The sequence below is a fragment of the Mycobacterium sp. TKK-01-0059 genome (assembly GCF_000709305.1).
Classification (GTDB): Bacteria; Actinomycetota; Actinomycetes; order Mycobacteriales; family Mycobacteriaceae; genus Mycobacterium; species Mycobacterium intracellulare.
This window is the reverse complement of the sequence record NZ_KL446995.1, coordinates 511,029-568,214: the sequence shown is the minus strand read 5'-3', so window position 1 is coordinate 568,214 and position 57,186 is coordinate 511,029. Positions and strand designations below refer to the sequence as shown.

Below are 57,186 nucleotides of genomic sequence, written 5' to 3'. Positions count from 1 at the left end.
ACCGCACGCTGGCGGCGGGATCCAAACTGTTCGACGAAGTCGCCGGCACCACCAAAGCCTCGGGCGCAAAGGCGATTTCGGGTTCGGACGCCTTCACCCTGCACGACACCTACGGGTTCCCGATCGAGCTCACGCTGGAGATGGCGTCCGAGGCCGGCCTGCAGGTGGACGAGGTCGGGTTCCGGGAGCTGATGGCCGAACAGCGCCGCCGCGCCAAGGCCGACGCCGCCGCCCGCAAGCACGCGCACGCGGACCTGAGCGCGTACCGCGAACTGGTCGACGCCGGACCCACCGAATTCACCGGCTTCGACGAATTGACGTCCGAGGCAAAGATTTTGGGCATCTTCGTCGACGGTAAGCGGGTGCCGGTGGTCACGCACGGCACCGAGGGGGTCGACCGCGTCGAACTCGTGCTGGACCGCACCCCGCTCTACGCCGAGGCCGGCGGCCAGATCGCCGACGAGGGCACCATCAGCGGGACGGGCGCCAGCGGGAGCGCCCGCGCCGCGGTCACCGACGTGCAGAAGATCGCCAAAACCCTGTGGGTGCACCGGGTCAACGTCGAGTCCGGGGAATTCGTGGAGGGCGACACCGTCATCGCGGCCGTCGACCCGCAATGGCGGCGGGGCGCCACCCAGGGCCACTCGGGAACCCACATGGTGCACGCGGCCCTGCGACAAGTGCTGGGCCCCAACGCCGTTCAGGCCGGATCGCTGAACCGGCCGGGCTACCTGCGCTTCGACTTCAACTGGCAGGGCGCCCTGTCCGACGAACAGCGCACCCAGATCGAAGAGGTGACCAACCAGGCCGTGCAGGCCGACTTCGAGGTGCACACGTTCACCGAGCAACTCGAAAAGGCCAAGGCCATGGGGGCGATCGCGATGTTCGGCGAACGCTATCCCGACGAGGTGCGGGTGGTGGAGATCGGCGGGCCATTCTCGCTGGAGCTGTGCGGCGGGACCCACGTGCACAACTCCGCGCAGATCGGGCCGGTGACGATCCTGGGCGAATCCTCGGTCGGCTCCGGGGTGCGGCGGGTCGAGGCCTACGTCGGGCTGGAGTCCTTCCGGCACCTGGCCAAGGAACGCGCGCTGATGGCCGGGCTGGCGTCGTCGCTCAAAGTGCCGTCCGACGAGGTGCCCGCCCGGGTGGCCAACCTGGTGGAGCGGCTCAAGGCGGCGGAGAAGGAGCTCGAGCGCGCCCGGCTGGCCGGCGCGAAGGCCGCCGCCACCGACGCCGCGGCCCGCGCGGAGCGCATCGGTAACGTCCGGGTGGTGGCGCAACGGATGACCGGCGGGATGACGGCGGGCGATCTGCGCTCCCTGGTCGGTGACATCCGCGGCAAGCTGGGCGGCGATCCCGCGGTGGTCGCGCTGATCACGGACAACTCAGCCGGCGACGGCGGAAGCGTGCCGTATGCGGTCGCGGCCAATCCGGCCGCCCAGGACCTCGGGCTTCGCGCCAACGACCTGGTCAAGAAGCTGGCCGCGGCGGTCGACGGCCGCGGCGGCGGAAAGGCCGACCTGGCGCAGGGCTCCGGCAAGGACCCGACCGGCATCGACGCCGCCCTCGCCGCAATCCGCTCGGAGATCACCGCGATAGCGCGGGTCGGTTGAGTGGTTTCCGCACAGCACCGCGCGCCCGACCGGCCCGGCGATCCTGACCAGGACCCCGGGCGGGGCCGGCGGCTCGGCGTCGACGTGGGCAGCGTGCGCATCGGCGTGGCCTGCAGCGACCCCGACGCCATCCTGGCCACCCCGGTGGAAACCGTGCGCCGCGACCGCTCCGGCAAACACCTGCGCCGGCTGGCGGCGCTGGCCGCCGAGCTCGAGGCCGTCGAGGTGGTCGTCGGGCTGCCGCGCACGCTGGCCGACCGCACCGGTCCCTCGGCGATCGACGCGATCGAGCTGGCGGACGCGCTGGCCGACCGCGTCGCACCCACGCCCGTGCGGCTGGCCGACGAGCGGCTGACCACGGTGAGCGCGCAGCGATCGCTGCGCGCGGCCGGGGTGCGGGCCAAGGAGCAGCGTGCGGTGATCGATCAGGCGGCGGCGGTGGCCATCCTGCAGAGTTGGCTGGATCAGCGCCGCGCGACCCTGACCGGGCCCGGGGAGCGTGCCGATGGTTGACAGCGCACGGCGTGAACGCGCCGAACCCGAGGCCGTGGGTCCGCCCCGGCGCAGGTCGAGCCGCACCGCCCGCAATCGGGCGGAGCGGGGCCGCCGGCGCCGGCGCGCCGCCCTGCGCACCGCGCTGGCGCTGGTGGCGGTCATCGTGGTGGCGGGCGTTTTCGCCGGCGGCAAGCTGTGGCACGCCGTGTTCGGGCCCGGTGACGACTACACCGGAAACGGCAAGCGCGACATCGTGATTCAGATCAAGGACGGCGACTCGACCACCATGGTCGGGGAGACGCTGCAGAACGAGCACGTGATCAAGACCGTCCGCGCCTTCGTCAACGCCGCGCACGGCAACAGCAAGATCTCCTCGATCCAGCCCGGCTTCTACCGCATGCGCACCGAGATCCCGGCCGCCAACGCCGTCACGCGGCTGGCCGACCCCGACAGCCGGGTGGGCCGGCTGGTCATCCCGGAGGGCCGGCAGCTCGACGACACCACCGACATGAAGACCAACGTGGTCAACCCCGGCATCTTCACCCTGATCTCGCGGGCCACCTGCGTGGATTTCGACGGGAGTAAGCGGTGCGTCTCCGTGGAGGACCTGCGCGCGGCCGCCACCAACAGTTCTCCCTTGGCGTTGGCGGTGCCGCCCTGGGCCACCGAACCCGTCGGTGAGCTCGGCAAGGACCACCGCCGCATCGAGGGGCTGATCGCGCCGGGGACCTTCAACGTCGATCCGTCCGCGCCGCCCGAGACCATCCTGTCGAACCTGATCGGCGCCGGGGCGGTGGAGTACATGAAGTCCGGGCTGGTCGACACCGCCCAGGCCATGGGCCTGTCGCCCTACGACATCCTGGTGGTGGCGTCGCTGGTGCAGCAGGAGGCCAGGTCGCAAGACTTCGCGAAGGTCGCCCGCGTCATCTACAACCGGCTGCACGCCCACCACACGCTGGAGTTCGATTCGACCGTCAACTACCCGCTGGACCGCCGGGAGGTGGCCACCACCGACGGCGACCGGGCCGAGAAGACGCCGTGGAACACCTACGTGTCCCAGGGCCTGCCGGCCACCGCGATCTGTTCGCCCGGTGTCGACGCGCTCAACGCCGCCGAGCACCCCGAGCCCGGCGACTGGTTGTACTTCGTCACCATCGACGGCCAGGGGACGACGCTGTTCACCAAGGATTATCAGCAGCACCTGGCCAACATCGAGCTGGCTAAGCACAACGGTGTCCTCGATTCCGCCCGCTGACGGCGATCGCAAGCGCGGCGAAGCCGGGCGCAGCGGGTCGCCGTCCGACCAAGCTGACGGCGATCGCAAGCGCGGCGAAGCCGGGCGCAGCGGGTCGCCGTCCGGCCAAGCTGACGGCGCACCCCGGAAGGCGGCGGTCCTCGGCAAACCCATCGCCCACTCGAAATCCCCGCAGCTGCACCTGGCCGCCTACCGCGCGCTGGGCCTGACCGGCTGGACCTACGAGCGCATCGAATGCGACGCCGACCAGCTGCCCGGGGTGGTCGGCGGGCTCGGCCCCGACTGGGTCGGGGTGTCGGTGACCATGCCGGGCAAGTTCGCCGCCCTGGCGTTCGCCGACGAGCGCACCGAGCGTGCCGAGCGGGTGGGGTCGGCGAACACCCTGGTGCGCACCCCGGCGGGCTGGCGGGCCGACAACACCGACATCGACGGGGTGGCGGGCGCGCTCGGGTCGACGGCCTCTGGATGGGCGCTGGTCTGTGGATCGGGCGGCACCGCGCCGGCGGCCGTCGCCGGCCTGGCGCAACTGGGCGTCGGCGGCATCACCGTCGTGGCCCGCAATCCCGGCAAGGCGGCCCGGCTGGTGGAGCTGGGACACGCGATGGGCGTCGCCACGCGGTTCTGCGACCTCGACGGCGGCGGGCTGGCCGACGAGGTCGCTTCCGCCGACGTGCTGGTCAGCACCATTCCCGCGGACGTGGCCGCCCGCTATGCCGGCACGTTGGCCGGCATCGGTGTGCTGCTCGACGCCGTCTACGACCCGTGGCCGACGCCGCTGGCCGCCGCGGTGAGCGCCGCGGGGGGCCGGGTGATCAGCGGCGTGCAGATGCTGCTGCACCAGGCCTTCGCGCAGGTCGAACAGTTCACCGGGCTGCCGGCGCCCCGCGAGGCCATGGCTTGCGCCCTGGAGGCATCGGATTAGCCTGCCGCCCATGCGGATTGCGGCGGGGTGCCTGGTGCTGGCCTGGTTGGCGGCGTTGAGCTGCTACGACATCCGCGAACGGCGCCTGCCCAACGCGCTGACCCTGACCGGCGCCGCGGCGATCCTGGCGGTGGCCGGGGTGGCCGGGCGCGGGTGGTCGGCGCTGGCCGGAGCCGCGGCGTTGACCGGGATCTATCTGCTGGTCCACTGGGTGGCGCCGAGCGGGATGGGGGCCGGCGACGTCAAGCTGGCCATCGGCGTGGGCGCGCTGACCGGCTGTTGCGGCGCCGGTGTGTGGTTCCTGGCGGCGTTCGGTGCCCCGCTGCTGACCGTGCTGGTCGGGATGGTCGCCCGGATTCGCGGCGGCGCTCGGGGCGGCCGCACGGTGCCGCACGGGCCGTCGATGTGTCTGGCCAGCGCGGCGGGGATCGGCCTGGCGCTGCTCTGACGCCCTCAGTTTCCGACGACGGCGGGGCGCAGCAGCGGCAACAGCTCGTCGCCGAGCCGGACCGTCTCCGACTTGTACGGGGTGTCCGACAACACGAAATGGCTGACCCCCAGGTCGGCGTATTTGCGCAGCGCGGCGGCGACTTCGGCGGCCGACCCGACCAGCCACGTCGTCCCGGCGCCTTCCCCGCCGTACTTGCTCGGCGTCGTATACAGACAGGAATCGAGCACCTCGCCGCGCGCGGCGAGGTCGGACAGCCGCCGCTGGCCCGCGGATCCCTTCGGGTCGTGCAGCAGCTGCATGGTGGGCGTTCCGGCCAGGGTGGCGACCTTGGCCTCGGCGTCGCGCCAGGCCTGCTCGGAGGTGTCGCGCACCAGCGTGGTGACCCGGAGGCCGAATTCCAGCGGCGCGTGCTCGCGACCGAGCTTGGCGGACAACGACTTCAGCCGGTCGATGCGGTCGGCGATCCCGTCCAGCGGCTCCCCCCAGAACAGTTGGACGTCGGCGTCGGTCGCGGCGACCTGCTCGGCGGCCGCCGATGCCCCACCGAAGTACAGCGTCGGGTGCCGGCCCTCGGCCGCACCGAGCGGGCGCGGCTGCAGGCTCGAGTGTTCGACGGTGTAGAACTCGCCGCGGTGGGTGACGTCGTCCTCGCGCCACAACCGGCGCAGCAACCGGATGAATTCGCGCGTGCGGTCGTAGCGGCGTGACTTGTCGACCTCGGCGTCGCCGTAGGCGGCCGGATCGTCGGCGCCGCTGACGATGTTGACCAGCAGCCGGCCGTCGTTGAGCCGGTCGAGGGTGGCCGCCGCGCTGGCGAAATGCGCCGGATGCCAATACCCGGGACGGACCGCCACCAGCGGCGCGAAGCGGTTGGTGCGCGCGGCGATTGCGGTCGCGACCGTGAAGGTGTCCGGACGTCCCCAGCCGGTGCCGATCAGCGCGCCGTCCCAGCCGTGTTGCTCGGCGCGGTGCGCCAGGTCGACGGAATAGTCGAGGCTTCCCCAGCCGTCGACGGTGTCGTCGCCGCGATGGCCGGGCTCGACGGTATTCGGTATGTACCAGAGAAATTGACCCACCAGACAAGATGCTGGCACACGACCGCGGCGGCCCGGCCCGGCCGCCGGCCGAATCGCGTGGTCACCCCTGGAATCAGGGCGGATGAAAGTCCCCGCATCGGTTCCCCGCGGCCGCGGGCTGCGCGAATCGGCTTCCGGAAGCCGCCATGGGAAGATGGGACGCGTGTTGCGTTGGATCACCGCCGGGGAGTCGCATGGCCGTGCGCTGGTGGCCGTGCTCGAAGGCATGGTCGCCGGCGTGGAGGTCACCTCCCTGGACATTTCGGAGCAGTTGGCCCGCCGCCGGCTCGGCTACGGCCGCGGCGCCCGGATGGCGTTCGAGCGGGACGCGGTGAGCGTGCTGTCCGGGGTGCGCCACGGTGTCACCCTGGGCGGACCCATCGCCGTCGAGATCGGCAACACCGAATGGCCGAAGTGGGAGACCGTGATGGCTCCCGACCCGGTCGATCCCGGCGAGCTGGCCGACAGCGCGCGCAACGCCCCGCTGACCCGGCCGCGGCCCGGCCACGCCGACTACGCGGGCATGCTCAAGTACGGCTTCGACGACGCCCGGCCGGTCCTGGAGCGGGCCAGCGCCCGGGAGACCGCCGCCCGCGTCGCCGCGGCCACCGTCGCCCGGTCGTTCCTGCGCCAGGCGCTGGGCGTCGAGGTGCTCTCGCACGTGATCGCGATCGGCCCGTCGGCGCCCTACGAGGGCCCGCCGCCGGGCCCGGGGGACCTGGCCGCGATCGACGCCAGCCCGGTCCGCGCGTACGACGAGGCGGCCGAAAAGGCGATGATCGCCGAGATCGAAGCGGCCAAGAAGGACGGCGACACCCTCGGCGGTGTGGTCGAGGTGGTCGCCCTGGGCCTGCCCGTCGGGCTGGGCTCGTTCACCAGCGGCGACAACCGGCTCGACAGCCAGCTCGCCGCCGCCGTCATGGGCATCCAGGCGATCAAGGGCGTCGAGATCGGCGACGGATTCGAGACGGCGCGCCGCCGCGGCAGCCGTGCCCACGACGAGATGTACCCGGGGCCCGACGGCGTGGTCCGCTCGACCAACCGCGCCGGCGGGCTCGAAGGCGGCATGACCAACGGCCAGCCGCTGCGCGTGCGCGCGGCGATGAAGCCGATTTCCACCGTCCCGCGCGCGCTGGCCACCGTCGACATGGCGACCGGCGACGAAGCCGTCGCGATCCACCAGCGCTCGGACGTGTGCGCGGTGCCCGCCGCCGGCGTGGTGGTCGAGGCCATGGTCGCGCTGGTGCTGGCCCGCGCCGCGCTGCAGAAATTCGGCGGCGATTCGCTGGCCGAAACCCGCCGCAACGTCGAGGCCTATCGCAGGGCGGTCGCCGAGCGGGAATCGCCGGCCGCCCGGGGCACGGCGTGATGGCGCCCAAAGCGGTCCTGATCGGGTTGCCGGGGTCGGGCAAGTCCACCATCGGGCGCCGGCTCGCCAAGGCGCTCGACGTCGGCTTCCTCGACACCGACGCGGCGATCGAGCAGCGGACCGGGCGGCGCATCGACGAGATCTTCGCCACCGACGGCGAACGGGAATTCCGGCGCATCGAAGAGGACGTGGTGCGCGCGGCGCTGGCCGACCACGACGGCGTGCTGTCCCTGGGCGGCGGCGCCGTCACCAGCCCCGGCGTCCGCGAGGCGCTCGCCGGTCACACCGTCGTCTACCTGGAGATCAGCGCCACCGAAGGCGTCCGGCGCACCGGCGGCAACACGGTGCGCCCGCTGCTGGCCGGGCCCGACCGCGCCGACAAATACCGCGCGCTGATGGCCGAACGCAGTCCGCTGTATCGCCGGGCGGCGACCATCCGCGTCGACACCAACCGCCGCAACCCCGGCGCGGTGGTCCGCTACATCGTCTCGCGGTTGCAGGCACCGGCGGGGGCGGCCACGTGAGGGCAGCGCCGGCGACGATGCAGAGCGAAGCGATGAGGAGGAGCGGCGCCATATGACAGCCGGTGACCCGGTCACCATCGAGGTGGCCGTCGACCCGCCGTACCCGGTGATCATCGGCACCGGCCTGCTGACGGAGCTCGAGGAGCTGCTCTGCGACCGGCACAAGGTGGCCATCGTGCACCAACCGGTCCTGGCCGAGACCGCCGAGCTGATCCGAAGCCGGTTGGCGGACAAGGGCGTTGACGCCCACCGCATCGAGATCCCGGACGCCGAGGACGGCAAGGATCTGCCGGTCGTGGGGTTCCTGTGGGAAGTGTTGGGCCGCATCGGGATCGGGCGCAAGGACGCGTTGGTCAGCCTCGGGGGCGGCGCGGCCACCGACGTCGCCGGTTTCGCGGCGGCCACCTGGTTGCGCGGCGTCGACATCGTGCACGTGCCCACGACGCTGCTGGGCATGGTCGACGCGGCCGTCGGCGGCAAGACCGGCATCAACACCGACGCGGGGAAGAACCTGGTCGGGTCGTTCCACCAGCCGCGCGCGGTCCTCGTCGATCTGGCGACGCTGCAAACGTTGCCGCACAACGAACTCGTCGCCGGGATGGCCGAAATCGTCAAGGCGGGCTTCATCGCCGATCCGGTGATCCTCGACCTCATCGAGGCCGACCCTAAAGCCGCCGTGGACCCTTCCGGTGAGGTGCTCGCGGAGCTGATCCGTCGCGCGGTCGCGGTCAAGGCGGAGGTCGTCGCCGCCGACGAGAAGGAGTCCGAGCTGCGCGAGATCCTCAACTACGGGCACACATTGGGGCACGCGATCGAACGCCGGGAGCGCTACGAGTGGCGGCACGGCGCGGCGGTGTCGGTGGGGCTGGTCTTCGCCGCGGAACTGGCCCGCCTCGCCGGACGCCTCGACGACGCCACCGCGCAGCGCCACCGCACCATCCTGTCCGCGCTCGGCCTGCCGGTCAGCTACGACGCCGACGCGTTGCCTCAGTTGCTGGAATACATGGCGGGGGACAAGAAGTCGCGCGCCGGGGTGCTGCGGTTCGTCGTCCTCGACGGGCTGGCCAAGCCGGGCCGGCTGGCCGGGCCCGACCCGTCGCTGTTGGCGGCGGCGTACGCCGGACTCGCGGAGGCGCAAACATGACCACCACGGTGAACGTGATCAACGGGCCCAACCTTGGCCGGCTCGGCCGGCGCGAGCCCGACGTGTACGGCGACACCACGCACGAGCAGCTGGCGGCGCTGATCGAGCGGGAAGCCGCCGGGCTCGGCCTCAAAGCCGTTGTGCGACAAAGCGACAACGAGGCGCAGCTACTGGACTGGATCCACGCGGCGGCCGACGCGAGCGAACCGGTGATCCTCAACGCCGGCGGGCTCACCCACACCTCGGTGGCGCTGCGCGACGCGTGCGCGGAATTGAGCGCGCCGCTGATCGAGGTGCACATCTCGAATGTGCATGCGCGGGAAGAGTTTCGGCGGCACTCCTACCTCAGCCCGGTCGCGACCGGAGTGATCGTGGGGCTGGGCGTGCAGGGCTATCTGCTCGCCCTGCGTTACCTGGCCGCTGCCGGCTAGTCCTTTTTCGGCTCCTCGCGGGCCGACGGGATGACCTCGGTCTTCGGGTCGTCCTCGGTCTTGGCGATCGTCTCGGTGGGGGACTCCTCCGTGGGCATCGTCTCCGTGGGCCCCTCGCGCTCGGCGGTGGCGACCGCGGAGGTCCGCTCTTCGGTCTGGGCGCCGGCCGCGGGAATCTCACCGGTGGGCGCGTCGTCGGCGCGCACCGCGGAGAACACGTCGGTGTCGGCGCGTTCCTCGTCAGTGCCGGGCCGGCGCGGCGGGGGATTGCGGTCCACCCGCCAGCGGCCGATGGTCACGCCGATGATGCCGGGCAGGAAGACGCACAGCGCGGTGAACGCCGCGAACGTCGTCACCTCGTTGATCAGCCCACCGGTGTACAGGCCGGTGTACACCAGCGCGATCAGCCAGGAGACGGCGCCACTGAGCAGGCCCGCGACCAGGCCGGCCAGCAGCCAGGTCATCGCCAGGTCGCCGCGGCGGTCCGGATCGGGGTTGGCGATGGCGTCGGCCCGGCCGTCCAGAACCCCCCACACGGCGACCGCGATGACGAACAGCAGCAGCAGCACCACGCTGAACAAACCTGCCTGGGTCTGCCACGCGTTGATCAGCGCACCTTGGAACAATCGAACGACGACCATCGCCGCGGCGTACACCAATCCGCGCAGCATCCAGTTACTCATGGCCCAAAAGCGTAGCGAGTACCGTCAAGACCCGTGACACATTCACAGCGTCGAGACAGGCTCAGAGCGCGGCTGCAGACCAGCGGATTGGACGCGCTGCTGGTCACGGACCTGGTCAATGTCCGTTATCTCTCCGGATTCACCGGGTCCAACGGCGCGTTGCTGGTGTTCGCCGACGATCGAAGCCCCCTGCTGGCGACCGACGGCCGGTACCGCACCCAGGCCGCCGAGCAGGCGCCGGACTTGGAGGTCGCTATCGAGCGCGCGCTGGGGCGCCACCTGGTCGGGCAGGCCGCCGAGGCGGGCGCGCGAAAGCTGGGTTTCGAGAGCAACGTGGTGACCGTCGACGGATTCGACGCCCTGACCGGCGAGCTGAACGACCGGAAGGCGCCCACCGAACTGGTGAAGGCCGCCGGAACCGTCGAGGCGTTGCGCGAGGTCAAGGACGCCGGTGAGGTCGCCCTGCTGCGCCTGGCCTGCGAGGCGGCCGACGCCGCGCTCACCGACCTGGTGGCGCGCGGCGGGCTGCGGCCCGGCCGCACCGAACGCGAGGTCAGCAGGGAGCTCGAGGCCCTGATGCTCGACCACGGCGCCGACGCGATCTCGTTCGAGACCATCGTGGCCGCGGGGCCGAACTCGGCGATCCCGCATCATCGCCCCACCGACGCCGCGCTGGCGGCCGGTGATTTCGTCAAGATCGACTTCGGCGCGCTGGTCGGCGGCTACCACTCCGACATGACCCGCACGTTCGTGCTCGGCAAGGCCGCCGACTGGCAGCTGGAGATCTACCAATTGGTCGCCGACTCCCAGCGGGCCGGCCGGGAGGCGCTGCGCGCCGGCGCCGACCTGCGCGGGGTGGACGCCGCGGCCCGCCAGGTGATCGCCGACGCCGGCTACGGCGAGCAGTTCAGCCACAGCCTGGGTCATGGCGTGGGGCTGGCGATCCACGAGGCGCCGGGCATCGGCGCCACGTCCACCGGCACCTTGCTGGGCGAGTCCGTGGTGACCGTGGAACCCGGCGTCTACCTGCCCGGCCGCGGCGGCGTCCGCATCGAGGACACCCTGGTGGTGCCGGAAGAGGGCCGCGCGCAGGCCCCGGAACTGCTGACCAAATTCCCCAAGGAGCTGGCCGTTCTCTCCTAGCTCGGGGGGTTGCGCGCCCGAGTAAGGTCGGGGGCGTGAACGGGGTGGCACGGGGGTTGGCGCGCCTGCGGGATTTCCGGTGGGACATGTACGCCCAGCCCCTACGCGAGACACGGCTGGAGATGGACATCGTCTATTTCGCCGTGCGGCTGCCGTTCGCCAGCGGGGTGACGCTGCGCGTCCCGCTGTTGACGATGATCAAGCCGTTGGCGTCGCACGAGGAATCATCCCGGGTCGACGGACAACACGCCCACCGCTGACACGTTCCACCCGTCAGCGCCCCCGACCCCGGGCCGCGGGCCCGCGCCGGCGAGCACTCTAAACTGGCCGACAAGTCACAGACAGTTCCGCAGACGACTGTCCATCCCCGAGGAGACGTACCGAACCGTGGCAAGCACTGCCGATTTCAAGAATGGACTGGTGCTGGTGATCGACGGCCAGCTGTGGCAGATCGTCGAGTTCCAGCATGTCAAACCCGGCAAGGGCCCGGCGTTCGTGCGCACCAAGCTGAAGAATGTGCTGTCAGGCAAGGTCGTCGACAAGACGTACAACGCCGGGGTGAAGGTGGAAACCGCGACCGTGGACCGGCGCGACACCACCTACCTGTACCGCGACGGCTCGGACTTCGTGTTCATGGACAGCCAGGACTACGAGCAGCATCCGCTGCCGGAGTCGCTGGTCGGCGACGCCGCCCGGTTCCTGCTCGAGGGTCTGCCGGTGCAGGTGGCGTTCCACAACGGGGCGCCGCTCTACATCGAGCTGCCGGTGTCGGTCGAGATGGAGGTCACCCACACCGAGCCCGGCCTGCAGGGCGACCGGTCCAGCGCCGGCACCAAACCCGCCACCGTGGAAACCGGGGCCGAGATTCAGGTGCCGCTGTTCATCAACACCGGGGACAAGCTGAAGGTGGACACCCGCGACGGCAGCTATCTGGGACGTGTCAACGCGTGAGCCGGCCCGTTAAAGGGCGACATCAGGCTCGCAAGCGCGCCGTCGACCTGTTGTTCGAAGCCGAGGCGCGCGGATTGAGCCCCGCGGAGGTGGTCGACGTCCGCACCGGGCTCGCCGAGGCGAACCCCGAAATCGCGCCCCTGCAGCCGTATACGGCGGCGGTGGCGCGGGGCGTCGGCGAACACGCCGCACACATCGACGACCTGATCAGCTCGCATCTGCAGGGCTGGACGCTGGACCGGCTGCCCGCCGTGGACCGCGCCGTCCTGCGGGTCGCGGTGTGGGAGCTGCTCTACGCCGACGACGTGCCGGAGCCGGTCGCCGTCGACGAGGCCGTCCAGCTGGCCAAGGAGCTGTCCACCGACGACTCGCCGGGCTTCGTCAACGGGGTGCTCGGCCACGTCATGCTGGTCACCCCGCAGATCAGGGCGGCCGCCCAGGCCGTTCGGGGCGCGGCGGGTTCCGACGCCCCCGGCACAGCGGAGGACCACGGACCGCAGCCATGAGCCGGTTGGAGCTGCGCCTGGTCGTTGCGGCCGTGCTGGCCGCGGCGGTGGTGGTGGGTGCCGTGGTGTGCGCCGCCTACGGGTGGACCATCGTCGCCTCGGTGCTCTCGATCTTCGCGCTGGGGGTGGGCGCGTGGCTGTATCACTGCGTCGAACGGGTGGCCGTCGCCCGCCGCATCAGCACGGTGCGTTCGGCGGCCCGGCCGCTGCAGCCGCTGCTGCCGGTGATGGCCGCGATCATGGGCCTGACGCAGGGCGTGGTGCGAGCGCTCAGCGACGTCACCGACCTGCCGGCCCGTAGCCGGGAGCTGCCCGTGCTGCGGTGGGCGGACGCCCGGGCAAACCGGCGGATGATCGAAGGTGGTGACGAGCCGGATCGCTGATCAAGCTCAGGTGAAACGGCCACGGTCGGGGCGCGGCGGGTTGACAATACGAGTTGGACTGCAGCGGCGGCGATCCGAGAAGAACAGGTGAGGTCATGATCCGATACAGCACCCAGCCGCGACGACTTCGAGTCTCCGCGCTGGCGGCGGTGGCCAACCCGTCCTACGCCCGGGTCGACACCTGGAACCTGCTCGACGACGCGTGCCGCCACCTCGCCGAGGTGGATCTCGCCGGCTTGGACAAAACCCACGACGTGGCCCGGGTGAAGCGTTTGATGGACCGGATCGCCGCCTACGAGCGCTACTGGCTGTACCCGGGCGCGGAAAACCTGGCGGTCTTCCGCGCGCACCTGGAGAGCCTGTCCACGGTGCGGCTCACCGAAGAGGTCTCCCTGGCCGTGCGGCTGCTGAGCGAATACGGCGACCGCGCAGGCCTTTTCGACACCTCGGCGCCACTGGATGACCAGGAGCTGGTGGCGCAGGCCAAACAGCAGCACTTCTACACCGTGTTGCTCGCCGACGACGCCCCCAGCACGGCGCCGGACAGCCTGGCCGAATGCCTGCGGGCCCTGCGTTGCCCGTCCGACGATGTGCAGTTCGAGATCCTGGTCGTCCCCAGCGTCGAGGACGCGATCACCGCCGTCGCTTTGAACGGGGAGATCCAGGCCGCGATCATCCGCGACGACCTGCCGCTGCGCTCGCGTGACCGGCTGCCGCTGATGAACACGCTGCTCGGGCCCAACGAGGACGCGGACGGCGTCATCCCCGACCGCGCCAACGACTGGGTGGAGTGCGGCGAATGGATCAGGGAGCTGCGGCCCCACATCGACCTGTACCTGCTCACCGACGAGTCGATCGCGGCCGGCGACGACAGCGAGCCCGACGTCTACGACCGGACGTTCTACCGGCTCAACGACGTCACCGATCTGCACAGCACGGTGCTCGCCGGGCTGCGAAACCGTTATGCCACACCGTTTTTCGACGCGCTGCGGGCGTATGCGGCGGCGCCGGTCGGCCAGTTCCATGCGCTGCCCGTCGCGCGCGGCGCCAGCATCTTCAACTCCAGGTCGCTGCAGGACATGGGGGAGTTCTACGGCCGCAACATCTTCATGGCCGAAACCTCCACCACCTCCGGCGGTCTGGACTCGCTGCTCGACCCGCACGGCAACATCAAGAAGGCGATGGACAAGGCCGCGAAAACGTGGAACGCCGACCACACCTACTTCGTCACCAATGGGACGTCGACCGCCAACAAGATCGTCGTGCAGTCGCTGACCCGGCCCGGCGACATCGTGCTGATCGACCGCAACTGCCACAAGTCGCACCACTACGGGCTGGTGCTGGCCGGCGCCTACCCGCTCTATTTGGACGCCTATCCGCTGCCGCAGTTCGCGATCTACGGGGCGGTGTCGCTGCGCACCATCAAGCAGACGCTGCTGGACCTGGAGGCGGCGGGACAACTGGACCGCGTGCGGATGCTGCTGTTGACCAACTGCACGTTCGACGGCGTCGTCTACAACCCGCTGCAGGTCATGCAGGAGGTGCTGGCGATCAAGCCGGACATCTGCTTTCTGTGGGACGAGGCGTGGTACGCCTTTGCCACGGCGGTGCCGTGGGCGCGGCAGCGGACCGCGATGGTGGCCGCCGAACGCCTCGAGCACATGCTGGCATCGCCGGAATACGTTGAGGAATACCGGAAATGGGCCGCGTCGATGGACGGGGTCGACCGGTCGGAGTGGATCGAGCGTGAGCTGATGCCCGATCCGGCGAGCGCGCGGGTCCGCGTCTACGCGACGCACTCCACGCACAAATCGCTGTCGGCGCTGCGGCAGGCGTCGATGATCCACGTCCGTGACCAGGATTTCAACGCGCTCACCCGCGACGCGTTCGGGGAGGCGTTTTTGACCCACACGTCGACCTCACCGAATCAGCAGCTCCTCGCGTCGCTGGACCTCGCCCGCCGCCAGGTCGACATCGAGGGTTTCCAACTGGTCCGGCAGGTCTACGACATGGCGCTGGTCTTCCGGCACCGGGTCCGCAAGGACCGGCTGATCAGCAAGTGGTTCCGCATCCTCGACGAATCCGATTTGGTGCCCGAGGAATTCCGGGAGTCGTCGGTCAGTTCGTACCGCGAGGTCAGGCAGGGCGCGCTCGCCGAATGGAACGAGGCGTGGCGCTCCGACCAGTTCGTGCTGGACGCGACGCGGGTGACCCTGTTCGTCGGCGCGACCGGGATGAACGGTTACGACTTCCGCGAGAAGATCCTGATGGAGCGGTTCGGCATCCAGATCAACAAGACGTCGATCAACAGCGTGTTGTTGATCTTCACGATCGGCGTCACCTGGTCGAGCGTGCACTACCTGCTCGACGTGTTGCGAAGGGTGGCAATCGATTTCGACCGCACCGAAAAGGCGGCGAGCGTGGCGGACCGGGCGCTGCAGCAGCGCCACGTCGAGGAGATCACCGAGGACCTGCCGCACCTGCCCGACTTCAGCGAGTTCGACGTCGCGTTCCGGCCCGTCGACGAATGCAACTTCGGCGACATGCGGTCGGCGTTCTACGCCGGATACGAAGAGGCCGATCGCGAGCACGTGCTGATCGGCATGGCGGGCCGGCGGCTGGCCGAGGGCAAGACGCTGGTGTCGACGACGTTCGTGGTGCCCTACCCCCCGGGCTTCCCGGTGCTGGTGCCCGGCCAGGTGGTCTCCAAGGAGATCGTCTACTTCCTGGCCCAGCTCGACGTCAAGGAAATCCACGGCTACAACCCCGATTTGGGGCTGTCGGTCTTCACCGAGACGGCGCTGGCGCGCATGGAAGCGCAACGCAACGCCGCGGCGGCCGCGGTGGGCTCGGTGACCGCGGCGTTCGAGCTGCCCGCAGACGCCTCCGGCATGAACGGGGCGCGCAACGGCGCCCCGGCGGTGCCGTCGGTCGCCGACAACACGTGACGCGCGCGTCGGGTTCTGCTCATCCAGATCGCAACACCTGCGGATCGCCGCAGGTGGCGCAATGGCGCGTCGGGCCGAGGTTTTCGCTGGTCGGGTGTGAACGGGACCCGGCGCAATGCGGCCGGGCGCCGTCGCCGACGCTGCCCGGCGGCCCGGAAAGGGCCCCTGAGCTGCGTTAGCGTGGCGGCGTGGCGCAACCAGTACCCGTCGGGGATGTTCAAGGCTCGCGGGCCAGCCGCGCCCGCCGGGTCGCCGACGTGTTGCGCCAGCAGATCCACGCCGACGCCTACCCGGACGGCCTGCCGGCCGAACTCGATCTGGCCGCCGAGTTCTCGGTCTCGCGCAACACCGTTCGCGAAGCGCTGACCGTCCTCAAGCACGAGGGGCTGATCGACCGCGGGCCCAGGGTCGGCACCCACGTCGCGCAGCGCAAGTACGCCCACGGGCTCGACGCGCTGCTGGGCCTGAAGGAAACGTTCAAGGATCTCGGCGAGGTGCGCAACGAGGTGCGGGCGGCCATGCCTGTCACCGCGCCGCCGTCGGTGGCCCGTCGGTTGCGGCTGAAACCGGGGGAGCAGGCGGTGTTCGTCGAGCGGCTGCGCTACCTCGGGGACCTGCCGCTCAGCCTGGACCTCACCTACCTCGCCCCGGACATCGGCGCCCAGGTCCTGAACCATCCCCTGGAAACCGACGACCTGTTCGCGCTCATCGAGGAGGTCAGCGGGCAGCGGCTGGGCTCGGCGGCGTTGGCACTCGAGGCCATCCCCGCCGACGCGCACTCGGCGGCCACGCTGCAGGTGCCCGACGGCGCGGCGCTGCTGATGCTCGAGCGCCTCACCAGCCTCGCCGACGGCACCCCCGTCGACCTCGAGTACATCCGGATGCGCGGGGACCGAATCACCATGCGCGGCAATCTTGTCCGAGCCGAAACGAGGAGCAACCCATGACGCTGATCAACAACACGCGCGCGGACGTGCCGGTGACGATCGACGAGTCGCTGTGCATCGACGGCTGCACGCTGTGCGTGGAGGTCTGCCCGCTCGACGCGCTGGCCATCAACCCCGACACCGGCAAGGCCTTCATGCATGTCGACGAATGCTGGTACTGCGGCCCCTGCGCGGCCCGCTGTCCGACTGGCGCCGTCACCGTCAACATGCCCTATCTCCTTCGCTGAAAAGCGTTTATCCCCAGGATTCTTCGATGAAACGACACGCCGTCTGGCCGGCGTCGGTGATGATCGCGATCGCCGCGCTGCTCTCCGGGTGCTCGCTGGAATCCCTGTCGCAGTCATCCGGCGTGGTCAACGTGGTGGTGGGATACCAGTCCAAGACCATCAACACCGTCACCGCGGGCACGCTGCTGCGCGCACAGGGCTACTTCGAACGCCGCCTTGCCGACATCACCACCCGCACCGGCACCAAATACGCGGTGCGGTGGCAGGATTACGACACCGGCGCCCCGATCACCGCGCAGATGCTCGCCGAGAAGATCGACATCGGCTCGATGGGCGACTATCCGATGCTGATCAACGGCTCCAAGACGCAGGCTAACCCGTTGGCCCGCACCGAGATCGTCTCCATCACCGGCTACAACCCCAAGGGCGCCCTCAACATGGTGGTGGTGACCCCGGATTCGCGCGCCAAGGGCCTGGCCGACCTCGCCGGCACCAAGGTCTCCGCCAGCGTCGGGTCGGCCGGCCACGGCACCCTGGTGCGCGCGCTGGGCAGGGCCGGCGTCACCGGCGTCGAGGTGCTCAACCAGCAACCGCAGGTCGGGGCGTCGGCGCTGGAATCCGGTCAGGTACAGGCGCTTTCGCAATTCGTCGCCTGGCCGGGGCTGCTGGTCTATCAGGGCAAGGCCAAGCTGCTCTACGACGGGGCCGAGCTGAACCTGCCCACCCTGCACGGTGTGGTGGTGCGCCGCTCCTACGCGTCGGCGCACCCGGAGGTGCTGGGCGCCTTCCTGCAGGCGCAGTTGGACGCCACCGATTTCATCAACGACAAGCCGCTGCAGGCCGCCCGCATCGTGGCCAAGGAAAGCGGGCTGCCCCAGGAGGTCGTCTACCTCTACAACGGTCCCGGGGGCACATCGTTCGACACCACGCTGAAGCCGTCGCTGGTCGAGGCGCTGAAAAGCGATGTGCCGTACCTGAAGTCGATCGGTGACTTCGCCGATCTCGATGTGGCGAAGTTCGTCGTGGACGAACCGCTGCGCGCGGTGTTCACCGCCCGCGGCCTCGACTATGCGGCGTCGCGGGCGCGCACCGCCAACCCGTCGGCGCTGCGCGGCGACCCCGCGCTGGCCAGCGAGCTGTGGCTGGACGGGGCCGACGCCACGCAGACGGTCGCGACCCCGACCGCGCTGCTGCAGGCCGTGCGGGACGCGGTCAGCCACGGAGCCAAGGTCCGCGCCGCCTACGTTCCCGACGCCGAACTCGGCACCCGCTGGTTCGCCGACAAGGCGTTCTGGGTCAAAGACGGGCAGAACTACCTGCCGTTCGGCACCCCGGCCGGGGCGAACCGGTACCTCGCCGGTCACCCGCGCGGTGTCGCCATGGATTACCAAGAGGCACTGGGAGGTTCGGTATGACTGCCCAAGTGGTGGCCGATCAAGTCCTCGGCGTCGTCTCGACGCCCGCGGTGGCGCGGCCGCGGCGGATCGCGGCGCGGTGGCAATCTCGGCTGCTGCGGCTGGCGTCGGTGGCCGCCGCGATCGGGGTGTGGCAGTTGCTCACCGCGGACAAGGTGCGGCTGCTGCTGCGGTTCGACACGCTGCCCACCGTCACCGAGATCGTCAACGCGCTGCACCGCCGGCTCGGCACCGGCGAGTACTGGCTCGACCTGGCGCAGTCGCTGATCCGCATCCTGACGGGGTTCGGCCTGGCCGCCGTCGTCGGCGTCGCGACCGGTGTGCTGCTGGGCCGCTCGCGGTTGTTCGCCGACGTGTTCGGGCCGCTGGTGGAGCTGGCCCGGCCCATCCCGGCCATCGCCATGGTGCCGGTGGCCATCCTGCTGTTCCCGACCGACGAGGCCGGCATCGTGTTCATCACGTTCCTGGCGGCCTATTTCCCGATCATGGTCTCCACCCGGCACGCCGTGCGCGCGCTGCCCACCCTGTGGGAGGACTCGGTGCGCACGCTCGGCGGCGGCCGCTGGCAGGTGCTCACCCAGGTGGTGCTGCCCGGCATCCTGCCGGGTGTGTTCGGCGGGTTGTCCGTCGGCATGGGCGTGGCCTGGATCTGCGTGATCTCCGCCGAGATGATCTCCGGGCGCCTGGGCGTCGGCTACCGCACCTGGCAGGACTACACCGTGCTGGCCTATCCCCGGGTGTTCGTCGGCATCATCACCATCGGCGTGCTGGGATTCGTGACATCGGCGGCCGTCGAATTGGTGGGCCGCCGCGTGACCCGCTGGCTGCCGCGCGCCCAGGAGGGCGCACGATGACCGCGACCAAGACCGGGATGGGCCTCGAGCTGGACCGGGTTCGCTTGTCCTACAACGGTCCTGCGGTGATCGACGACCTGAGCCTGGTGGTGCGGCCGGGGGAGATCCTGGTGCTGACCGGGCCGTCGGGCTGCGGCAAGTCGACCGTGCTGCGCGCCCTGGCCGGCCTGCTTTCACCCGACGGCGGCCGCGTGCTGGCCGACGGCGACCCCGTCGAAACCACCTCGGGCGACCGGGGAATGGTGTTCCAGGACAACGCATTACTGCCCTGGCGCACCGTCCGGTCCAACATCGAATTGGCGCTGCGCCTGCGCGGCGCACCCCGGGCCGGCCGGCGCGCCGCGGCCGAACGCTGGATCGACGAACTCGGGCTCACCGGGTTCGGCAACTATTTGCCCAAGAGCCTGTCCGGCGGGATGCGCCAGCGCGTCCAGCTCGCGCGGGGCCTGGCCGGGGCGCCCCGGGCGGTGATGATGGACGAGCCGTTCGGCGCGCTGGACACCCAGACGCGGGCCGCCATGCAGCGGCTGCTGATCGACACCTGGCGCACCCACCCGACCACGATCGTTTTCGTCACCCACGACGTCGATGAGGCGCTGGCGCTCGGCGACCGCATCGTGGTGCTGGGCCGCGCCGGTGAGCCCGTGCGTGCCTCGATCGAGGTGCCGGAGCCGCGCAGCGACCGGCCACAGCAGGAGTTGCGCGCGCAGATCATCGCCGCGCTGAACCACGCGGAGGTCCCATGATGCAGATTCCCGACCCGGCGGCTCCGGTGCGGCTCGACTGTGACGTCCTGGTCATCGGCGGCGGGACCGCCGGCACCATGGCGGCGCTGTCCGCCGCCGAGAACGGCGCGCAGGTGCTGTTGCTGGAGAAGGCCCACGTGCGGCACTCGGGCGCCCTGGCGATGGGCATGGACGGCGTCAACAACGCGGTGATCCCCGGCAAGGCCGAACCCGAGGACTACGTCGCCGAGATCACCCGCGCCAACGACGGAATCGTCAACCAGCGCACCATCTATCAGACCGCGACCCGCGGGTTCGCGATGGTGCAGCGTCTGGAGCGCTACGGGGTGAAGTTCGAGAAGAACGAGCACGGTGAATACGCCGTGCGCCGGGTGCACCGCTCGGGGTCCTACGTGCTGCCGATGCCCGAGGGCAAGGACGTGAAAAAGGCGCTGTACCGGGTGCTGAGGCAACGGTCGATGCGCGAGAAGATCCGGATCGAGAACCGGCTGATGCCGGTGCGGGTGCTGGTGGATGGCGGCCGTGCGGTGGGCGCCGCGGCGCTGAACACGCGCAGCGGCGAGTTCGTCACCGTCGGCGCCAAGGCGGTCATCCTGGCGACCGGGGCGTGCGGCCGGCTCGGGCTGCCCGCGTCGGGCTACCTGTACGGCACGTACGAGAACCCGACCAACGCCGGGGACGGCTACTCGATGGCCTACCACGCGGGCGCCGAGCTGTCGGGCATCGAATGCTTCCAGGTCAACCCGCTGATCAAGGACTACAACGGGCCGGCATGCGCGTACGTGGCCAATCCCTTTGGCGGATACCAGGTCAACGCGCACGGCGAGCGGTTCGTGGACTCCGACTACTGGTCGGGGCAGATGATGGCCGAGGTCAAAAGCGAGATCGACTCCGCGCGCGGGCCCATCTATCTCAAGGTGACGCATCTGTCCGACGAGACGCTGACGGCGCTGGAAAACATCCTGCACACCACCGAACGGCCCACCCGGGGCACGTTCCACGCCAACCGGGGCCACGACTACCGCACCCACGACATCGAGATGCACATCTCCGAGATCGGTTTGTGCAGTGGGCATTCCGCGTCCGGCGTGTGGGTCGACGAGCAGGCCCGCACCACGGTGCCCGGCCTGTACGCCGCCGGGGACATGGCCTGCGTCCCGCACAACTACATGATCGGGGCGTTCGTGTTCGGCGACCTCGCCGGCACGCACGCCGCGTCCACCCTGGCCGACGTCGCCGCGCCGCAACGGCTTCCGTCCGACCAGGTGCGCGAGGCGCACGAGCTGATCTACCGGCCGCTGCGCCACCCCGACGGGCCGCCGCAGCCGCAGGTCGAATACAAGCTGCGCCGCTTCGTCAACGACTATGTCGCCCCGCCCAAGACGGCGGCCAAACTGTCGCTCGCGATCCGCACCTTCGAGCGGATGAGCGAGGAGATCGCCGAGATGGGCGCCCGCAACCCGCACGAGCTGATGCGCGCGGTGGAGGTGTCGTTCATCCGGGACTGCGCCGAGATGGCCGCCCGATCCTCGCACACCCGCACCGAATCGCGGTGGGGCCTCTATCACGACCGCGCCGATCTGCCCGGCCGCGACGACGCCCAGTGGGGCTACCACCTCAACCTTCGCAAAGACGCCGGCGGCGAGATGGTGTTCCTCAAGCGGCCGGTGGCGCCGTACTTCGTGCCGGTCCCGGAGCTGGACGGCCTGCCGCCCACCGACCGGACCGTGTACCCGGTGGAGGAGCCGCCGCTGATCGGCGGCCAGGCGACCGCCACGGCCGTGTCCCGAATCGCCCCGGCGACAACGGCTTTCGAGCCGCCCTCGCCCCGCATCGCCGAGGTGCTGGCGCTCGAGGAGCCGACGGTCGCCGACCTGGCGCGCTACCTCGCCGACCCCGATCCCGGCGTGCGCCGCACCGCGGTGGCCACGCTGACCGAGCACATCCCCGACGGGTACGCCCCCGCGCTGTTGGCGGCGCTGGGCGACGACGACGCGGCCGTGCGCCACACCGGCGCCGACGGGATCCGCGAACTGGTCGAGGTGCTGCCCGAGCCCGAAAAGGCCCGGGAATACCTGGATTCGGCCGACCGCGTGGTGCGGGCGGCGGCGCTGTACGTGCTGGCGGCACGCCGCGCCGGTGACGGCGCCCACTACCGCCGCGCCCTCGCCGACGCCGATCATCGGGTGCGCATCGAGGCGGTGCGCGCGCTGGTTTCCGTCGACGACGTGCAGGGCGTCGTCGACGCCGCCGGCGACGAGAACCGGGAGGTCCGGATCGCTGCGGCCGCCGGGTTGGCGACGCTAGCGGCGGTGGCAGCCCCCGCTAGCGCAGCGGTGCGCGGGCTGGTCGCCGACACCGACCCGTTGGTCCGCGCCGCCGGCCTCGCCGCGCTGGGTGAGATAGGTTGCGGCCACGACGATTACGTCGCCGTCACGCAGGCGCTACGGGCCCCGGCCTGGCAGGTGCGCGAGGGCGCGGCGCGCGCGCTGGCCGGCGCGGCGGCGGATTTCGCGGTTCCCCAGCTGTCCGAGGCGCTCAGCGACGCGCACCTGGACGTGCGCAAGGCGGCTGTGCTCAGCCTGACGCGCTGGGCGGCCGAACCCGACGCCCGCGCCGCGCTCGGGATCGCGCTCAAGGACAGCGACGCCGACGTGCGCGCCTACGCGCGCCGGGCGCTGGAGCACGACGGTTCGCTGCGCAGCGGCTAGTCAGCGCAGGATCTTGGCGTAGAGCAGGCTGTCCTGCGGCTCGGGTCCCATGGTGGGGTAGACGGCGTGCCGGGCCAGCCGGCCCTCCAGGAAGAAGCCCGCGTGCTCGAGCAGGCGCGCCGAGCGTTCGTTGTCGACGCTGCAGGTGGCCCAGACCCGATACACGTCGCGATCGGCGTCGAGCGCGGTGAGCAGCATGCCGAGCACCTCCGACATCAGGCCCTTGCCCCACCACCGCCGGCCCAGGCAGTAGCCGATCTCGACCGAGTGCGCCGCCGTGCGCCGGCAGCTGGCCAGCCCGACGACCTCGCCGCGGTGCCGCAGTTCGATCACCCAGGTCTTCTCGTCGGCGGCCGCGTTGAGCTTTTCGGTGATCACCCGCCGCGTCGCCGCGACGTCGGGATGCGGTGCCCACAGCAGATACTTGGTGACCTGCGGATCGCGCGCGACCCGCTGGAACAGCGGCCCGGCGTCGTCGAGCGTGGGCAGGCGCAGGGTCAGCCGCGGCCCGTTGATGCGGTCGGGTGGGTAGTCGGGCATGGCGATGCGCCCTTTAGAGGCCGAGCGCGCGGTAGGTGTTGCGGACGAATCTCGGTTGGGCCGTGCGGAGTTTGGCCAGCGACGTGTTGCCCGCGACGGCCGTGGCCGCGTCGACGGTCAGGTCCGGCAGATTCTGGATGAGGTAGATCAGGATCAGATCCGCGGTGGGATCGGCCTGCCACCAGGTTCCGTAGGCGCCGGGCCAGCTGAACGTGCCGACGCCGCCGGGTCCGAACAGCGGTGTGCTTTTTGCCGGATCGGTCACCACCGACAGGTTCAGCCCGAAGCCGCGGCCGACCCAATACGGCGCGCCCAGGAAGTTGTGCCGCTTCTGCTCGTCGGTCAGCCGGTCGGTGCGCATCAGCCGCACGGACTCCTCCGAGAGCACCCGCACACCGTCGATCGTTCCGCCGCCGAGCAGCATCCGCACGAAGCGCAGGTAATCGTCGGCGCTCGACCACAACCCGCCGCCGGCATTGCAGAACGACGGCGGCGTGAGGTGCGGCGGGCCCATCACGCCGTGCTGCAGCTGGTGCTCGTTGGTGAGCCGGTACATGGTCGCCGCGCGGCGCCGCGCCTCGGCGGTGACGAAGAACCCGGTGTCGGTCATGCCCGCCGGACCCAGGATCCGTTCGTCGAGAACCTGATGGAACGGCTTGCCGTCGATGCGGGAAGCTATGACGCCCAGCAGGTCGATGGAGTGGCTGTAGGTGACCCGCTCGCCGGGTTGGTGCACCAGCGGCAGCTTGGCCAGCTCGGCCAGCCACGCGTCCGGGCCCTGATTGAACGGCAGCCGCATGTAGGCCTTGGCGATCGGGCCGGACACCGAGAATCCGTACGCCAGGCCGCTGGTATGGGTGAGTAGGTCCTCGATGAGGATGGCGCGGTTCACCGGGTGGGTGCGGTCCAACGGGCCATGCGGATCGTCGAGCACCCGCACGCCGGCCAGCTCCGGCGCCCAGCGCACGACCGGATCCTTGAGCGTCAGCTTGCCCTCGTCGACCAGGCTCATGATCGTCGCGACCGTCACCGGCTTCGTCATCGACGCGATGCGAAACAGCGTGTCCCGCTGCATCGGCAGGCCCGCGTCCACGTCGCGGTAGCCGATCTCGTTGACCTGCAGCAGTTCTCCGCGCTGCCATACCACCGTCACCGCGCCGGCAAGCAGGCCGGCGTCGCACACCTCGCGGACGGAGGCCGCGTTGCCGTCAAGGGTCGAGCGATTCACCCGGTCAGGTTAGCGGGCCGGCGCCGCCGCGCGACCGGCGCCGCCGCGCGCGGACGCGGCGCAACGCGCGCCGACGGACCGTCCAATTCTCCTCCCACGCGTCACTGGGCGAAGCGATAGGTGTTTTGCCCGCCTCCGAGCGACAACGGGCCGGGACCGCGGGCCGTGGCGGTGCCGGCAGCGGCGGTGCCGGGCCGTGGCGGTGCCGGCCGCGGCGGTGCCGGGCCGCGGCGGTGCCGCCCGGCAACTTGTCGCTGTGAGGTGGGCACACATCGTGTCCCTCCCCGAAGAGACTCGTGGGACGGGTGTGACGAGCGCGACCGGGGAGCGATGCGCGCCACACGCGGCCGGCGCCGCCGCCCCCGAAATTAGTGCTACGCTGCCGTGCAGTCGACATCCTTTAACGATCCGTCCGGTGAGGCGGAGAAGGAGGTCAAGTTTCGTATGGGTGCTGCGGGCGACACGCGCTCAGGCAGTGATTCCCGGGAATTGATGTCGGCGGCCGACGTGGGCCGCACCATTTCCCGTATCGCACACCAGATCATCGAAAAGACGGCCCTCGACGGCCCCGACGCTCCGCGGGTCGTGCTGCTGGGTATTCCCACTCGCGGCGTGATCCTGGCCGAACGCCTGGCCGGCAACATCGGCGAATACAGCGGCGGCTCTCCCTCCAACGTCGCCTGGGGTGCTTTGGACATCACCCTGTACCGCGACGACCTGATGCAAAAACCACCCCGGCCGCTGGAAGCCACCTCGATCCCGGCCGGCGGCATCGACGACGCCTTGGTGATCCTGGTCGACGACGTGCTCTACTCCGGCCGCTCGGTGCGCTCCGCCCTGGACGCGCTGCGCGACGTCGGCCGCCCCCGGGTGGTGCAGCTGGCGGTGCTGGTCGACCGGGGCCACCGCGAACTGCCGCTGCGCGCCGACTACGTGGGCAAGAACGTCCCCACCTCACGCAGCGAGAGCGTGCACGTGTTGTTGCGGGAGAGCGACGGTGACGACGGGGTGGTGATCTCGCGATGACCCGCCACCTGCTTGCCGCCGGCGACCTGAGCCTCGACGACGCCACCGCCATCCTCGACGATGCCGACCGCTTCGCCCAGGCGCTGGTCGGCCGCGAGATCAAGAAACTGCCGACGCTGCGCGGCCGCACCATCGTGACGATGTTCTACGAGAACTCGACCCGCACCCGGGTGTCCTTCGAGGTGGCCGGCAAGTGGATGAGCGCCGACGTGATCAACGTCAGCGCCGCCGGATCGTCGGTGGGCAAGGGCGAGTCGCTGCGCGACACCGCGCTGACGCTGCGGGCCGCCGGGGCCGACGCGCTGATCATCCGGCACCCGGCGTCGGGGGCCGCGCACCTGCTTGCCGAATGGACATGCGCCGACGGCGATTCCGGCCCCTCGGTGATCAACGCCGGCGACGGCACCCATGAGCACCCGACGCAGGCGCTGCTGGACGCGCTCACCATCCGCCAGCGGCTCGGCGGCATCGAGGGCCGGCGGGTCGTGATCGTCGGCGACGTCCTGCACAGCCGGGTCGCCCGCTCCAACGTCATGCTGCTGCACACCCTGGGCGCCGAAGTGGTGCTGGTGGCACCGCCGACGCTGCTGCCGGTCGGCGTCGACGGCTGGCCGGTGACGGTGTCGAACGACTTCGACGCCGAGCTGCCCGCCGCCGACGCGGTGCTGATGCTGCGCGTGCAGGCCGAGCGGATGAACGGCGGCTTCTTCCCGTCGGTGCGCGAATACTCGTCCCTGTACGGGCTGTCCGATCGCCGCCAGGCGATGCTGCCCGGGCACGCCGTGGTGCTGCACCCCGGGCCGATGCTGCGCGGCATGGAGATCGCGTCATCGGTGGCCGATTCGTCGCAATCGGCCGTGCTGCAACAGGTTTCCAATGGTGTGCACGTGCGGATGGCGGTGCTGTTCCACGTGCTGGTGGGTACCGAGTCGGCCGGAAGCGAGGGGGCCGCATGAGCGTGTTGCTGCGCGGGGTTCGGCTGTACGGCGAAGGCGACCGCGTCGACGTCCTGGCCGAGGACGGTCAGATCGCCGAGATCGGCCCGGGATTGCACATCCCCGACACGGCCGACGTGATCGACGCGACGGGCCAGGTGCTGCTGCCGGGGTTCGTCGACCTGCACACCCACCTGCGCGAGCCGGGCCGCGAATACGCCGAAGACATCGAAACCGGTTCGGCCGCCGCGGCTTTGGGCGGCTACACGGCGGTGTTCGCGATGGCCAACACCAACCCGGTCGCCGACAGCCCGGTGGTCACCGACCACGTCTGGCATCGGGGCCAGGAGGTCGGCCTGGTGGACGTGCACCCGGTGGGCGCCGTCACCGTCGGGCTGGCCGGCAAGGAGCTCACCGAGATGGGCATGATGGCCGCCGGGGCCGCGCAGGTGCGGATGTTCTCCGACGACGGCATCTGCGTGCACGATCCGCTGGTGATGCGCCGCGCCCTCGAGTACGCCACCGGGCTGGGCGTGCTCGTCGCCCAGCACGCCGAGGAGCCCCGGCTGACCGTCGGCGCCGTCGCCCACGAGGGACCCACCGCCGCCCGGCTGGGCCTGTCCGGATGGCCGCGGGCCGCCGAGGAATCCATCGTCGCCCGTGACGCGCTGCTGGCGCGCGACGCCGGCGCCCGCGTGCACATCTGCCACGCCTCCACCGCGGGCACCGTCGAGATCGTGAAATGGGCTAAGGATCAAGGGATTTCGATCACCGCCGAGGTCACCCCGCACCACCTGATGCTCGACGACAGCCGGCTGTCCAGCTACGACGGGCGTAACCGCGTCAACCCGCCGCTGCGCGAGGCCGCCGACGCGGTGGCGCTGCGCGAGGCGCTGGCCGACGGCGTCATCGACTGCGTGGCCACCGATCACGCCCCGCACGCCGAGCACGAGAAGTGCGTGGAGTTCTCCGCGGCGCGGCCCGGCATGCTGGGACTGCAGACGGCGCTGTCGATCGTCGTGCAGACGATGGTCATCCCGGGGCTGCTGACCTGGCGTGGCCTCGCCCGGGTGATGAGCGAGAACCCCGCGCGCATCGTGGGTCTGCCCGATCACGGCCGGCCGCTGGAAGTGGGGGAGCCGGCCAACCTGACCGTGGTGGACCCCGACGCCTCCTGGACCGTCGCCGGGCCCGACCTGGCCAGCCGGTCGGCCAACACGCCCTACGAAGCGATGACCCTGCCCGCCACCGTGACCGCGACCCTGCTGCGCGGCAAGGTCACCTGCCGAGACGGGAAGTGCCCGGCATGAATTCGGGCACGCTGGTGGGGTCGCTGATCTTCGCGGCCGTGCTGGTGGTGGTGATCACGGTGGTGATCCAGCTGATGATGCGCAGCTGGCAGCGCCGCGCGCAGCGGCAGGCGGAGCTGATCGGCGACCTGCCGCGGATCCCGGACCAGGTCGGTGCGGCGAGCATCACCACCCGCGGCCACTATTGCGGGTCCATGATGGCGCCGGGCTGGAACGAGCGGATCGCGGCGGGCGATCTCGGTTACCGCAGCAAAGCGGTGCTGACCCGCTACGCCGGGGGCATCATGGTGGAACGCCTGCGGGCCCACCCGATTTGGATTCCACAGGACTCGATCACGGCCATCCGCATGGAGCGCGGAATGGCGGTCAGGCCGGCCCGGATCGGCATTCTGGCGATCCGCTGGCGGCTGCCGTCGGGCGTCGAGATCGACACCGGTTTCCGGGCGGATCACCGCCATGACTACGACCCGTGGCTGGAGGAACGGGATGGCCAGGAGAATGAGGTCGCGTGAGCAGTAAGGCCCTATTGGTACTCGAAGACGGCCGCGTCTTCACCGGCACCCCGTTCGGCAAGATCGGCCAAACACTGGGCGAGGCCGTGTTTTCCACCGGCATGTCCGGTTACCAGGAGACGCTGACCGATCCCAGTTACCACCGCCAGATCGTGGTGGCCACCGCGCCGCAGATCGGCAACACCGGCTGGAACGGCGAGGACGCCGAGAGCCGCGGCGACAAGATCTGGGTCGCCGGCTACGCGGTGCGCGATCCCTCGCCGCGCCCGTCCAACTGGCGGGCCACCGGCACCCTGGAGGACGAACTGATCCGCCAGCACGTCGTCGGGATCGCCGGCATCGACACCCGGGCGGTGGTGCGGCACCTGCGCACCCGCGGCTCGATGAAGGCCGGCGTGTTCTCCGGGGACGCGCTCGCCGACCCCGACGAGCTGTTGCAGCGGGTGCGGGGCCAGCAGTCCATGCTGGGCGCCGACCTGGCCGGAGAGGTCAGCACGCCGGACACCTACATCGTGGAACCCGAAGGGGAGCCCCGGTTTACGGTGGCCGCGCTGGACCTGGGCATCAAGACCAACACGCCGCGCAACTTCGCCCGCCGCGGCATCCGCACCCACGTGCTGGCGTCCTCGGCGACCTACCGGCAGATCGCCGACATCAAACCGGACGGCGTGTTCCTGTCCAACGGCCCGGGCGACCCCGCCACCGCCGACCACATCGTGGCGGTGACCCGCGAGGTGCTGGGCGCCGGAATCCCGTTGTTCGGCATCTGTTTCGGCAACCAGATCCTGGGCCGCGCGCTGGGCCTGTCCACCTACAAGATGGTGTTCGGTCACCGCGGCATCAACATCCCGGTGATCGACCACGCCACCGGGCGGGTGGCGGTGACCGCACAGAATCACGGCTTCGCGCTCGAGGGGGAGGCCGGACAGTCCTTCGACACGCCGTTCGGCCAGGCGATCGTCAGCCACACGTGCGCCAACGACGGGGTGGTCGAGGGTGTCAAACTCGCCGACGGGCGGGCCTTTTCGGTCCAATACCATCCCGAGGCCGCCGCCGGGCCGCACGACGCGAATTACCTGTTCGACCAATTCATCGAGTTGATGGCGGACCCAAACCGCGGAAAGGGGCGGTAGTGCCGCGTCGCACCGATTTGCGTCACGTCCTGGTGATCGGCTCCGGGCCGATCGTCATCGGTCAGGCCTGCGAGTTCGACTACTCGGGCACCCAGGCCTGCCGGGTGCTGCGGGCCGAGGGCCTGGAGGTCAGCCTGGTCAACTCCAACCCGGCGACCATCATGACCGACCCGGAGTACGCCGACCACACCTACGTCGAGCCGATCACCGCCGCATTCGTCGAGAAGGTGATCGCCCAGCAGGCCGAGCGCGGCAACAAGATCGACGCCCTGCTGGCCACCCTGGGCGGGCAGACCGCGCTCAACACCGCGGTCGCGCTCTACGAGAACGGGGCGCTGGAGCGCCACGGCGTGGAGCTCATCGGGGCCGACTTCGACGCCATCCAGCGCGGCGAGGACCGGCAGATGTTCAAGGACATCGTCGCCAAGGTGGGCGGTGAATCCGCCCGCAGCCGAGTGTGTTTCACCATGGAAGAGGTCCGCGAGACGGTCTCCGAGCTGGGCCTGCCCGTGGTGGTGCGGCCCAGCTTCACCATGGGCGGCCTGGGTTCGGGGATGGCGCGATCCGTCGAGGAGGTCGACCGGATGGCCGGCGCCGGGCTGGCCGAAAGCCCGAGTGCCAACGTGCTCATCGAGGAATCGATCTACGGCTGGAAGGAATTCGAGCTCGAGTTGATGCGCGACGGCAACGACAACGTCGTCGTGGTGTGCTCGATCGAGAACTTCGACCCGATGGGCGTGCACACCGGTGATTCGGTCACCGTCGCGCCGGCCATGACGCTGACCGACCGCGAATACCAGCGGATGCGGGACCTGGGCATCGCGATCCTGCGCGAGGTGGGCGTGGACACCGGGGGCTGCAACATCCAGTTCGCGATCAACCCGGCCGACGGCCGCCTGATCGTCATCGAGATGAACCCCCGGGTGTCGCGGTCAAGCGCCTTGGCGTCCAAGGCCACCGGCTTCCCGATCGCCAAGATCGCCGCCAAGCTGGCCATCGGCTACACCCTCGACGAGATCGTCAATGACATCACCAAGGAGACGCCGGCCTGCTTCGAGCCCACCCTGGACTACGTGGTGGTCAAGGCCCCGCGGTTCGCCTTCGAGAAATTCCCGGGCGCCGATCCCACCCTGACCACCACGATGAAATCCGTCGGCGAGGCAATGTCGTTGGGCCGCAACTTCATCGAGGCGCTGGGCAAGGTGATGCGCTCGCTCGAGACCAGCCGCACGGGCTTTTGGACCAAGCCCGACCCCGACGGCGACGTCGAGGAGGTGCTGAGCCGGCTGCGCACCCCGACCGAGGGCCGCCTCTACGACATCGAACTGGCGCTGCGCCTGGGCGCTTCGGTGGAACGCGTCGCCGAGGCCAGCGGCGTCGACCCGTGGTTCGTCGCGCAGATCGGCGAGCTGATCACGCTGCGCGCCGAACTGATCGCCGCCCCGGTCCTCGACGCCGACCTGCTGCGGCGCGGCAAGCACAACGGGCTTTCGGACCGCCAGATCGCCGCGCTGCGGCCGGAATTGGCCGGCGAGAACGGGGTGCGCTCGCTGCGCGAGCGCCTCGGCGTGCACCCGGTGTACAAGACCGTGGACACCTGCGCGGCGGAGTTCGAGGCCAAGACGCCGTATCACTACAGCAGCTACGAGCTCGACCCCGCCGCCGAGACCGAGGTGGCCCCGCAGACCCAGAAACCCAAGGTGCTGATCCTGGGTTCGGGCCCCAACCGGATCGGGCAGGGCATCGAATTCGACTACAGCTGCGTGCACGCGGCAACGACGTTGAGCCAGGCCGGTTTCGAGACCGTGATGGTCAACTGCAACCCCGAGACCGTGTCGACCGACTACGACACCGCCGACCGGCTGTACTTCGAACCGCTCACCTTCGAGGACGTCCTGGAGGTGTTCCGCGCCGAGCAACAATCGGCCGGGGACGGGCCGGGGGTGGTCGGGGTGATCGTGCAACTCGGCGGTCAAACCCCGCTCGGGCTGGCGCAACGCCTCGCCGACGCCGGCGTGCCGATCGTCGGCACCCCGCCGGAAGCCATCGACCTGGCCGAGGACCGCGGCGCGTTCGGCGACGTGCTGACCGCGGCCGGCCTGCCGGCGCCGAAGTACGGCACCGCAACCACTTTCGACCAGGCCCGCCGGATCGCCGAAGACATCGGATACCCGGTGCTGGTGCGCCCGTCCTACGTGCTGGGCGGTCGCGGCATGGAGATCGTCTACGACGAGGAGACGCTGCGGGGCTACATCACCCGCGCGACCGAGCTCTCGCCCGAACACCCCGTGTTGGTCGACCGCTTCCTCGAAGACGCCGTGGAGATCGACGTCGACGCGCTCTGCGACGGCACCGAGGTGTACATCGGCGGCATCATGGAGCACATCGAGGAGGCCGGCATCCACTCCGGCGACTCGGCCTGCGCGCTGCCGCCGGTCACGCTGGGCCGCAGCGACATCGAGAAGGTGCGCCGCGCGACCGAGTCCATCGCGCACGGCATCGGCGTGGTGGGGCTGCTGAACGTGCAATACGCGCTCAAGGACGACGTGCTCTACGTCCTCGAGGCCAACCCGCGGGCCAGCCGCACGGTGCCGTTCGTGTCCAAGGCCACCGCGATCCCGCTCGCCAAGGCGTGCGCCCGGGTCATGTTGGGCGCCAGCATCTCCCAGCTTCGCGAGGAGGGTCTGCTGGCGGCGTCCGGGGACGGGGCGCACGCGGCGCTGGACGCCCCCATCGCCGTCAAGGAGGCGGTGTTGCCCTTCCACCGCTTCCGCCGCATCGACGGCGCCGCCATCGATTCGCTGCTCGGCCCGGAAATGAAGTCCACCGGCGAGGTGATGGGAATCGACCGCGACTTCGGCAGCGCGTTCGCCAAGAGCCAGACCGCCGCCTACGGGTCGCTGCCGGCGCGGGGCACGATCTTCGTGTCGGTCGCCAACCGCGACAAGCGCTCGCTGGTGTTTCCCGTCAAGCGCCTGGCCGACCTGGGATTCCGCGTCCTCGCCACCGAGGGCACCGCGGAGATGTTGCGCCGCAACGGGATTCCGTGCGACGAAGTGCGCAAGCACTTCGAGGACCCGCAGCCGGGGCGGCCGGCGCAGTCGGCGGTGGACGTGATCAAGGCCGGCGAGGTCGACATGGTGATCAACACCCCCTACGGCAATTCCGGTCCGCGCATCGACGGCTACGAAATCCGTTCGGCCGCCGTGTCGGTCAACATCCCCTGCGTCACTACGGTGCAGGGCGCGTCGGCCGCGGTGCAGGGCATCGAAGCGGGCATCCGCGGCGACATCGGCGTGCGCAGCCTGCAGGAGCTGCACAGCCAGATCGGCCAGGGCGGCCTGCCCGGAAACGGGGCCCGGTGACCGGCTTCGGGGTCCGGCTGAGCGACGCGAAAGCCGAACGCGGACCGCTGTGCGTGGGCATCGACCCGCACCCCGAGCTGCTGCGGGCCTGGGGGCTGCCCACCACCGCCGACGGGCTGGCCGCGTTCTGCGACATCTGCATCGAGGCGTTCTCCGGCTTCGCCGTCGTCAAGCCGCAGGTGGCGTTCTTCGAGGCGTACGGCGCGGCCGGATTCGCGGTGCTGGAACGCACCATCGCGGCCCTGCGGTCGGCCGGCGTGCTGGTGCTGGCCGACGCCAAGCGCGGCGACATCGGAACGACGATGGCCGCCTATGCCGCCGCCTGGGCGGGGGATTCGCCGCTGGCCGCCGACGCGGTGACGGCCACGCCGTACCTGGGGTTCGGGTCGTTGCGGCCGCTGCTGGAAGCCGCCGCCGCGCACGACCGGGGGGTGTTCGTGCTCGCCGCGACCTCCAACCCGGAGGGCGCGACCGTGCAGCGGGCCGCCTTCGACGGCCGCACGGTGGCCCAGCTGGTCGTCGACCAGGCGGCCGTGGTGAATCGGTCCGCGACCCCGTCCGGGCCCGGATACGTCGGCGTCGTCGTGGGCGCGACGGTGCTGCAGGCGCCCGATCTCAGCGCCCTGGGTGGGCCCGTCCTGGTGCCAGGCCTCGGGGTGCAGGGCGGGCGGCCCGAGGCGCTCGCCGGGCTGGGCGGCGCCGAGCCGGGGCAGCTGCTGCCCGCGGTCGCGCGCGAGGTGCTGCGGGCCGGACCGGGGGTGGCGGAGCTGCGCGGGGCGGCCGAACGGATGCTGGACGCCGTCGCCTACCTGGCGGTGTGAGCTAGTCCGATGGCGGCGACCCGCTGCGCCCGGCTACGCCGCGCTTGCGATCGCCGCTAGTCCGACGCCAGCGCCGTGCTGGGCTGGGCCGTTTCAACGATGACGGTGGTGGCCTTGACGACGGCCACCGCGACGCTGCCGGGCCGCAGCTGCAACTCCTCGGCGGCCTCGGTGCTCATCAGCGAGACGACGGTGAACGGGCCGCACTGCATCTCCACCTGGGTCATCACCTTGTCGCTGACCACTGCGGTGACCAGCCCGACGAAGCGGTTGCGGGCCGAGCTGCCGATGCTGAGCGGGTCGGCCGGCGGCGCGGGCGCGTTGCTGCGGGAGAAGCGGGCGAGGTCCTCGCTGGCGATCACTTTGCGGCCGGCCGCGTCGTGACTGACCTCCAACGCCCCCTGGTTGATCCAGCGCCGCACAGTGTCATCACTGACGCCGAGCAGCTCAGCCGCCTGGCGAATTCGCAGGTTGGACACGCCCCGATGGTATCCGATCCACGACCGCGGATTAGCTGATACGCGGCCGGGGCCGCCGCCTTCCCGCGGGTACGGAACGCCCTCAGGCCACGCTCCCGTTCCTGCGGTGACACGTCCCCCGCCGACGCGAATCCGCGGAAGCGACACGCCCGCCGCCGTGGGGCCCGGGCGGCACACACGACCCCGCGGGACCCCTCGCGGCCCGCGCGGCCGCGGGGCGGCGGCGCTGGCCTGCCCTTTGACCGGCCGAACGCGACACGCGCGACACGCCGCGACGAATGCGTGATCCCTCGCACCGCCCCGCGCGGGTGCGCGCCGGCGCGTTTCCGGGCGACCCCGTCGTCGCACCCCACGACGGGCCCTGCGGATAAAGTTGCTGGTAGATGGCTTGGCGGCGGCCCAAAACGAGCCGCGCCGGGCCCCTCGGCACGGCATCGCGGCGGGCGCCGTCGACGTCGCCCGGCGGGCCGCTTTGGGGGGACACGCGCCGTTGCATGCTGGGAGTTTGCCCCGTTAAGCAGGGGGGCGGGTTAGATTTCGTCAGGAGGCCTGAGTACGGTCGTCTCCGCTGGCAGAAGAACCGGCGAGACAAAATGAGATCGATTGAAATTGATTGATCAGATACGGAGGAATCGTGGCCCTTCCCCAGTTGACCGACGAGCAGCGCGCGGCCGCGTTGGAGAAGGCGGCTGCCGCACGTCGTGCACGAGCAGAGCTCAAGGACCGGCTGAAGCGTGGCGGCACCAACCTCACCCAGGTGCTCAAGGACGCCGAGACCGACGAAGTCCTGGGCAAGATGAAGGTTTCGGCGCTTCTCGAGGCATTGCCCAAGGTGGGCAAGGTCAAGGCGCAGGAAATCATGACTGAGCTGGAGATCGCCCCCACCCGCCGCCTGCGCGGCCTCGGCGACCGTCAGCGCAAGGCCCTGCTGGAAAAGTTCGGCTCCTAACCCGGCCGCCGACAATGCAGGCCGAACGGCCTGAGGAGAAGGCGGGCAAACCGACCCGAGCCGTGGGCGCACCCGCCCGGGAGCGCCGATGAACGGCGGCGGGGGACCGGACATCCAGCACGGGGCACGTCCCGAACCATCGCGTGCGGGGCGTGTGGTCGTGCTGTCCGGTCCCTCCGCGGTCGGCAAGTCGACCGTGGTCCGATGCCTGCGCGAGCGGGTCCCGGACCTGCATTTCAGCGTCTCGGCCACCACGCGGGCGCCCCGGCCCGGCGAGGTCGACGGCGTCGACTACCACTTCGTCAGCCCCGCCCGCTTCCAGCAGCTCATCGACGAGGGCGCCCTGCTGGAGTGGGCCGAAATTCACGCGGGCCTGCACCGCTCGGGCACCCTGGCCGAACCGGTTCGCGACGCCACCGCCCGCGGATTCCCGGTCCTGATCGAGGTGGACCTGGCCGGGGCCAGGGCCGTGAAGACGGCGATGCCCGACGCCCTGACGGTGTTTTTGGCGCCGCCCAGCTGGGAGGACTTGGAGGCCAGGCTCGTCGGCCGCGGCACCGAGACCCCGGAGGTCATGCGGCGGCGCCTCGAGACGGCCCGCATCGAAATGGCGGCCCGTGACGACTTCGACCGGGTGGTCGTCAACCGTCGATTGGAGTCTGCGTGCGCCGAATTGGTATCCTTGCTGGTGGGAACTGCCCCGGACCGGCACGACCCGGCTGGCCAGACCGAAAGCCAGACCACATCCAATCAAGATTGAGCACCGAACTTTTCGCCGGCGATCAGCCGTTTTGGGCTCTGGCCCGCCTTCGAACGTAGAGGAGATTGACCTCAGTGACTATTCCGCAGTCCGACGCCGCGCTGGCCGCCGTCCCCGACAGGTTCGACCTGTCCGCCGGGGCGCCGGGCGCCTACGACACCCCGCTGGGCATCACCAACCCGCCCATCGACGAGCTGCTGGACCGGGTCTCGAGCAAGTACGCCCTGGTCATCTATGCGGCCAAGCGGGCCCGCCAGATCAACGATTACTACAACCAGCTCGGCGAGGGCATCCTCGAGTACGTGGGGCCGCTGGTCGAGCCGGGGCTGCAGGAGAAGCCGCTCTCGATCGCGCTCCGCGAGATCCACGGCGACCTGCTCGAGCACACCGAGGGCGAGTAACAGGGCCGGGCCGGGCGCGCTGTGGACCGCACGCGGATCCCCAAACGAGTCGTAGTCGGTGTCTCCGGCGGCATCGCCGCCTACAAGGCGTGCACCGTCGTCCGCCAGCTGTCCGAGGCCGGCCATTCCGTCCGGGTCATCCCGACCGAGTCCGCGCTGCGTTTCGTCGGCGCGGCCACCTTTGAGGCGCTCTCCGGCCAGCCGGTGCACACCGGCGTCTTCAACGACGTTCCCGAGGTCCCGCACGTCCAGCTCGGCAAGCAGGCCGACCTGGTCGTGGTGGCGCCGGCGACGGCGGATCTGCTGGCGCGCGCGGTGCACGGCCGCGCCGACGATCTGCTGACCGCCACGCTGCTCACCGCCCGATGCCCGGTGCTGTTCGCGCCGGCCATGCACACCGAGATGTGGTTGCACCCGGCCACCGTCGACAACGTGGCCACGTTGCGCCGGCGGGGCGCGGTGGTGCTCGAGCCCGCCGCCGGGCGCCTCACCGGGACGGACAGCGGGTCGGGCCGGCTGCCCGAAGCCGAGGAGATCACCACCCTGGCCCACCTGCTGCTGGAACGCCACGACGCGCTGCCCTACGACCTCGCCGGCTGCAAGATGCTGGTCACCGCCGGCGGCACCCGCGAACCGGTCGACCCCGTGCGCTTCATCGGCAACCGCAGCTCCGGCAAGCAGGGCTATGCCGTGGCGCGGGTGGCGGCCCAGCGCGGCGCCGAGGTCACCCTGATCGCCGGGCACACCGCCGGGCTGATCGATCCCGCCGGTGTCGAGGTCGTCCACGTCAGCTCCGCGGCCCAGCTGGGCGACGCGGTGTCCAAACGCGCCCCGGAGGCCGACGTGCTGGTGATGGCCGCCGCGGTCGCCGACTTCCGGCCCGCGCACGTTGCCGCCGCCAAGATCAAAAAGAGCGCCTCGAATGAGACGGCGCCCCCGACGATCGAGCTGGTGCGCAACGACGACGTCCTCGCCGGGGCGGTGCGGGCCCGCGCCCACGGGCAGTTGCCCAACATGCGGGCCATCGTCGGCTTTGCCGCCGAGACCGGCGACGCCAGCGGCGACGTGCTGTTTCACGCCCGGGCCAAGCTGCAGCGCAAGGGCTGCGATCTGCTGGTGGTCAACGCCGTCGGCGAGGGCCGCGCGTTCGAGGTGGACAGCAACGACGGCTGGCTGCTGGCCTCCGACGGCACCGAGTCCGCACTGCAGCACGGCTCCAAGACATTGATGGCCAGTCGTATCGTGGATGCGATCGCCGCGTTCCTGCACGGGGACAGCGGGTAAAGCGGTCGAGTTCTTCCCGGCACCGGGACGGGGTGCCGGCCGGGCTGATGCGGGCCGATATAATTCGGTTGACTAACTATTTGGAAGGATTGGCATGAGCGAAAAGGGTCGCCTGTTTACCAGTGAGTCGGTGACTGAGGGACATCCCGACAAGATCTGTGACGCGATCAGCGACTCGGTCCTCGACGCCCTGCTGGCGCAGGACCCCCGCTCACGTGTCGCGGTCGAGACCCTGGTGACCACCGGGCAGGTGCACGTGGTCGGCGAGGTGACGACGACGGCCAAGGAGGCCTTCGCCGACATCACCAACACGGTCCGCGAGCGCATCCTCGACATCGGCTACGACTCGTCGGACAAGGGCTTCGACGGGGCGTCCTGCGGGGTCAACATCGGCATCGGCGCGCAGTCGCCCGACATCGCCCAGGGCGTCGACACCGCCCACGAGACCCGCGTCGAGGGCGCCGCCGACCCGCTGGACGCGCAGGGCGCCGGCGACCAGGGCCTGATGTTCGGCTACGCGATCAACGACACCCCCGAGCGGATGCCGCTGCCCATCGCGCTGGCCCACCGCCTGTCGCGCCGGCTGACCGAGGTCCGCAAGAACGGCGTGCTGCCCTACCTGCGCCCCGACGGCAAGACGCAGGTCACCATCGAATTCGAGGACGACGTCCCGGTCCGGCTGGACACCGTGGTCATCTCCACCCAGCACGCGGCCGACATCGACCTGGAGAACACCCTGACCCCCGACATCCGGGAAAAGGTGCTCAACACCGTGCTCAACGACCTGGCGCACGACACGCTGGACACCTCCTCGACGCGGCTGCTGGTCAACCCGACCGGCAAGTTCGTCGTCGGCGGCCCGATGGGCGACGCCGGGCTGACCGGCCGCAAGATCATCGTCGACACCTACGGCGGCTGGGCGCGGCACGGCGGCGGGGCGTTCTCCGGCAAGGACCCGTCCAAGGTGGACCGCTCGGCGGCGTACGCGATGCGCTGGGTGGCCAAGAACATCGTCGCCGCCGGGCTCGCGGAGCGGGTCGAGGTGCAGGTGGCCTACGCCATCGGCAAGGCGGCGCCGGTCGGGCTGTTCATCGAGACCTTCGGGACCGCGACCGTCGACCCGGTCAAGATCGAGAAGATCGTCCCGGAGGTGTTCGACCTGCGTCCCGGCGCGATCATCCGCGACCTGGACCTGCTGCGCCCGATCTACGCGCAGACCGCCGCCTACGGGCACTTCGGCCGCACCGACGTCGAACTGCCCTGGGAGCAGCTGAACAAGGTCGACGACCTCAAGCGCGCCATCTAGAGTGGCCGCCGCCTCGAATGTGACGTCGCAGTCACGTTCGGCGCCGAGCGTGACCACAGTGTCACGTTCGACGGGTCACCGCGGTGGACCCGGGTGGTCGGAATCGAGCGCGGGCAGCCCGTCGATGCTGCGCCGGTTGCGGTTGATCAGCCGGGTGTAGGCCTCGTCGGGCGCCTTGTGGTGATACGCGTCGAGGACCGGTCGCTCGTCGACCAGCTCGTAGTAGGGCACCGCGAATCCGCACGCGTCGGCGATCCGCTCCACATCGACCACGATGATGGCGCGAATCCCCGCATGCCGGTCACCGAAATGCGTGATGAGATCGGCGAATTCGGCGTCGTCGGGCCGGATCACCCGCCCGGTGCCGAACAGCCGCAGGATCCGCGAGTTGCGGGTGAACGAGCAGAACATGACCGTGATCCGGCCGTTGTCGCGCAGATGGGCGATGGTCTCCACGCCGCTGCCGAACAGGTCCAGGTAGGCCACGGTGCGCTCGTCGAGCACCGCGAACGTGTCGCAATATCCCTTGGGCGACAGGTTGATTCGTCCTCCCTCGGAGGGCGCGGTGGCGACGAAGAACACGGCCTGTTCGCGGATGAAGTCGCGCAGCGATTCGTCGATGCTTCCGAATTCCTTCGCCATGCGCCGAGCCTAGCGTGCGGCGCGGACCAACCTGCCGTGTGCGATCAGCGAGCCGACTTGCTTGAGCCGCTTGCTGCGGACGCTGACGTCGTACGCCTGGATGTGGTCGACGCTGGCCAGGCGCTCAGCAAGGTAGCGGTAGAAGTGTTCGGGGTCGCGGCAGATCACCACGACCATCAGGTTGGCGGGGCCACTGACCGTGGCGACCGACGCGACCTCGTCGTGCCGCACGATCTGCTCGGCCACCAACGTGAGGTGTTGCGGCACAACCGATATCCAGATTATGGCGTGCAGCATGAATCCGAGCCGCTCCGGCAGCACGTCGAGGTCGAAGGAGAGGGTGCCGCTGCCCTGCAGGGCGACCATCCGGCGTTTGACGCGGGCCGGTGACCACCCGGTGAGCCCGGCCAGGGCGCTGTCGGAAATGCGGCCGTCCTCGGCCAGCGCATCCAGCAGCGGCTGATCCTCCGGCGTCGGTCCGGCGGGCCGATCCGGGTGTGCGCAGTGCGCTGGCCGCAGCGCGGCGACCTGGTGCCCGTCCAGGGCGTGTCCATGTCCGGTCCAGTGCGCGTGCATCGGTGCGCCAAAAACGTTGATTACCAAGTCGACCCGCATGTCGAGGACCGTTGACGTGCGGGGCAGGCGGTGCAGCAGCCCGGCCTCGGTGTCGTCCAGGGGAGCGCGGACAACGCACACCAGTTCGGTGCCGCCCGATAACACGTTGGCGTGGGTGACATCGGGTCGGCGGACCAGCGCCTCGGCGAGCCGGAGTAGGTCGTCGGGCTTGGCGCGCACCCGGACTATCCACTGGCACTCGCCGTATACCCGCGGGTTGACCACGCCGACGGCGCGGAGTACTCCGTCGCGGCGCAGCGCGCGATAGCGACGCGCGACGGTCTGTTCACCGGCGCCGACGACCTCGGCGATACGCCGGAAGGGCGCGCGCGGTGACAGCTGCAGCGCGTGCAGAATATGACCGTCCAGCGCCTCCATCGTGGGAAAAATCTACAAGAATTCGCGATGGATGGTCTGTTTTTGACGCCCGACGCGGTTCTGCTGGCTAAAAGGTGCGGTGCCGCCCACCATGGAGCCACACACTTTCGGCATCGGAGGCGCCCAATGCAACAGGCCGGCAACACCATCCCGGCGGCGGAGGAAGCGCGGTGAAACTGGGAATCGGCCTGCCAAACCACATCGCCGACGTTCCCGGACCCGCCGTCGCGCAGTGGTCACGTCGCGGCGAAGAGCTCGGCTTCGAATCCGTCGCGACGATCGATCGGCTGTTCTCTTCGGGTGTCGACTCGTTGATCGCGCTGGCCACCGCGGCCGGCGCCACCAGCGAACTGACCCTGGTGACCAATGTCCTACTGGCCCCGATGTATCCGGTCATCCCGCTGGCCAAGCAACTCGTCAGCCTGGCGCGGGTCTCGGGCGGTCGGCTAACCGTCGGACTGGGTGTGGGCAACCGGAGCGACGAATATGCCGGCACCGGCGCCGACTTTCACCGGCGGGGCCGGGCCCTCGATGCGCAGGTCGAGCGGCTGCGCAGCCTCTGGGCCGGCGAACCTGTCGCCGATGGCACCGCGTTATGTGCTGCGCCCGTGCGGATTCCGCTGCTGTTCGGCGGGCGGTCCGCGGCCACCGTGCGCCGGGTCGTCACCACCGGCGACGGGTGGGCGGCCGGGGCGGTGCGCCACTATGACGAACAGGCCGACGTGGCGGCGCGCATCCGCAGCGGCTGGCAGGACGCGGGCCGCCCCGCGCTCCCGTACCTCCAGGCATCGGTGAATTTCGCGCTGGGTCCGGCCGAGACCGTAGCGGCCGGAAGGGACCACATGGCGCGGTATTACGCATTCGCGCCGGGGTATGCCCAGGTGAACGTCGCCGACATGGTCTGTTCGGCAGCCGACGCCCGCGACACCGTCCGCCGATATCGGGACCTCGGCTTCGACCGCTTGCTCTTCCATCCGACCTCCGCCTCGGTTGAGCAGGTCGACTACCTCGCGGACGCGATTCTCGGTTGCCTGTGACTCAGCCGGTGAAGCGGTAGTCGTCCAGATCGAATCGCCGGCTGCGCCAGTACACCTCCGGGGTGGTGCCCGGCCGCAGCGGCACGTCGCCGTTCTTGTCGAAGTAATAGCTGTTGGCCAATCTGCAACTGTCCTGCCAGAAGATCTGCCGGTGCCGCCGGCGCATCATCTCGGCGAAGTAGCGGTCGTTGGCTTCCTCGCTCACCTCGACGCGGGTCGCGCCCAGGCGCTCCGCCCGCTTGAGGCACCGCACGATGTGATGGGTCTGCGCCTCGATGAGCGCGAAATACGAAGAGCCGACGTAACCGTACGGGCCGAACACCGTGAACAGGTTGGGGAAGCCGGGAACGGTGACGCCCTCGTAGGCCTGCAGGCGGTGCTCGTCCCAGAATCGGCTCAACGAGCGACCGCCGCTGCCCGTGACCGCGAAGGTGGGGACGCTGTCGGGGTCCATCACCTTGAAGCCGGTCGCCAGGATGAGCACGTCGATCTCGTGGGTTTCGCCGTCGGTGGTCGCCACCGCGTCGGGCGTGATCTTGTCGATCGGTTCGGTGACCAGGCGCACGTTGTCGCGGTTGAACGTGGCCAGGTAGCCGTTGTGGAAGCCGGGGCGCTTGCAGCCGACGGCGTAGCGCGGGGTGAGCTGCTCGCGCACCGCCGGGTCGCGGACCTGCCGCCGCAGATAGGCGCGTCCCAACTCGGCCATCCTCTTGGCCAGCGGGATCACCGTGAAGTAGTGCGCCGAGATCGGGAAGGTCAGTTCCACGTACGCCTGGCTGAGCAGCCGCTGCAGCGCCTTGCCGCCCGGGATGCGCATCGCCCAGCGCGCCGGCGCGGGCAGCGGGACGTCCAGCTTCGGGAAACACCAGATCGGGGTGCGCTGAAACACGGTGAGCGACGAGACAATTGGCGCGATCTCGGGGATCACCTGCACGGCCGACGCGCCGGTGCCGATCACCGCGACGCGCTTGCCGCGCAAATCCTGGCCGTGATCCCACCGCGCGGTGTGCATGGTGATGCCGGCGAACGAGTCCACGCCGTCGATGTCGGGCAGGTTCGGCACCGTCAGCACGCCGCAGGCGCTGATCAAAAACCTCGCAGTGACTTCGCCGCCGGGGTCGGTCTGCACCCGCCACAACCCGCGCTCGTCGTCGAAGTCGGCCGCCTGCACCTTGGTGTTGAACCGGATCCGCGAGCGGATGCCGTACTTGTCGGCGCAGTGTTCGGCGTAGGCCTTGAGCTCGCGGCCCGGCGCGTAGGTGCGCGACCAGTGCCGGCTCTGCTCGAAGGAGAACTGGTAGGAGAACGACGGAATGTCCACCGCGATACCGGGATAGGTGTTCCAGTGCCAGGTGCCGCCGACCCCGTCGCCGGCCTCGAGCACCAGGTAATCGGGCAGCCCCGCCTTGTCGAGGTTGATGGCGGCGCCGATGCCGGAGAATCCGGCCCCGATGATCAGCGTGTGGTAATCGGGGGTTTCCCCGTCCATCCGGGCGAAGGTGCGCTCCGTCATGAACTCACCGTACGCCCCGGGCTCAGCCCCGCAGGGCGGTTCGCAGCGCCGCCAGGCCGCGCTCGAGCGCCGCGGTGGCCGCGGGCACCACACCGGCGTAGCCCAGGTAACCGTGCACCAGTGTCTCGGCGTTGTGCACCTGGACGGCGACCCCGGCGGCCGCCAGCAGCTCGCCGTACCGGATGCCGTCGTCGCGCAGCGGGTCATAGCCGGCGACGCCGATGTAGGCCGGCGCGAGGTTGCTCAGGTTCTTCGCGCGCCCCGGCGCCATGTCCGACGGCGGGTCGGACAGGTCGACTTCGCCCGCGTACCAACGGGAGAACTCGGCGACGGCCTTGATGTCGAGGATCGGCGCGGTGGCGTTCTCGGCGAAGGACGGCAGCGTGGCGTCCCACATGGTCGACGGGTACCACAACAGCTGGAATTTCAGGGCCGGTCCGCCGTGATCGCGTGTCCGCTGCGCGACCGCGGCGGCGATCGTGCCGCCGGCCGAATCCCCGGCGACGGCCATCCGTCCCGGGTCGCCGTGCAGGTCGGCGGCGTGCCCGGCGACCCAAAGCGTTGCCGCCCACGCGTCTTCGACCGCGCCGGGGTAGGGGTGCTCGGGCGCGAGCCGGTAGTCGACCGACACCACGATCGCGTCGGCGCCGACGGCATGCTGGCGCGCCGTGCCGTCGTGGGTGTCGAGGTCGCCGATCACGAAGCCGCCGCCATGGAAGAACAACACGACGGGCGCCCCGGTTTGACCGTCGGAATGGCTTGGCGGCCAATAGATCCGGATCGCGACCGGCCCGGCGGGGCCGGCAATCGTGCGGTCCTCGACCCGCAGCTCGGGATGCAGCGGCCTGCGCGGGAGGTCGCGGAACCGCTGGCGCGCCGCGTCGATGCCGTCCTCGGTGGATAGCCGGAAGGGAACCGCGTCCAGTACCTTCTGCAGGATGGGGTCGATCGCGGGTTTCTCTTCGGCTGTGTTATCCAAGCTGGGCATGGACGTACCGTACGCACCTCGTCTGGTGGCCGGCGCCTGGGTGGTGGCCGGCTGGGTGGCCCTCGGCTACGGCATCTACCTGACCGTGCTGGCGCTGCGCTCGCCGCCCGGAATGGAGCTGACCGGGCACTGGGTGCTGCAGCCGGCGTTCAAGGCCTCGATGGCGATCCTGCTGATGCTCGCCGCCGCCGGGCACGGATGCGTACGGGAGCGGCGGTGGCTGATGCCGGCCCTGCTGTTGTCGGCCCTCGGCGACTGGGTGCTCGCGATCCCGTGGTGGACGCTGTCCTTCGAGATCGGCCTGGCGGCATTCCTGTTGGCGCACATGTGTTTCATCGGCGCCCTGCTGCCGCTGGTTCCCCCGCTGTCGTGGTCGTCGCAAGCCGAGCGGCCCGCGGCGCTCCGGATCGCCGCGGTGGTCCTGATGTGCTTGGTGTCGATCGCGCTGCTGGTGTGGTTCTGGCCGCACCTGGGCCCGGACAAGCTGACGTTGCCGGTGACGGTCTACATCGTGGTGCTGACCGCGATGGTGTGCACGGCGCTGCTGGCGAAACTGCCGACGATCTGGACGGCGGTGGGGGCGGTGTGTTTCGCGGCCTCGGATTCGATGATCGCGATCAGCCGCTTCATCCTGGGCAACGAGGCGCTCGCCGTGCCGATCTGGTGGTCGTACGCGGCGGCCCAGATCCTGATCACGGCGGGATTCTTCTTCGGCCGCGAGCTTCCCGGCCAGGACGGCGGGGACGCCGCGGCGCCCGCCGAAGGCTGATCTGTCGGTGGTCGCCGGTACGCTGCGGGCCGGACGGTAAAGGCATTGGATACACCATGATTCGCGGCCCGAGGACGCCGTGAGCCCCAGCGCGCGCACGCCGGTCGAAGTGGAACCCATCGCCCGCGTGCTGCCGATGCTGTCCGTGCCGCACCTGGACCGCGAGTTCGACTATCTGGTGTCGGCCGAGCAGTCCGACGATGCCCAGCCCGGGGTGCGGGTCCGGGTGCGTTTCCATGGCCGGCTGGTCGACGGGTTCGTGCTGGAGCGCCGCGCCGACACCGACCACCCGGGCAAGCTGGGCTGGCTGGACCGCGTCGTGTCGGCCGAACCGGTGCTCACCCCCGAGATCCGCCGGCTGGTCGACGCGGTGGCCGCGCGCTACGCGGGCACCCGCCCCGACGTCTTGCGGCTGGCCGTGCCGGCCCGCCACGCCAGGGTGGAGCGGGAGCCCGCCGTGAGCCGGGACCCGCCGGGCCCGGTGATCCCGGACCCCGTCGACCCCGCGGGCTGGGACGGCTACGGGCGGGGCGCTCAATTCCTGGCCGCCCTGGCCGAGTCGCGGGCCGCCCGCGCGGTCTGGCAGGCGCTGCCGGGCGAGCCGTGGACCGACCGATTCACCGAGGCCGCCGCCCAAACGGTGCGGGCCGGCCGGTCGGCGCTGGCGATCGTTCCCGACCAGCGCGACCTGGACGCCCTGTGGCGGGCCGCGACGACACGGATCGACGAGGGCAGCGTGGTCGCCCTGTCGGCCGGCCTGGGCCCCGCGGCCCGGTATCGCCGCTGGCTGGCGGCGCTGCGGGGCACCGCGCGGCTGGTGATCGGCACCCGCAGCGCGGTGTTCGCGCCGCTGAGCGATCTGGGTCTGGTCATGGTGTGGGCCGACGCCGATGACAGCCTCGCCGAGCCGCGGGCCCCGTATCCGCACGCCCGCGAGGTGGCGATGCTGCGCGCGCACCAGGCCCGGTGCGCGGCCCTGATCGGCGGCTACGCGCGCACCGCGGAGGCCCACGCGCTGGTGCGCAGCGGATGGGCGCACGACATCGTCGCGGCGCGGCCCGTGGTGCGCGCCCGCACCCCGCGGGTGAGCGCGCTCGACGACACCGGCTACGCCGACGAGCGCGACCCGGCGGCCCGCACGGCGCGCATTCCCTCGATCGCGCTGCGCGCGGCCCGCTCGGCGTTGCAGGCCGGGGCGCCGGTGCTGGTGCAGGTGCCGCGGCGCGGGTACGTCCCGTCGCTGGCGTGTGCGCGCTGCCGCACCGTAGCCCGGTGCCGGCACTGCACGGGCCCGCTGTCGCTGCAGGAGGGGGGCGCCGCGCTGCTCTGCCGCTGGTGCGGGCGGATCGACCCGACGCGCCGGTGCGCGCGCTGCGGTTCGGACGCGGTGCGCGCCGTGGTCGTCGGGGCCCGCCGCACCGCCGAAGAGCTCGGCCGCGCGTTTCCGGGCACGGCGGTGATCACCTCGTCGGGCGACGGCGTCGTGCCCGAGGTCGCGCCCGGACCGGCCCTGGTGGTCGCCACCCCGGGGGCTGAGCCGCACGCGTCCGGTGGCTACGGGGCGGCGCTGCTGTTGGACACGTGGGCGCTGCTGGGCCGGCAGGATCTGCGCGCCGCCGAGGACGCGTTGTGGCGCTGGATGAGCGCCGCCGCGCTGGTGCGCCCCCGCGGCGACGGGGGCGTGGTGCTGGTGATCGCCGAATCATCGCTTCCCACAGTGCAATCGCTGATCCGCTGGGATCCGGTGGGGCACGCCGAAGCGGAACTGACCGCCCGCGCCGACGTGGGCCTGCCGCCGAGCGTGCACATGGCGGCCATCGACGGAACGCCCGACGCGGTGACCGCGCTGCTCGACGAGGTCCGGCTCGCCGAGCTGGAAGCCGACCTGCTCGGGCCGGTGGACCTGCCGGCCGGCGTGCGCCGCCCCGCGGGGACCCCGACGGGTGTGGCGGTGACGAGAATGCTGGTGCGCGTGCCCCGCCGGCAGGGTCTGGCGCTGGCGGCCGCGCTGCGCCGCGGCGTCGGTGTGCTCAGCGCCCGGCAAACCCATGAGCCCGCCCGGGTCCAGATCGATCCGCTCCACATCGGCTAGCGGTCACAAACCGTTACCCTGGGCGACAGTATGTGCATGCAATATTTCCTGTTTACGACATTCGAAGGTTGCTACACTTTCTATTCCTTAGCCGCCGAGAGGCCGGAAACCATCCGGGGAGGGGCGATATGACAGCGGACAACGCGACCGTTGACGAGTCGTTGGATGTCATCACCGACGCTTTGCTGACGGCCTCCCGTTTGCTGATGGCGATCTCGGCCCGTTCGGTCGGGCAGGTCGACGAGACCATCACCATCGCGCAGTTCCGGACGCTGGTGATCCTGTCCAACCGTGGCCCGGTCAATCTGGCCACCCTGGCGGGTCTGTTGGGCGTGCAGCCGTCGGCCACCGGCCGGATGGTGGACCGGCTGGTCGCCGCCGGACTGATCGACCGCCTGCCGCACCCGACCTCGCGCCGTGAGCTGCTCGCCGCTCTGACCACGCGCGGACGCGACGTCGTCCACCAGGTCACCGCGCACCGGCGCACCGAGATCGCGGCCATCGTCGCGAAGATGCCGCCGCCCGAGCGCCACGGGCTGGTGCGGGCGCTGACCGCGTTCACCGCGGCCGGTGGCGAGCCCGACGTGCACCTGGACGCCGATATCGGCCTGTAGCCGGCCTAGTCGGTCCGCTTGGCGGCGGTGACCAGCAGGTACTCCCATCCCATGGTGCCGTCGACGAGGTATTGCTGCGCGAGTTCGACGAGTTGGGCGTCGAGCTCGGCGGCCAGCACCCGGTTGTGGCCGATGTTCGCGTAGGCCTCGATCGTCGGGCCGTAGTGCCGCTTGAAGTAGGCGTGCACGTCCTCCGCGCTGGCGAACCGGTCCACCGCCAACGTCCCACGCGCCGTGGTGATTTCGCCGACGCGGTCGCCCAGCAGCGCGGTGACGTAGCCGGGCCGTCCCCACAGCGCCGCCGGTGGCACGGGGTGCGACAGGCTCGGGCGATAGGGCCGGATGGTGGCCAGCATCCGCCCGAAGAAGCCCTCCGGGGTCCAGCTGATCACGCCGATCGTGCCGCCGGGCCGGCAGACCCGGACGAGCTCGGCGGCGGCGCGTTGCTGGTCGGGCGCGAACTGCACGCCGATCGCCGACATGACGACGTCGAATTCGTCGTCGCCGAACGGCAGCGCGTGCGCGTTGGCCTCCCGGTAGTCGACCGTCAGGCCCTGCGCCGCGGCCCGGTCCCGCGAGCGCAGGAGCAGCTCGGGGGTGAGGTCGGTGGAGACGACGGCCGCGCCGGCGGCGGCGGCCGGCAGCGAGATGTTGCCCGAACCGGCGGCGACGTCGAGGACTCGGACGCCGGGGCCGATGCCGGTGGCCTCGACGAGGGCGGGGCCCAGCGGGGCCATCACTTCCTCGGCCATCAGGGCGTAGTCGCCCAGCGCCCAAACCGTGCGATGTGTGGCGGCGACTCGGGCGTCGCTGATGGTGGAGTCGACGGTCATCAGACCTCCTTGGGGGAACGGAAAGGTTGTCTTCGACGTCGATGTCGACACGCGGCGCGATTTCACGCCACCCAGATTATGACTACTAGAAACAGTAGCCCTAAGCAATAGTGTACGCGCGCAAATCCGGACTTCTCGGGTGGGTCCGGCCGGCCTCCGGCGCTTTCTAGACTGGGCCGGTGCGCCTTGTCTTCGCCGGTACTCCCGAGCCCGCGCTGCCCGCATTGCGCCGCCTCATCGACTCGCCACGCCACGACGTGATCGCGGTGCTGACCCGGCCCGACGCCGCCGCCGGGCGACGCGGCAAGCCGGAGCCGTCGCCGGTGGCCCGTGAGGCGCTCGACCGGGGCATTCCGGTGCTGCGGCCGTCGCGGCCCAACTCGGCGGAATTCGTCGCGGAGCTGTCGCGGCTGGCGCCGGACTGCTGCGCGGTCGTGGCCTACGGCGCGCTGCTGCGCGACGACCTGCTGGCGGTGCCCCCGCGGGGCTGGATCAACCTGCACTTCTCGCTGCTGCCCGCCTGGCGCGGCGCCGCGCCGGTCCAGGCGGCCATCGCGGCGGGGGACACCATCACGGGGGCCTCGACGTTCCAGATCGAGCCGAGCCTGGACTCGGGCCCGATCTACGGGGTGGTGACCGAGACGATCCGCCCGACCGATACCGCCGGGGAATTGCTTGAGCGACTGGCTATTTCGGGCGCGGCGCTGTTGTCGACCACGTTGGACGGCATCGCCGACTCGACGTTGACGCCGCGGCCGCAGCCGGCCGAGGGGGTCAGCGTCGCCCCCAAGATCACCGTGGAGCAGGCCCGGGTGCGCTGGGATCTGCCGGCGCTCGTGGTGGAACGCCGCATTCGCGCCGTCACGCCCAACCCCGGCGCGTGGACCGTGATCGGCGACCTGCGCGTCAAACTTGGGCCGGTCGACGCTGCCGTCGCGTCCGGTTCGCCAGAACCGTTGCCGCCGGGCGCGATTCACGTCGACCGCAAAGGCGTCTGGGTCGGCACCGGTTCGGATCCGGTTCGCCTGGGTCGAATCCAGCCGCCCGGAAAGAAATTCATGAACGCGGTCGACTGGGCGCGCGGCGCCCGGCTCGACCCCGCGGTGCGGGCGACATGAGCGCCGGCCGTGACGGGCGCCAGCGCAACCGGCCGGACCGCCAGCCGGCCCGGCCGCAGCGCCGGCCTGCGCAGCGGGATCGGCGGCCCGCCCGCCGGCCGCTGGACCCGGCCCGGGCCGCGGCGTTCGAGGTGCTCCGGGCGGTCAGCGAGCGCGATGCGTACGCGAACCTGGCGCTGCCCGCGCTGCTGCGCGAGCGCGGAATCACCGGCCGCGACGCCGCATTCGCCACCGAACTGACGTACGGCGCCTGCCGCAGCCGCGGCCTGCTCGACGCGGTCATCGGCGCCGCCGCCGGGCGCGCCCCGCAAGCCATCGACCCCGTCCTGCTCGACCTGCTGCGCCTGGGCGCGTATCAGTTGCTGCGCACCCGGGTCGACGCGCACGCCGCGGTGTCCACCACCGTCGAACAGGCGGGCATCGAATTCGACTCGGCCCGAGCCGGTTTCGTCAACGGGGTGCTGCGCACCATCTCCGGGCGCGACGAACAATCCTGGGTCGCGGAGCTGGCGCCGGACCCGGCGCGGGACCCGATCGGGCACGCCGCGTTCGTGCACGCCCATCCGCGATGGATCGCCCAGGCCTTCGCCGACGCGCTGGGCGCGGCCGCGGGCGAACTCGACGCGGTGCTCGCCAGCGACGACGAACGGCCCCAGGTGCATCTGGCCGCCCGCGCCGGCACGCTGACCGCCGCCGAGCTGGCGGACGCGGTGGGCGGCACCGTCGGGCGTTATTCGCCGTACGCGGTGTACCTGCCGGGCGGCGATCCCGGGCGGCTGGCGCCGGTGCGCGACGGTGCGGCGCTGGTCCAGGACGAGGGCAGCCAGTTGGTGGCGCGCGCGCTGACCCTGGCGCCGGTCGAGGGCGACGGCGGCCGCTGGCTCGACCTGTGCGCCGGGCCGGGCGGCAAAACGGCGCTGCTGGCGTCGCTGGGCGCGGGATCCGGGGCCCGCGTCACCGCGGTGGAGCCGGCACCGCGCCGCGCCGACCTGGTGACCGAGAACACCCGCGGCCTGCCGGTCGACGTGCTGCGGGTCGACGGCCGGCACACCGACCTCGAGCCGGCGTTCGACCGGGTGCTCGTCGACGCGCCCTGCACCGGGCTGGGCGCGCTGCGCCGCCGGCCCGAGGCCCGGTGGCGCCGTCAACCGGCCGACGTGCCGGCGCTGGCCAAGCTGCAACGCGAGTTGCTGGGCGCCGCGATCGCGCTGACCCGTCCCGGGGGTGTGGTGCTCTATGCCACCTGCTCGCCGCACCTGGCCGAAACCGTCGGGGTGGTCGCCGACGCGCTGCGCCGCCATCCGGTGAGCGCGCTGGACACCCGGTCGTTGTTCGAGCCCGTCGACCACCTGGGCGACGGGCCTTACGTACAGCTGTGGCCGCACCGGCACGGCACCGACGCGATGTTCGCGTCCGCGCTGCGCCGCGAAGCGGGGTAGCGCCGGGCGCGACACGAAGAACCCGGCCGCGGCCGCGCTGCGCCGCGAAGCGGGGTAGCGCCGCCAGATGTGAACCGGCCCGCGCGGCTCAGTAGTCTGGCGCTCATGGCTGGCAACACGGAATCATCGAAGGGGCCCCTGATCGCACCGTCGATCCTTTCCGCTGATTTTTCCCGGCTCGCCGACGAGGCCGCCGCCGTGACCGGCGCCGACTGGCTGCACGTCGACGTGATGGACAACCACTTCGTGCCGAACCTGACCCTCGGGCTGCCGGTGGTGGAGAGCCTGCTGGCGGCCACCGACATCCCGATGGACTGCCATCTGATGATCGAGGACCCGGACCGCTGGGCGCCGCCCTACGCCGAGGCGGGGGCCTACAACGTCACCTTCCACGCCGAGGCCACCCAGAATCCGATCGCGGTCGCGCGCGACATCCGCGCCGCCGGCGCCAAGGCGGGGATCAGCGTGAAGCCGGGCACGCCGCTCGAGCCGTACCTGGAGATCCTGCCGCAGTTCGACACCCTGCTCATCATGTCGGTGGAGCCCGGCTTCGGCGGCCAGAGCTTCATTCCCGAGGTCCTGAGCAAGGTGCGCACGGCCCGCAAACTGATCGAGGCGGGGGAGTTGACGATCCTGGTCGAAATCGACGGCGGGATCAACGGGGACACCATCGAGCAGGCCGCCGAGGCGGGCGTCGACTGCTTCGTCGCCGGGTCGGCCGTCTACGGCGCCGCCGACCCGGAGACGGCGATCGACGCGTTGCGCCGTCAGGCCGCCGCCGCGTCCCCGCATTGGCGTCGATGACCGTTTCCCCGGGTGACGGCCTTGACGCCGCGATGCGCTTGGCGATCGAGCAGTCCACTCTCGTCAAGGGAACGACGTATCCGAACCCCCCGGTGGGCGCGGTCATCCTGGACGCCGGCGGGGAGGTGGTCGGCGTGGGCGGCACGGAGCCGGCCGGCGGCGATCATGCCGAGATTCTTGCGCTGCGCCGCGCCGGCGACCTGGCCGCGGGCGGGACCGTCGTGGTCACGCTCGAGCCGTGCAACCACTACGGCAAGACCCCGCCGTGCGTGAACGCGCTGCTGGACGCGAAGGTGGCCGCGGTGGTCTACGCGGTCGCCGACCCGAACCCGCAGGCCGCCGGGGGCGCGGCCCGGCTCGAGGAGGCGGGCGTCGCGGTGCGCTCCGGAGTGCTGGCCGACGAGGTCGCCCGCGGGCCGCTGCGCGAATGGCTGCACAAGCAGCGGACCGGGCTGCCGCATCTGACGTGGAAGTACGCCAGCAGCGTCGATGGCCGCAGCGCGGCCGCCGACGGCTCCAGCCAGTGGATTTCCAGCGAGGCCTCACGGCTGGACCTGCACCGCCGCCGCGGGGCGTGCGACGCGATCGTGGTGGGCACGGGCACGGTGCTGGCCGACGACCCGGCGCTGACGGCCCGCTTGCCCGACGGCTCGCTGGCCGCGCGTCAGCCGCTGCGGGTCGTCGTGGGGATGCGCGAAATACCTTCGGAGGCAAAGGTTCTCAACGACGATTCGCGAACCATGCTGATCCGGACGCACGACCCCGCCGAGGTGCTCAAGGCCGTTTCGGACCGCACCGACGTGCTGTTGGAGGGCGGCCCGACCCTGGCGGGCGCCTTCCTGCGGGCCGGGGCGGTGGACCGAATTCTCGCCTACGTCGCGCCGACCCTGTTGGGGGGACCGGTCACCGCGGTCGACGACGTCGGTGTGTCGACGATCGCGCGGGCGTTGCGCTGGCAGTTCGACGGAATCGATCGGGTGGGACCCGACGTAGTACTCAGCCTGGTGCCGCGCAGCGCCTAGCGCTCGCTCAGCGAAACTTCTTGCGGCTCAGGGATTTCCGGTTCCTCGGCGTGTTCATTGCGGCCGCCGATCAGCAGACCCAGCAGCGCGCCCGCGATGCAGATCACGACGGTGGCCGCGAAGATGTCGCCGTACATCATGGCGAACGCCTTGAGGTACATCGTTCCCTGCGCGGCAATCCGCTCCAACAGGGTGGCGTCGGGCGGGATCGCGGCCGTCAGGCCCGCCACGATCTGGTTGAACCGATACAGGCCCCACGCGCTGAGCGCGGCCACGCCGATCAGCATGCCCGTCATCCGGGCCACCACCACGGCCGCCGAGGCGATGCCGTGCTGGGCCGACGGGACGACGCGCAGCGCGGCCGACGTCAGCGGCCCGATCACCAGTCCGAGGCCGAAGCCCGCCACCAGCAGGTCGGCGTGCAGCACCGGGACGTTGAGCATCCCCAGGATGTTGTGCTTCTGGCTCATCACGTCCTGGCGCCAGTAATGGATCAGCCAGTACCCGTACGCCGCGATGAGCAGCCCGACGAAGGTCACCGCCCGGTCGCCGACGCGGGTGGCGATCCACCCGCCCAGCACCGCCCCGATGGGCAGCGCGATCAAAAACCACAGCAACAGCCCGGCGGCCTGCGTCTGGGTTTGCCCCAGCACTCCCTGGCCGAACAGCTCGACGTCGACCAGGGTCACCATCAGCGCCGCGCCCGCGAACAACGAGGCGCCCAGCGCGGCCAGGAACGGCCGGAAGCGAACGCCGGCCGGTTCGATCAGCCGGGTCCGGGAGAACCGCTCCCACAGCAGGAACAGCACCCCGACCACGGCCGCGCCGATCACCAGCGGCAACCCGTAGCTGGGCAGGATCTGTTTGCCGTCGGGCTGTGGGTTGTACAGTCCGATCACGGCGAGCCCGAGCGCGACCGCGAGCAGCACGCCACCGACCAGGTCGACCTTCTCGGGGTTTTCCGTGCGTTCGTGCGACGGCAGGCTGAACTGGATCATCACCATCGCGATGAGGGTCAGCGGGACGTTGATCCAGAACACGTAGCGCCAGTCGTGGAACAGGAAGACGATGAAGATCCCGTACAGCGGGCCCAGCACGCTGCCGAGCTCTTGGGCGGCGCCGATGCCGCCGAGCACGCCGGCGCGGTTGCGCTGGGCCCACAGGTCGGCGCCCAGGGCAAGGGTGACCGGCAGCAGCGCGCCGCTGGCCACACCCTGGATCGTGCGGCCGCCGACCAGCAGGTGGAAATCGCCCCAATGACCGGCCAGCGCGGTGACCACCGAGCCGACCATGAACAGCGCCAGGCTGACCTGCAGCACCAGCTTGCGGCCGAACCGGTCGGACGCCCGGCCCAGCAGCGGCATGGCGGCGATGTAGCCCAGCAGGTACATCGTGATGATCCACGTGATGCGCTGCAGCTGATTGATGGGGATGTGAACGTCGGACATGATGTCGCGCATGATCGTCACGACGACATAGGCGTCCAGGGCGCCCAGCAGAACCGCCAGGCTGCCGGCGCTGATCGCGACGCGGCGCCCGGTTTGTGTGGTCACGAGCTCACCGGGGGCTTGGTGACCTGAACCTGCTCGCCCCACTTCGACAGGGTGACCTCGGCGGAATTGCCCGAACTCTTCTCCAGGTTGGCGCGCACCAGCTGGTGGTCACCAGACTCCTGGATCCACACCGTGCTCGGGACCCGCTGGGTCGCGTTGAACTGCGGCACGATCTTGTTCACCGCGTCGGCCGAGACGTTGCCGCTGACCTTGATGGTGCTCTGCCCGTCGATGGTCTCGCGGCCCTCGGCCTTGGCGTCGCTGAAGTTCGCCAGCGCGTTGCCCAGCCCGCTGTCCGGGTTCAGCAGCACCGACACGTCGTAGATGTCGGACGCCTTGCCGAAATCGCTCCACTTGTTGGGGGTCAGCGTGGCGTACAGGGTCCCGTCGACGACCACGAAGTTGGCGTCGATGTCGGAGCCGCCCAAGGTGATGGTGGCGTTGCCCGACGCGGCGATGGCCGGTGCCGTGGTGAGGTCGCCGTTGAGCGTCTTGATGGGAAGCCCGGGGATCTTGCCCTGGATGCTCAGCGCGATGTGCGCGCTCTGGACCTTCTTGGTGGCGTCGGCCGACTGCTTGACCAAGGTGGTGCCGTCGGGCAGTGGTGCGCCGCTCTGCTTTGAGCCCGACGAGCAGCCGGCGATCAAGGCGGTGGCGAGGGTCAGGGATGCGAGGACGGCCGATAGACGGCGGCGGGTCTGCATACTCTGCATCGTAGAGGGTGCCGGTGACTGCACTGGTGAACGCGGGGCCCCGGTGTCGCCCGTGCGGTGGTGTTTGCCCTGCTCATTCGCGTGCGGGCGGGCCAATTAGCCTTAGGGGATGTTTACCGGAATTGTCGAGGAACTCGGGGAGGTGACGGACCGCGACGTCCTTTCCGACGCGGCGCGGCTGACGATCCGCGGAGCCGTCGTGACCGCCGACGCGGGCCATGGCGACTCGATCGCCGTCAACGGCGTGTGCCTGACCGTCGCCGAGCTGCTGCCCGGCGGGCTGTTCACCGCCGACGTGATGGGCGAAACGCTGAACCGGTCCAACCTCGGCGCGTTGCGGGTCGGCAGCCGGGTGAACCTGGAGCGCGCCGCGGCCGTCAACAGCCGGCTGGGCGGGCACATCGTGCAGGGCCACGTCGACGGGACGGGGCAGATCGTGGCCCGCGCGCCGTCCGAACACTGGGAGGTCGTGCGCATCGAGATCCCCGCGGAGGTGGCCCGCTACGTCGTGGAGAAGGGGTCGATCACCGTCGACGGGATCTCGTTGACGGTGTCCGGGCTCGGCAGTGACCCGCGCGACTGGTTCGAGGTCTCGTTGATTCCCACCACCCGCGAACTGACCACCCTGGGCCAGGCCCCGATCGGGACGCGGGTGAACCTCGAAGTCGACGTGATCGCGAAATATGTCGAGCGGTTGATGTCCCGCTGATCAAGCCGTCGCAATAACCGCGCCGCCGGCGTGGTTCATACTGAATGCAACACGTGGGCTTCTCGTGTGGGCCGTTTTGACAGTGTTCCCGCTCGGAAAAGCGGGGACGGCGAGGTAGCAGAGATGACGAGGTTGGACTCCGTCGAGAGGGCGGTTGCCGACATTGCGGCCGGCAAGGCCGTCATCGTCATTGACGACGAGGACCGCGAGAACGAGGGCGATCTGATCTTCGCCGCCGAGAAGGCGACGCCGGAGATGGTGGCGTTCATGGTGCGCTACACCTCGGGATACCTGTGTGTGCCGCTGGACGGGGCGATCTGCGACCGGCTGGGGCTGTTGCCGATGTACGCCGTGAACCAGGACAAGCACGGCACCGCCTACACCGTCACAGTGGACGCGAAAGATGGTGTGGGAACCGGGATTTCGGCATCCGACCGCGCCACCACGATGCGGCTGCTCGCCAATCCCATCAGCGTCGCCGACGATTTCACCCGCCCCGGTCACGTGGTTCCGTTGCGCGCCAAGGACGGTGGCGTGCTGCGCCGGCCCGGTCACACCGAGGCCGCGGTCGACCTGGCCCGGATGGCCGGCCTGCAGCCCGCGGGCGCCATCTGCGAGATCGTCAGCCAGAAGGACGAAGGCGCGATGGCGCAGACCGACGAGCTGCGGGTGTTCGCCGACGAACACGACCTCGCCATGATCACCATCGCCGACCTGATCGAGTGGCGGCGCAAGCACGAGAAGCACATCGAGCGCATCGCCGAGGCCCGGATCCCCACCCGGCACGGCGAGTTTCGTGCCATCGGCTACGCCAGCATCTACGAGGAAGTCGAACACGTCGCGCTGGTTCGCGGCGAGATCGCCGGGCCCGACTTCGACGGCGACGACGTGCTGGTGCGCGTGCACTCCGAGTGCCTGACCGGTGACGTCTTCGGTTCCCGCCGCTGCGACTGCGGGCCGCAGCTGGACGCCGCCATGGCGATGGTCGCCCGCGAGGGACGCGGCATCGTGCTCTACATGCGCGGCCACGAGGGCCGCGGCATCGGCCTGATGCACAAACTGCAGGCCTATCAGCTGCAGGACGCCGGCGAGGACACCGTCGACGCCAACCTCAAGCTCGGATTACCCGCCGACGCAAGGGATTACGGGATCGGCGCGCAGATCCTGGTCGACCTCGGCGTGCGCTCGATGCGGCTGCTGACCAACAACCCCGCCAAGCGCGTCGGGCTGGACGGGTACGGCCTGCACATCATCGAGCGGGTGCCGCTTCCGGTGCGCGCCAACGCCGAGAACATCCGTTACCTGATGACCAAGCGGGACAAGATGGGCCACGACCTCGCCGGGCTGGACGACTTCCACGAATCCGTCCATCTTCCAGGTGAATTCGGTGGTGCGTTGTGAGCCGCGCCGGCGACGATGCAGAACGAAGTGATGCTGAGGAGTGGCGCCGATGAGTCAAGCCGGCGACGATGCAGAACGAAGTGATGCTGAGGAGTGGCGC

At 70.6% G+C, this 57,186-nt stretch carries 55 protein-coding genes (1 of these 55 cut by a window edge); 43 read left to right on the top strand and 12 right to left on the bottom strand.

Annotation, left to right across the window (positions count from 1 at the left end):
* The 5 genes in view from alaS to K883_RS24450 are tightly spaced (at most 10 nt apart) and all read left to right on the top strand, a layout consistent with a single transcriptional unit that may run on beyond the window.
* A protein-coding gene (alaS, locus tag K883_RS24470) for an alanine--tRNA ligase (protein ID WP_036456093.1) crosses the window boundary here: on the top strand, positions 1-1,616 show its 3' portion. Its footprint begins 1,096 nt before the window's first position; only the last 1,616 of its 2,712 coding nucleotides appear in the window; its start codon lies beyond the left edge, outside the window; it ends in the stop codon at positions 1,614-1,616.
* Positions 1,617-2,129 carry a Holliday junction resolvase RuvX gene (ruvX, locus tag K883_RS24465; RefSeq protein WP_008258252.1) on the top strand — a complete coding sequence of 171 codons (513 nt, stop codon included), beginning with the start codon at positions 1,617-1,619 and terminating at the stop codon, positions 2,127-2,129.
* Positions 2,122-3,366 carry an endolytic transglycosylase MltG gene (gene mltG / locus K883_RS24460; RefSeq protein ID WP_036456201.1) on the top strand — a complete coding sequence of 415 codons (1,245 nt, stop codon included), beginning with the start codon at positions 2,122-2,124 and terminating at the stop codon, positions 3,364-3,366. The genes ruvX and mltG overlap by 8 nt, the downstream gene beginning before the upstream one ends.
* Positions 3,344-4,288, top strand: a complete 945-nt coding sequence (locus K883_RS24455) for a shikimate dehydrogenase (RefSeq protein WP_369798932.1) — start codon at positions 3,344-3,346, stop codon at positions 4,286-4,288. Before mltG ends, K883_RS24455 begins: the two co-directional genes overlap by 23 nt.
* Before the next feature lie 10 nt (positions 4,289-4,298).
* On the top strand, positions 4,299-4,736 hold the full coding sequence (locus K883_RS24450) for a prepilin peptidase (protein WP_036456091.1): 438 nt from the start codon (positions 4,299-4,301) through the stop codon (positions 4,734-4,736).
* 5 nt (positions 4,737-4,741) lie between these two features.
* Here the strand turns inward: K883_RS24450 and K883_RS24445 are convergent, their stop codons facing one another.
* Positions 4,742-5,815 carry an LLM class flavin-dependent oxidoreductase gene (locus K883_RS24445; RefSeq protein WP_036456090.1) on the bottom strand — a complete coding sequence of 358 codons (1,074 nt, stop codon included), beginning with the start codon at positions 5,813-5,815 and terminating at the stop codon, positions 4,742-4,744.
* A gap of 163 nt (positions 5,816-5,978) precedes the next feature.
* On the opposite strand from K883_RS24445, the gene aroC reads away from it, so the two are divergent.
* Genes aroC through aroQ form a run of 4 tightly spaced genes read left to right on the top strand, consistent with a single transcriptional unit; the run spans position 5,979 to position 9,283 of the window.
* The gene (aroC, locus tag K883_RS24440) at positions 5,979-7,184 is read left to right on the top strand and encodes a chorismate synthase (protein WP_008258240.1); all 1,206 of its coding nucleotides are present in this window, start codon (positions 5,979-5,981) and stop codon (positions 7,182-7,184) included.
* Positions 7,184-7,708 carry a shikimate kinase gene (locus K883_RS24435; RefSeq protein ID WP_008258238.1) on the top strand — a complete coding sequence of 175 codons (525 nt, stop codon included), beginning with the start codon at positions 7,184-7,186 and terminating at the stop codon, positions 7,706-7,708. The genes aroC and K883_RS24435 overlap by 1 nt, the downstream gene beginning before the upstream one ends.
* A 52-nt stretch (positions 7,709-7,760) precedes the next feature.
* Positions 7,761-8,852 carry a 3-dehydroquinate synthase gene (aroB, locus tag K883_RS24430; protein WP_036456089.1) on the top strand — a complete coding sequence of 364 codons (1,092 nt, stop codon included), beginning with the start codon at positions 7,761-7,763 and terminating at the stop codon, positions 8,850-8,852.
* Positions 8,849-9,283 carry a type II 3-dehydroquinate dehydratase gene (gene aroQ / locus K883_RS24425; RefSeq protein WP_008258236.1) on the top strand — a complete coding sequence of 145 codons (435 nt, stop codon included), beginning with the start codon at positions 8,849-8,851 and terminating at the stop codon, positions 9,281-9,283. The genes aroB and aroQ overlap by 4 nt, the downstream gene beginning before the upstream one ends.
* Here aroQ and K883_RS24420 read toward each other — a convergent pair.
* On the bottom strand, positions 9,280-9,966 hold the full coding sequence (locus K883_RS24420; RefSeq protein WP_176476837.1) for a B-4DMT family transporter: 687 nt from the start codon (positions 9,964-9,966) through the stop codon (positions 9,280-9,282). The genes aroQ and K883_RS24420 overlap by 4 nt on opposite strands.
* 33 nt (positions 9,967-9,999) lie before the next feature.
* On the opposite strand from K883_RS24420, the gene K883_RS24415 reads away from it, so the two are divergent.
* The 12 genes from K883_RS24415 to K883_RS24365 all read left to right on the top strand — a co-directional run bounded on the left by K883_RS24415 (position 10,000) and on the right by K883_RS24365 (position 22,797).
* A complete protein-coding gene (locus tag K883_RS24415) occupies positions 10,000-11,109 on the top strand; it encodes a M24 family metallopeptidase (protein ID WP_036456087.1) in 1,110 nt (369 codons plus the stop codon).
* A 35-nt stretch (positions 11,110-11,144) separates the two neighbouring features.
* Entirely contained in the window at positions 11,145-11,369 is a 225-nt protein-coding gene (locus tag K883_RS27710; protein WP_131820975.1) for a hypothetical protein, read from the top strand.
* Positions 11,370-11,496: 127 nt separating this feature from the next.
* Entirely contained in the window at positions 11,497-12,060 is a 564-nt protein-coding gene (gene efp, locus K883_RS24410) for an elongation factor P (protein WP_007171952.1), read from the top strand.
* Complete coding sequence (gene nusB, locus K883_RS24405; protein WP_020822987.1) at positions 12,057-12,566, top strand: transcription antitermination factor NusB; 510 nt, start codon at positions 12,057-12,059, stop codon at positions 12,564-12,566. The genes efp and nusB overlap by 4 nt, the downstream gene beginning before the upstream one ends.
* Positions 12,563-12,949: a hypothetical protein gene (locus tag K883_RS24400; protein ID WP_020822986.1), complete on the top strand. Its 387-nt coding sequence runs from the start codon at positions 12,563-12,565 to the stop codon at positions 12,947-12,949. Before nusB ends, K883_RS24400 begins: the two co-directional genes overlap by 4 nt.
* Before the next feature lie 95 nt (positions 12,950-13,044).
* Positions 13,045-15,897 (top strand): aminotransferase class I/II-fold pyridoxal phosphate-dependent enzyme, encoded by a 2,853-nt coding sequence (locus tag K883_RS24395; RefSeq protein ID WP_020822985.1) that lies wholly within the window; start codon positions 13,045-13,047, stop codon positions 15,895-15,897.
* A 188-nt stretch (positions 15,898-16,085) separates the two neighbouring features.
* A complete protein-coding gene (locus K883_RS24390) occupies positions 16,086-16,844 on the top strand; it encodes a GntR family transcriptional regulator (protein ID WP_036456085.1) in 759 nt (252 codons plus the stop codon).
* Entirely contained in the window at positions 16,841-17,071 is a 231-nt protein-coding gene (locus K883_RS24385) for a 4Fe-4S dicluster domain-containing protein (RefSeq protein ID WP_008258228.1), read from the top strand. Before K883_RS24390 ends, K883_RS24385 begins: the two co-directional genes overlap by 4 nt.
* Before the next feature lie 26 nt (positions 17,072-17,097).
* Positions 17,098-18,486 carry an ABC transporter substrate-binding protein gene (locus K883_RS24380; RefSeq protein WP_020822983.1) on the top strand — a complete coding sequence of 463 codons (1,389 nt, stop codon included), beginning with the start codon at positions 17,098-17,100 and terminating at the stop codon, positions 18,484-18,486.
* Complete coding sequence (locus K883_RS24375; protein ID WP_026071322.1) at positions 18,483-19,340, top strand: ABC transporter permease; 858 nt, start codon at positions 18,483-18,485, stop codon at positions 19,338-19,340. Before K883_RS24380 ends, K883_RS24375 begins: the two co-directional genes overlap by 4 nt.
* Positions 19,337-20,086 (top strand): ABC transporter ATP-binding protein, encoded by a 750-nt coding sequence (locus K883_RS24370; RefSeq protein WP_036456083.1) that lies wholly within the window; start codon positions 19,337-19,339, stop codon positions 20,084-20,086. The genes K883_RS24375 and K883_RS24370 overlap by 4 nt, the downstream gene beginning before the upstream one ends.
* Complete coding sequence (locus K883_RS24365; protein ID WP_081914408.1) at positions 20,083-22,797, top strand: fumarate reductase/succinate dehydrogenase flavoprotein subunit; 2,715 nt, start codon at positions 20,083-20,085, stop codon at positions 22,795-22,797. The genes K883_RS24370 and K883_RS24365 overlap by 4 nt, the downstream gene beginning before the upstream one ends.
* Here K883_RS24365 and K883_RS24360 read toward each other — a convergent pair whose 3' ends face one another.
* Entirely contained in the window at positions 22,798-23,337 is a 540-nt protein-coding gene (locus K883_RS24360) for a GNAT family N-acetyltransferase (protein WP_036456081.1), read from the bottom strand. It abuts the gene before it with no gap.
* Positions 23,338-23,350: 13 nt separating this feature from the next.
* Positions 23,351-24,565, bottom strand: a complete 1,215-nt coding sequence (locus K883_RS24355) for a serine hydrolase domain-containing protein (protein ID WP_036456079.1) — start codon at positions 24,563-24,565, stop codon at positions 23,351-23,353.
* A gap of 444 nt (positions 24,566-25,009) precedes the next feature.
* Between K883_RS24355 and pyrR the strand changes: the two genes are divergently transcribed.
* Genes pyrR through pyrF form a run of 7 tightly spaced genes read left to right on the top strand, consistent with a single transcriptional unit; the run spans position 25,010 to position 33,667 of the window.
* Positions 25,010-25,591, top strand: coding sequence for a bifunctional pyr operon transcriptional regulator/uracil phosphoribosyltransferase PyrR (pyrR, locus tag K883_RS24350; protein WP_036456077.1), 582 nt, complete (start codon positions 25,010-25,012; stop codon positions 25,589-25,591).
* A complete protein-coding gene (locus tag K883_RS24345; RefSeq protein WP_036456075.1) occupies positions 25,588-26,547 on the top strand; it encodes an aspartate carbamoyltransferase catalytic subunit in 960 nt (319 codons plus the stop codon). The genes pyrR and K883_RS24345 overlap by 4 nt, the downstream gene beginning before the upstream one ends.
* Entirely contained in the window at positions 26,544-27,836 is a 1,293-nt protein-coding gene (locus K883_RS24340; protein WP_036456073.1) for a dihydroorotase, read from the top strand. The genes K883_RS24345 and K883_RS24340 overlap by 4 nt, the downstream gene beginning before the upstream one ends.
* A complete protein-coding gene (locus K883_RS24335; protein ID WP_036456195.1) occupies positions 27,833-28,348 on the top strand; it encodes a PH-like domain-containing protein in 516 nt (171 codons plus the stop codon). The genes K883_RS24340 and K883_RS24335 overlap by 4 nt, the downstream gene beginning before the upstream one ends.
* Positions 28,345-29,481, top strand: a complete 1,137-nt coding sequence (gene carA, locus K883_RS24330) for a glutamine-hydrolyzing carbamoyl-phosphate synthase small subunit (protein WP_036456072.1) — start codon at positions 28,345-28,347, stop codon at positions 29,479-29,481. Before K883_RS24335 ends, carA begins: the two co-directional genes overlap by 4 nt.
* Positions 29,481-32,846, top strand: coding sequence for a carbamoyl-phosphate synthase large subunit (gene carB, locus K883_RS24325; RefSeq protein ID WP_036456070.1), 3,366 nt, complete (start codon positions 29,481-29,483; stop codon positions 32,844-32,846). Before carA ends, carB begins: the two co-directional genes overlap by 1 nt.
* Entirely contained in the window at positions 32,843-33,667 is an 825-nt protein-coding gene (pyrF, locus tag K883_RS24320; protein WP_008258199.1) for an orotidine-5'-phosphate decarboxylase, read from the top strand. Before carB ends, pyrF begins: the two co-directional genes overlap by 4 nt.
* Before the next feature lie 56 nt (positions 33,668-33,723).
* Here pyrF and K883_RS24315 read toward each other — a convergent pair whose 3' ends face one another.
* On the bottom strand, positions 33,724-34,146 hold the full coding sequence (locus K883_RS24315) for a TOBE domain-containing protein (protein WP_008258197.1): 423 nt from the start codon (positions 34,144-34,146) through the stop codon (positions 33,724-33,726).
* A gap of 634 nt (positions 34,147-34,780) precedes the next feature.
* Here K883_RS24315 and mihF point away from each other — a divergent pair.
* The 5 genes from mihF (at position 34,781) to metK (ending at position 38,846) form a co-directional block, all read left to right on the top strand.
* The gene (gene mihF, locus K883_RS24310) at positions 34,781-35,095 is read left to right on the top strand and encodes an integration host factor, actinobacterial type (protein WP_007171927.1); all 315 of its coding nucleotides are present in this window, start codon (positions 34,781-34,783) and stop codon (positions 35,093-35,095) included.
* A gap of 88 nt (positions 35,096-35,183) precedes the next feature.
* Positions 35,184-35,855 carry a guanylate kinase gene (gene gmk, locus K883_RS24305; RefSeq protein WP_086426995.1) on the top strand — a complete coding sequence of 224 codons (672 nt, stop codon included), beginning with the start codon at positions 35,184-35,186 and terminating at the stop codon, positions 35,853-35,855.
* Between the two features lie 74 nt (positions 35,856-35,929).
* Positions 35,930-36,256 carry a DNA-directed RNA polymerase subunit omega gene (gene rpoZ / locus K883_RS24300; protein WP_008258195.1) on the top strand — a complete coding sequence of 109 codons (327 nt, stop codon included), beginning with the start codon at positions 35,930-35,932 and terminating at the stop codon, positions 36,254-36,256.
* Positions 36,257-36,277: 21 nt separating this feature from the next.
* On the top strand, positions 36,278-37,540 hold the full coding sequence (gene coaBC, locus K883_RS24295) for a bifunctional phosphopantothenoylcysteine decarboxylase/phosphopantothenate--cysteine ligase CoaBC (protein WP_008258194.1): 1,263 nt from the start codon (positions 36,278-36,280) through the stop codon (positions 37,538-37,540).
* A 94-nt stretch (positions 37,541-37,634) separates the two neighbouring features.
* Positions 37,635-38,846: a methionine adenosyltransferase gene (gene metK, locus K883_RS24290; protein ID WP_008258192.1), complete on the top strand. Its 1,212-nt coding sequence runs from the start codon at positions 37,635-37,637 to the stop codon at positions 38,844-38,846.
* 75 nt (positions 38,847-38,921) lie between these two features.
* On the opposite strand, the gene K883_RS24285 is transcribed toward metK, so the two are convergent.
* Together K883_RS24285 and K883_RS24280 are read right to left on the bottom strand one after the other, a co-directional pair.
* Positions 38,922-39,488, bottom strand: a complete 567-nt coding sequence (locus K883_RS24285) for a pyridoxamine 5'-phosphate oxidase family protein (RefSeq protein ID WP_036456069.1) — start codon at positions 39,486-39,488, stop codon at positions 38,922-38,924.
* Positions 39,489-39,497: 9 nt separating this feature from the next.
* Positions 39,498-40,481, bottom strand: coding sequence for an Lrp/AsnC family transcriptional regulator (locus K883_RS24280; protein ID WP_036456066.1), 984 nt, complete (start codon positions 40,479-40,481; stop codon positions 39,498-39,500).
* A gap of 170 nt (positions 40,482-40,651) precedes the next feature.
* On the opposite strand from K883_RS24280, the gene K883_RS24275 reads away from it, so the two are divergent.
* Positions 40,652-41,518, top strand: coding sequence for an LLM class flavin-dependent oxidoreductase (locus tag K883_RS24275; RefSeq protein WP_036456065.1), 867 nt, complete (start codon positions 40,652-40,654; stop codon positions 41,516-41,518).
* Position 41,519: 1 nt separating this feature from the next.
* Here K883_RS24275 and K883_RS24270 read toward each other — a convergent pair whose 3' ends face one another.
* Together K883_RS24270 and K883_RS24265 are read right to left on the bottom strand one after the other, a co-directional pair.
* Positions 41,520-43,007: a flavin-containing monooxygenase gene (locus K883_RS24270; protein WP_036456191.1), complete on the bottom strand. Its 1,488-nt coding sequence runs from the start codon at positions 43,005-43,007 to the stop codon at positions 41,520-41,522.
* Between the two features lie 46 nt (positions 43,008-43,053).
* Positions 43,054-44,019 carry an alpha/beta hydrolase gene (locus tag K883_RS24265; RefSeq protein ID WP_036456063.1) on the bottom strand — a complete coding sequence of 322 codons (966 nt, stop codon included), beginning with the start codon at positions 44,017-44,019 and terminating at the stop codon, positions 43,054-43,056.
* Between K883_RS24265 and K883_RS24260 the strand changes: the two genes are divergently transcribed.
* The 3 genes from K883_RS24260 (at position 44,018) to K883_RS24250 (ending at position 47,494) form a co-directional block, all read left to right on the top strand.
* Positions 44,018-44,788, top strand: coding sequence for a lysoplasmalogenase (locus K883_RS24260; protein ID WP_036456061.1), 771 nt, complete (start codon positions 44,018-44,020; stop codon positions 44,786-44,788). The two genes, K883_RS24265 and K883_RS24260, sit on opposite strands and share 2 nt — an antisense overlap.
* Positions 44,789-44,867: 79 nt before the next feature.
* Positions 44,868-46,880, top strand: a complete 2,013-nt coding sequence (locus tag K883_RS24255; RefSeq protein WP_179945129.1) for a primosomal protein N' — start codon at positions 44,868-44,870, stop codon at positions 46,878-46,880.
* A gap of 128 nt (positions 46,881-47,008) precedes the next feature.
* The gene (locus K883_RS24250; RefSeq protein WP_008258186.1) at positions 47,009-47,494 is read left to right on the top strand and encodes a MarR family winged helix-turn-helix transcriptional regulator; all 486 of its coding nucleotides are present in this window, start codon (positions 47,009-47,011) and stop codon (positions 47,492-47,494) included.
* Between the two features lie 5 nt (positions 47,495-47,499).
* On the opposite strand, the gene K883_RS24245 is transcribed toward K883_RS24250, so the two are convergent.
* Positions 47,500-48,327: a class I SAM-dependent methyltransferase gene (locus tag K883_RS24245; RefSeq protein ID WP_020822967.1), complete on the bottom strand. Its 828-nt coding sequence runs from the start codon at positions 48,325-48,327 to the stop codon at positions 47,500-47,502.
* Between the two features lie 179 nt (positions 48,328-48,506).
* On the opposite strand from K883_RS24245, the gene fmt reads away from it, so the two are divergent.
* From fmt to ribD, 4 genes are all read left to right on the top strand, one after another.
* Entirely contained in the window at positions 48,507-49,445 is a 939-nt protein-coding gene (gene fmt / locus K883_RS24240) for a methionyl-tRNA formyltransferase (RefSeq protein WP_036456059.1), read from the top strand.
* A complete protein-coding gene (locus K883_RS24235; RefSeq protein ID WP_036456057.1) occupies positions 49,442-50,884 on the top strand; it encodes an RsmB/NOP family class I SAM-dependent RNA methyltransferase in 1,443 nt (480 codons plus the stop codon). The genes fmt and K883_RS24235 overlap by 4 nt, the downstream gene beginning before the upstream one ends.
* Before the next feature lie 96 nt (positions 50,885-50,980).
* Positions 50,981-51,688: a ribulose-phosphate 3-epimerase gene (gene rpe / locus K883_RS24230; RefSeq protein WP_087139886.1), complete on the top strand. Its 708-nt coding sequence runs from the start codon at positions 50,981-50,983 to the stop codon at positions 51,686-51,688.
* The gene (ribD, locus tag K883_RS24225) at positions 51,685-52,710 is read left to right on the top strand and encodes a bifunctional diaminohydroxyphosphoribosylaminopyrimidine deaminase/5-amino-6-(5-phosphoribosylamino)uracil reductase RibD (protein WP_036456054.1); all 1,026 of its coding nucleotides are present in this window, start codon (positions 51,685-51,687) and stop codon (positions 52,708-52,710) included. Before rpe ends, ribD begins: the two co-directional genes overlap by 4 nt.
* Here the strand turns inward: ribD and K883_RS24220 are convergent.
* Entirely contained in the window at positions 52,707-54,263 is a 1,557-nt protein-coding gene (locus K883_RS24220) for an MFS transporter (RefSeq protein WP_020822965.1), read from the bottom strand. The two genes, ribD and K883_RS24220, sit on opposite strands and share 4 nt — an antisense overlap.
* The gene (locus K883_RS24215; protein ID WP_020822964.1) at positions 54,260-54,967 is read right to left on the bottom strand and encodes an LppX_LprAFG lipoprotein; all 708 of its coding nucleotides are present in this window, start codon (positions 54,965-54,967) and stop codon (positions 54,260-54,262) included. Before K883_RS24215 ends, K883_RS24220 begins: the two co-directional genes overlap by 4 nt.
* Positions 54,968-55,085: 118 nt before the next feature.
* Here K883_RS24215 and K883_RS24210 point away from each other — a divergent pair, with 118 nt between their 5' ends.
* Both K883_RS24210 and K883_RS24205 read left to right on the top strand, forming a co-directional pair.
* A complete protein-coding gene (locus K883_RS24210; protein WP_020822963.1) occupies positions 55,086-55,685 on the top strand; it encodes a riboflavin synthase in 600 nt (199 codons plus the stop codon).
* A gap of 123 nt (positions 55,686-55,808) precedes the next feature.
* The gene (locus K883_RS24205) at positions 55,809-57,086 is read left to right on the top strand and encodes a bifunctional 3,4-dihydroxy-2-butanone-4-phosphate synthase/GTP cyclohydrolase II (RefSeq protein ID WP_020822962.1); all 1,278 of its coding nucleotides are present in this window, start codon (positions 55,809-55,811) and stop codon (positions 57,084-57,086) included.
* The last annotated feature ends 100 nt before the right edge of the window (positions 57,087-57,186 follow it).

Excerpts from the sequence above, each read along its gene's own strand:
- mltG (WP_036456201.1), top strand. The coding sequence starts at position 2,122 with ATGGTTGACAGCGCACGGCGTGAACGCGCCGAACCCGAGGCCGTGGGT.
- K883_RS24450 (WP_036456091.1), top strand. The coding sequence starts at position 4,299 with ATGCGGATTGCGGCGGGGTGCCTGGTGCTGGCCTGGTTGGCGGCGTTG.
- K883_RS24435 (WP_008258238.1), top strand. The coding sequence starts at position 7,184 with ATGGCGCCCAAAGCGGTCCTGATCGGGTTGCCGGGGTCGGGCAAGTCC.
- aroB (WP_036456089.1), top strand. The coding sequence starts at position 7,761 with ATGACAGCCGGTGACCCGGTCACCATCGAGGTGGCCGTCGACCCGCCG.
- aroQ (WP_008258236.1), top strand. The coding sequence starts at position 8,849 with ATGACCACCACGGTGAACGTGATCAACGGGCCCAACCTTGGCCGGCTC.
- K883_RS24420 (WP_176476837.1), bottom strand. The coding sequence starts at position 9,966 with ATGAGTAACTGGATGCTGCGCGGATTGGTGTACGCCGCGGCGATGGTC.
- K883_RS24400 (WP_020822986.1), top strand. The coding sequence starts at position 12,563 with ATGAGCCGGTTGGAGCTGCGCCTGGTCGTTGCGGCCGTGCTGGCCGCG.
- K883_RS24395 (WP_020822985.1), top strand. The coding sequence starts at position 13,045 with ATGATCCGATACAGCACCCAGCCGCGACGACTTCGAGTCTCCGCGCTG.
- K883_RS24385 (WP_008258228.1), top strand. The coding sequence starts at position 16,841 with ATGACGCTGATCAACAACACGCGCGCGGACGTGCCGGTGACGATCGAC.
- K883_RS24380 (WP_020822983.1), top strand. The coding sequence starts at position 17,098 with ATGAAACGACACGCCGTCTGGCCGGCGTCGGTGATGATCGCGATCGCC.
- K883_RS24375 (WP_026071322.1), top strand. The coding sequence starts at position 18,483 with ATGACTGCCCAAGTGGTGGCCGATCAAGTCCTCGGCGTCGTCTCGACG.
- K883_RS24370 (WP_036456083.1), top strand. The coding sequence starts at position 19,337 with ATGACCGCGACCAAGACCGGGATGGGCCTCGAGCTGGACCGGGTTCGC.
- K883_RS24365 (WP_081914408.1), top strand. The coding sequence starts at position 20,083 with ATGATGCAGATTCCCGACCCGGCGGCTCCGGTGCGGCTCGACTGTGAC.
- K883_RS24360 (WP_036456081.1), bottom strand. The coding sequence starts at position 23,337 with ATGCCCGACTACCCACCCGACCGCATCAACGGGCCGCGGCTGACCCTG.
- pyrR (WP_036456077.1), top strand. The coding sequence starts at position 25,010 with ATGGGTGCTGCGGGCGACACGCGCTCAGGCAGTGATTCCCGGGAATTG.
- K883_RS24345 (WP_036456075.1), top strand. The coding sequence starts at position 25,588 with ATGACCCGCCACCTGCTTGCCGCCGGCGACCTGAGCCTCGACGACGCC.
- K883_RS24340 (WP_036456073.1), top strand. The coding sequence starts at position 26,544 with ATGAGCGTGTTGCTGCGCGGGGTTCGGCTGTACGGCGAAGGCGACCGC.
- K883_RS24335 (WP_036456195.1), top strand. The coding sequence starts at position 27,833 with ATGAATTCGGGCACGCTGGTGGGGTCGCTGATCTTCGCGGCCGTGCTG.
- gmk (WP_086426995.1), top strand. The coding sequence starts at position 35,184 with ATGAACGGCGGCGGGGGACCGGACATCCAGCACGGGGCACGTCCCGAA.
- metK (WP_008258192.1), top strand. The coding sequence starts at position 37,635 with ATGAGCGAAAAGGGTCGCCTGTTTACCAGTGAGTCGGTGACTGAGGGA.
- K883_RS24285 (WP_036456069.1), bottom strand. The coding sequence starts at position 39,488 with ATGGCGAAGGAATTCGGAAGCATCGACGAATCGCTGCGCGACTTCATC.
- K883_RS24280 (WP_036456066.1), bottom strand. The coding sequence starts at position 40,481 with ATGGAGGCGCTGGACGGTCATATTCTGCACGCGCTGCAGCTGTCACCG.
- K883_RS24270 (WP_036456191.1), bottom strand. The coding sequence starts at position 43,007 with ATGGACGGGGAAACCCCCGATTACCACACGCTGATCATCGGGGCCGGA.
- K883_RS24260 (WP_036456061.1), top strand. The coding sequence starts at position 44,018 with ATGGACGTACCGTACGCACCTCGTCTGGTGGCCGGCGCCTGGGTGGTG.
- K883_RS24265 (WP_036456063.1), bottom strand. The coding sequence starts at position 44,019 with ATGCCCAGCTTGGATAACACAGCCGAAGAGAAACCCGCGATCGACCCC.
- K883_RS24250 (WP_008258186.1), top strand. The coding sequence starts at position 47,009 with ATGACAGCGGACAACGCGACCGTTGACGAGTCGTTGGATGTCATCACC.
- K883_RS24245 (WP_020822967.1), bottom strand. The coding sequence starts at position 48,327 with ATGACCGTCGACTCCACCATCAGCGACGCCCGAGTCGCCGCCACACAT.
- K883_RS24235 (WP_036456057.1), top strand. The coding sequence starts at position 49,442 with ATGAGCGCCGGCCGTGACGGGCGCCAGCGCAACCGGCCGGACCGCCAG.
- ribD (WP_036456054.1), top strand. The coding sequence starts at position 51,685 with ATGACCGTTTCCCCGGGTGACGGCCTTGACGCCGCGATGCGCTTGGCG.
- K883_RS24215 (WP_020822964.1), bottom strand. The coding sequence starts at position 54,967 with ATGCAGACCCGCCGCCGTCTATCGGCCGTCCTCGCATCCCTGACCCTC.
- K883_RS24210 (WP_020822963.1), top strand. The coding sequence starts at position 55,086 with ATGTTTACCGGAATTGTCGAGGAACTCGGGGAGGTGACGGACCGCGAC.
- K883_RS24205 (WP_020822962.1), top strand. The coding sequence starts at position 55,809 with ATGACGAGGTTGGACTCCGTCGAGAGGGCGGTTGCCGACATTGCGGCC.